Origin of the sequence: Variovorax nivicola (assembly GCF_051216475.1) — a bacterium.
Lineage (GTDB): Bacteria > Pseudomonadota > Gammaproteobacteria > Burkholderiales > Burkholderiaceae_C > Variovorax.
Genome location: NZ_JBPJZK010000008.1, coordinates 168,036 through 223,835, shown reverse-complemented (window position 1 = coordinate 223,835; position 55,800 = coordinate 168,036). Strand labels below are relative to the sequence as shown.

Genomic DNA, 55,800 nt, shown 5'->3' with positions numbered 1-55,800 from the left:
AAAGTACAAGGACGAGTTCAAGGCCCTGAGCGGCGCCTCGTTCAACATCGACAACCTCAACGAGAACGACCGCCGCACCAAGACCCGCGCCGACGCCTCGACCGTCGGCAAGTACAACGTGTACTACGTCGACGAGGCCAACGTGCCGCTGTTCGCCCAGTCGAAGTGGATCGTGCCGCTGGCGAAGTACTACCCCGCCGACTACGACTACGCCGACTTCGACCCCGGCCGCCAGAAAGTCGCGACCTTCGACGGCCAGGCCTGGTTCGCGCCGCTCACCGGCGGCGGCGACCTGCTGGTCTACCGCAAGGACTTGCTCGAGAAGGCCGGCATCAAGCCGCCCACCACGCTCGACGAGTTTGTGGAAGCCGCGAAGAAGCTCAACGACCCGGCCCACGGCATCTACGGCGTGGCCTTGCGCGGCCAACGCGGTTCGGGCGCTAATGTGTGGCGCTGGATGCCTTTCTTCCGCGGCTACGGCGGCCAGTGGTTCGATGGCGACAAGCCCGTGTTCGATTCGCCCGCCGCGGTGAAGGCCACGCAGACCTACCTCGACCTGTTCAAGTATTCCGCCCCCGGCACCAAGACCGGCGGCTGGGACGAAGCCACCGGCGCCTTCCTGGCGGGCAAGGTGGCGATGCTGATCGAGTCGACCCCGCTGGCCGGCAATGCGCTCGACCCCAAGATGTCGACCGTGATCGGCAAGGTCGCCTACCTGCCGCCGCCTTCGCCGCTGACCGGTGGCGGCTACGGCCACGGGCTGGCCATCGGTGCCAAGGCCAACAAGACCGAGGAGGCGAAGAAGTGCGCGGGCCTGTTCATCGCCTGGGCTACCTCCAAGCAACAGGAGCAGCGCCGCCTCGCAGAAGGCCAGTTCGGTGAACTCAACCGCACCAGCGTGCTGGGCAGCCCCGAGTTCGCCAAGCGCTATGGCGCCGACCTCGGCAAGGCACTGGCCGACACCGGCAAGCTCACGGCCGTGAACTTCTGGCAGGACGCCGCCTGGCCCGATCTCGGCGACCGGTGGGGGATCATTCTCGAAGAACTGATCACCGGCTCGCGCACCGACATCAAGGCCGGGCTCGATGAACTCGACGCCTATGCGAAGCAACTGATCGCGCGGCGCAAGAAGTAATGACGCTCAGGGAGAAGAAAAAGAAGACGACGAGGCTGCCTCTCGTCTTCATCGGGCCCGGGTTGCTGGTGCTGGCGGTGCTGGCACTGGTGCCCACCCTTTTCGCGATCGGCATCTCGCTGCAGGACCGTGAACTGGGGCAGGCGGATTCAGGCTGGGTGTGGTTCTCGAACTACATCCAGCTCTTTTCCGACCGGCGTTTCCTCAACTCGGTGCGCGTGTCGCTGGTCTGGGAGGTGCTGACCGTCAGCGCGACCATGGGGCTCGCGGTGCTGTTGGGGGTGCTGCTGTTCCAGTGCACCACCGCGCGTTGGCGCAACGTGTTGTCGATGCTGTTCATCGTGCCGGTGCTGCTGCCGCGCGTGTCGGCCGCCTTCGTGTGGAAGTTCGCTTTTCATCCGCTGTTCGGGCTGCTGACGTATCCGTACAAGGCGATCACCGGCGAGCCGCTGGACTTGCTCGCCAGCCCGCTCACGGCGCTGCTCACCGTGGCTTTCGTGGACGTGTGGCAATGGGGGCTGTTCTTCGCGGTCATCGTGCTGAAGCTGCTCGAGACGCTGCCACCGCAGCCCTTCGAGGCCGCGCGCATGGACCATGCGAAGACGTGGGAGGTGTACGCGTATGTCGCGTTGCCGATGCTGAAGGCGCCGCTCATCAGCCTGACTTTCGTGAAGATGGTCGAGTCGCTGCGCGCATTCGACCTGATCTATGTGATGACGCGCGGCGGCCCCGGCATCTCGACCGAGACGCTGGACATGTACGCCTTCTCGCAGGGCTTCATCGAGTCTGGGCGTATCTCGTATGCGTCGAGCATGGCTGTGCTGATGATGGTCGCCTCGACCGTGGCGTTCACCTACATCTGGAAATGGACGCGACCGAAATGAGTGCTTCCAGAAAAAGAAAACTCTCCATCGGCACGCTGCTCGCGCGGCTGGTGCTGGTTGGCGCAGGGCTCTCCGCGCTGGTGCCGGTGCTCTGGACCTTTCTCAACTCGTTCAAGAACCGGGTGGACATCGTCTCGGCAGTGCCGAAGATTTTCTTCACGCCCACGCTGGAGAACTACATCTACGTGCTGAGCCGCGAGGCAGTGGCGCTGGGGCTGCTCAACTCCATCGTGGTGGTGGGCGCGGCGGTGATCGCTGGCGCGGTGCTCGGGCTGCCGGCCGCCTATGCGCTCGCGCGCTATCCGCTGCGCTGGGCGGACGACATCCAGTTCTTCGTGCTGTCGATGCGCTTCCTGCCGCCCGTGGCTGTGGCCATTCCGCTCATGGTGATCTGGCTGCAGCTGGAGCTGTACGACACGCGCATCGCGCTGATCGTCACCTACACGCTGCTCACGCTCTCGACCGTGATCTGGCTCGCCATACCCGCCTTCAAAGCAGTGCCGAAAGAGGTGGAAGAGGCGGGCCGCGTCGACGGCTACGGCCCCTACGCGATCTTCTTCAAGGTTGCGCTGCCGATTGCCGCGCGCTCGCTGGTCGGCGCCATCGCCTTCGGCTTCGTGCTGGTGTGGAACGAGTTTCTCATTGCGCTGATGCTCACCACGTCGGATGCGAAGACGCTGCCCATCGTCGCGTCGGAGCTGAGCCAGCTGGGGCGCGACGTGCCGTGGGGCATCTTGAACGCCTCGGTCATCTTGCTGTCGCTGCCGCCGCTGCTCATGGTCGGCGTACTTAGCGGTTTTCTCAACGCCGCCTTCAAGCGCAAGCGCGATGCCGCATGAGCCAGATCATTTCTTTTCCCTCGAAGAACAACATGTCCGCAATCAGCTGTCACAACATCATCAAGCGCTACGGCGACACGCAGGTCGTGCACCAGTTCGACCTCGACGTGTCCGACAACGAGTTCGTCGTGTTCCTCGGCCCCTCGGGTTGCGGCAAGTCGACCATCCTGCGCATGCTCGCAGGCTTGGAAGATATTTCCGACGGCGACCTGCTGATCGGCGGCCAGCGCGTGAACGACCTGCCGCCGCAGGAGCGCGGCATTGCCATGGTGTTCCAGAACTACGCGCTCTATCCGCACATGAGCGTGCGCGACAACATCGCGTTCGGCCTCAAGCGCCTGAAGGTGCCCAAGGCCGAGATCGATGCGCGCATCAAGGAGGTGTCGGACACGCTGGGGCTGGAGCGCTACCTGCAGCGCAGGCCCACCGAGCTGTCGGGCGGCCAGCAGCAGCGCGTGGCTATTGCGCGCGCCATGATCAAGACGCCCAAGGTGTTCCTGTTCGACGAGCCGTTGTCGAACCTTGACGCCAAGCTGCGCAACCACATGCGCATCGAGATCGCCCGGCTGCACCAGGCGCTGAAGACCACCACCGTGTACGTCACGCACGACCAGCACGAGGCCATGACGCTGGCCGACCGCATCGTGCTGCTGCGCGACGGGCGCATCGAGCAGGTCGGTTCGCCGCGCGAGATCTTCGAGCGGCCGCGCTCGGCCTTCGTGGCCGGCTTCATCGGCACGCCGCCGATGAACCTGGTCGAGATGATGGTGCGAGATGCCGGCGGCTGCTTCGAGCTGGCGGGCCGCGAGGGCACGGTGCGCGTGGACGCGCGCCGCTTCGCGCTCGAAGGCCGCGAGCGCGTGACGCTGGGCGTGCGCCCCGCGCACCTGCAAGCCGACACGCAAGGCGGCCGCGACGGTGGCTTTGCCGGTGAGGTGCAGCTCATCGAGTACCTCGGCAACGAGGTGCTGGTGAGCTTCGGCCAGGGCGAGAGTGAAATCGCCGCGCTGATGCCCTCGGCCCAGTGTCCGCGGCTACGCGACGCGGTGCGCTTCGTGGCCGACCCGTTGCAGGTGCACCTGTTCGACATCGACACGGGCGCCTCGCTGCTGCGCGCCGACACCTCTTTGCATTGACGCACAGCCCCCCAACACCCTTCAAGGACGAAAAGAAATGAAAGCACTGGTTCTGGAAAAAGCGCACGAGCTCAGGCTGCGCGACGTCGACCTTCCCCTGGACATGGGACCGCGCGACGTGAAGATCCGCATGCACACCGTGGGCGTGTGCGGCAGTGACGTCCACTACTACCAGCACGGCGGCATCGGCCCCTACGTGGTGGACCAGCCGATGATCCTGGGCCACGAGGCCTCGGGCGTGGTGGTCGAGGTAGGGGCGGAAGTCACGCACCTGAAGCCCGGCGACCGCGTGTGCATGGAGCCCGGCATCCCGCAGATGGATTCGCGCGCCACGCTCGAAGGCATCTACAACCTCGACCCGGCCGTGCGCTTCTGGGCCACGCCGCCGATCCACGGTTGCCTCACGCCGTTCGTGGTGCATCCGGCGGCCTTTACCTTCCGCCTGCCCGACAACGTGAGCTTTGGCGAAGGCGCCATCGTCGAGCCGCTGGCCATCGGTCTGCAGGCCGCGAAGAAGGCAGCGCTGAAGCCGGGCGACGTGGCGGTGGTCATCGGTGCGGGCACCATCGGCGCGATGACGGCGCTGGCCGCGCTCGCGGGTGGCGCGGCGCGCGTGATTCTTGCGGACCTCGTGCCGGAAAAGCTAGCGCTGTTCGCAAGCAACCCGGCCGTCACCACTGTCAATGTGCGCGAGGCAAAACTCGCGGACACCGTGAAGGCGCTGACCGACGGCTGGGGCGCCAACGTGGTGTTCGAGGCCAGCGGCAGCGCGCGCGCCTTCGACGACATCTTCGAGCTGCTGTGCCCCGGCGGCTGCCTCGTGATGGTGGGCATACCCGCTGGCAAGGTGGCTTTCGACATCGTCGCGATCCAGGCGAAGGAGGCGCGCATCGAGTCGGTGTTCCGCTACGCCAACATCTTCCCGCGCGCGCTGGCGCTGATCGCATCGGGGCAGGTCGACGTGAAGCCCTTCATCTCGCGCACCTTCGCGTTCGAGGACGGCGTCGAGGCCTTCGAAGAAGCAGCCGCGGGGCGTGCGACCGACGTGAAGATCCAGATCGAGTTTGCGGAGCCCGTCACTTCTTCGTAGCTTCTTCCGGAGGCGCGATCAGGTGCTCGAGCATGCGCCGGGCATTGAGCGGCAGGTCTTCCGACGAGCGCACGCAGGCCATCAGCGTGCGCTCGGCCCATTTGTCGGCGAGCGAGGCGCGCGCGATCTTCATCGAACGGGCGCAACGTTCGGCCGCGGTCTGCGGCACGATGCCGACGCCGATGCCGTACTCCACCATGCGGCACACGGCCTCGAAGTTGCGCACGCGCACCCGGTAGGCCAAGTGCTTGCCGAGCGCACGCACATGCTGGGTGATCAGCAACTGCAGCGCGCTGTCCGCGGGCAGGCCGACGAATTCGCTGTCGACTACGTCGGCCAGCCGTAGGCGCCGACGCCCGGCCAGGGCGTGGCCGCGCGGCATCACGAGCACGAGGTCGTCGCGGCGGAAGGGGTGGCATTCGAGGCCTTCGCTGTCGATGGCATCCGAGACGATGCCGATGTCGCACAGGCCGGCGCGCAGCGCGTCCACCGTGTCGGGGCTGGGGCGTTCCTCCAGGTCGACCGATATGCGCGGATGTTCGGCGAGAAAGCGGCTCAGCACCTCGGGCAGGTGCTCGGTCAGCGCCGAGGTGCCGCACATGAAGCGCACATGGCCCTTGAGGCCCTGGCCGTACTCGCCGAGCTCGCCGCGCAGCCGCTCCATCTGCTGCAGCACGACGCGCGCATGGTGCAGCAGCGTGCGGCCGGCCTCGGTGGGGCGCACCCCCTGCGCATGGCGGGTGAGCAGCGGGGTGCCGAGGGCGTCTTCCATGCCGCGCACGCGCTGGCTGGCGGAGGCCAGCGTCATGTGCGAGCGCCCGGCGCCGCCGGTGAGGCTGCCGGCTTCGACGACATTGATGAAGAGCCGCAGGTCGGTGAGATCGAATCGCATGGTTCGGCGGAGTGTGCACCAGGAGCCTCAGCCACAGCCTGAGGCTACCTCTGCAAATGCCCGATTTCCAGAGGCCGGCTTCGTCGGCAGAGTCGTGTCCCGATGACGCATTCGATCGACACAACGAGTTTCTGGGCCGCTGCTGCGGCGGTGTACCTGCTGGCCGGGGTGATCAAGGGCGTGGTCGGCCTCGGGCTGCCGACGGTGTCGATGGCGCTGCTCGCGCTGTGGATGTCGCCGGTGCAGGCGGCCGCGCTGCTTATCGTGCCGTCGCTCGTCACCAACATCTGGCAGACCGGACCGCGCGCGACCTTCATGCCGGTGCTGCGGCGCATCGGCAGCATGCAGGTGGGCGTCGTGATCGGCACGCTGGGCGGGGCGCTATGGCTGGGCGTGCCGGCGGGGGCCTGGGCTTCGTTCGCGCTCGGGGTGGCGCTGGTTGTCTACGCGGTCTGGGGGCTGACCGGGCGGCAGCTTCACGTGAGCGATGCGCAGGCGCGCTGGGTGGGGCCGCTGGTGGGCATCGTCACGGGGCTTGTGACGGCTGTGACCGGGGTGTTCGCGGTGCCGGCGGTGCCGTACCTGCAGGCGCTGGGGTTCCAGCGCGATTCGCTGATCCAGGCGATGGGAATCTCGTTCACCACCTCGACCGTGGTGCTGGCCATCGGGCTGGCCGGGAACGGGGGTTATCCGATGTCGGCGATGGGTGGATCCGTCGCGATGCTGGTGCCGGCCATCGGCGGCATGGTGCTCGGGACCTGGCTGCGGCGGCGGCTGTCGGTGGCGGTGTTCAAGCGCTGCTTCCTGATCGGGCTGGCGCTGCTGGGCCTGTACATGGCCGCGCGCGCCGGGCTGTGAGCCGAAGTCAGGCTGCCAGCAGCAGGGCAGCGCGCACGCGTTCGATGGTCTGGCGGTAGGGCAGGGCGAAGTCGTCGAGTGCGTCGCCGGCTTCGAGCCAGCGGAACGCGAACACAAGGCCTTCTTCTTCAGGACTGCCCGTGGCCATGTGCGTGAAGGTTTCGGGCAGGGCACCCTCGGCACGCATCAGGAACAGATGCCACAGCTGCGGGTGGCGGTGCGTGTTGCCTTCGACGCCGGCTTCGCATTCGCGGTGCAGCGTCCCCAGCGATTGCAGCGGGCCGGTGTAGTCGAGGCCCGATTCTTCGAGCAGTTCGCGGCGCACCGCCACTTCAGGCGATTCGCCGGGCTCGATGGTGCCCTTGGGCAGCTGCATGTTGCCATCCTCGGGATGGCGGAACACCAGCAGCCGGCCCCGCGCGTCAACCATGCAGGCGCAGGCCTTGGGGATCGTGGCGGAGGGGCTGCCGGTGTTGTTCATCATCAGGCGCCCGTCAGAGCGGCCTTGACCGCTGCACTGACCTGGCCCATGTCGGCCTTGCCGGCAAGGCGGGTCTTGACCACGCCCATCACCTTGCCCATGTCGCCGGGGCCGCTGGCGCCCAGTTCGGCCACGATGGCCTTCACCGCGGCCACCGTTTCATCGGCGCTCATGCGCTGGGGCAGGTAGGCCTCCAGCACCTTGATCTCGGCAGCTTCCTTGTCGGCCAGATCGGGGCGGCCACCGGTGGTGAAGGCGGCGATCGAGTCCTTGCGCTGCTTGACCATCTTGTCGACGATGGCGACGACCATGGCGTCGTCGAGCTCCACGCGCTCGTCGACTTCCTTCTGTTTCAGGGCCGCGAGCAGCAGGCGGATGGTGGCCAGGCGCTCGGAGTCCTTGGCGCGCATCGCCGTCTTCATGTCTTCGGTGATTTGTTCTTTGAGAGTCATTCGGCAACCTTTCGGAAAAAACAAAAGCCGCGGCAGGTTTCCCTGGCGCGGCTGAGGCAACTGGGCGGCGGTGCTGACTTTCGTCTGGAGCCGGCCGCCCTGGGTGTTGCTTAGTACAGCTTCTTGGGCAGCTGCATGCTGCGCACGCGCTTGTAGTGGCGCTTAACCGCGGCGGCCTTCTTGCGCTTGCGCTCGGCGGTCGGCTTTTCGTAGAACTCGCGGGCGCGCAGGTCGGTCAGTAGGCCGAGCTTTTCGATGGTGCGCTTGAAACGGCGCAGTGCGACGTCGAAGGGCTCGTTTTCTTTAACGCGGATGGTGGTCATTGATGAATCGTTGAAATGAATTTGGCTTGGAGAGATCGAGGCCCCAAGCCGGGGTTCCTCAACTGAAAACTTTTTGCGGCCGTTGAGGGGAGGCCAAGAGTTAGCCCGCGATTATAGCGCGGTTGCGCACGCATGGGCGCTCGCCCAGGCCCATTGGAAGTTGTATCCGCCCAACCAGCCGGTCACATCGACCACTTCGCCGATGAAATACAGGCCCGGTTGCTTCGATTCCATGGTCTGGGACGACAGGTCGCGGGTGTCGACGCCGCCGGCCGTCACCTCGGCTTTTTTGTAACCTTCGGTTCCGCTGGGGGTGATCTGCCAGCGGGCGATGCGCTCCGACAGGGCCGCCAGCGCCTTGTCGGCGGCTTCGTTGACCGGCCGTTGCAGCGCCGGATCCTGTCCGACCCAGGCGTCTGCCAGCCGGGAGGGCACCAGAGCAGCCAGTTCGTTGGCGATGCGCTTTTTCGAGCGAAGCTTGGCTTCGCCCAGCGCCTCCGCCACATTCACGCCGGGCGCGAAATCCAGCGTGAGCGGGGTGCCGGGTTTCCAGTAGCTCGAAATCTGCAGCACCGCCGGCCCCGACAGGCCCCGGTGGGTGAAGAGCAGGTCTTCGAGGAAAGCCATCTTTTCCTTCTTCGCCCCGGTCTCGATGCGCACCGGCAGCGCCAGGCCGGCCAGCTCGGCATACGGCGCCCAGCCTTCGCCGCCGAAGGTCAGCGGCACCAGCGCCGGACGGGGCGTGACCAGGCGCAGACCGAATTGCTCGGCAAGGCGGTAGCCGAAGTCGCTGGCGCCTATCTGCGGGATCGACAGGCCACCGGTGGCGACCACGATCTTCGGTGTCTCGATAAGGCCGCGATCGCTCTCGATTTGATAGCTGCCATCGCCCGATCCATCGGCATCAGCGTCAGAAAATGCAATCTTCCCGACCTTGCACGGCTGCCAGCGCTCGACCCCGCCGGCCGCGCATTCCGCCAGCAGCATGTCGACGATCTGCTGCGACGAGCCATCGCAGAACAGCTGCCCCTTGTGCTTCTCGTGGAAGGCAATGCCGTGCTTCTGCACCAGCTCGATGAACTGCTGCGGCGCATAGCGCGACAGCGCCGAGCGGCAGAAATTAGGGTTGTCGCCGATGAAGTGGCGCTGCGGCGCGCGCACGTCGAGGTCGCGATTCGTGAAATTGGCGCGCCCGCCGCCCGAGATACGAATCTTCTCGCCCACCTTTTCGCTGTGATCCACCACCAGTACCTTGAGCCCGCGCTGGCCCGCCAAGCCGGCGCAGAACAGCCCGGCGGCCCCGGCGCCGATCACGACGACGTCGAAGCGCGATGAAGCGGCCGCGCTCAAGGGCCATCTGCCGCGAGCAGCGGCGGCGGGTTGTATTTCAGGTGGCCCACGTAGCGCAGCGGCTGCGTGGCGGCAATGGAGGGCACATCGCCCTCGCGCATGTGCAGCAGGTCGGACGGGCTCACCCAGCGCGGGTCGGCGCTGGTGATCGGCAGGCCAGCCCGTTTGTAGGCCTCGAGCACGAACTGCGAGCAGAAGAACTGGTCGTCGCGGCTTGCGCCCAGCTGCACTATCGCCATGCCGCTCACGCAGTAGTTGCTGACTGCGCCCGGCACCAGCGGCAGTTCGCACAGGCGCCGGTTGAGCACGAAAGGCGCGTTCAGCAGCACGCCCACGGTGTTGTAGCGCGCGCCAACCTGCGACAGCGCCCATTCGCGCATGCGCCCGGCACCGGCTTCGTCGACGCCCGGCACGCGAAAGGCCACCACCATCTGCTCTTCATCGACCAGTTCGGCCAGCGGCCGCGCGCGCACGCCGGTGCCCACGGCTTCGGCGATCTGGCCGTCGCCGAGGTACAGCACCGCATGGCTCACCGGCGAGAAAGTGCCCAGCCGGATGCCGAAGGAGTTCACCGTGGCGATGGAGGTCAGCAGGATGTCGCCCGGCTCCAGCGCGTCGGCCGCGATGAGCTCGCCGCCATTGCCAGGCGCGATGACCGAGCTCTGCACCCGCAGGCGCAGCCCGGCCTCTTTGGTCGGCAGGTCGATGCGGGTGGCGCAGGCCGTGAGCAGCAGGGCAGTGCCCGCGGCAACGACGACCGCGGCGGTCTTGAACGCGGCCCGCATCAGCCCTTCCAGACGAACGGAAACTTCAGCTGCTTGAAAAAGCCGTTGGGCACGTAGTCGCCCAGCACACCGTATTTTTCGGGCCAGAGCTTGGTGCTCTTCACCGCGGTGCCGAAGATGTAGTCGAGAAAGGCGTAGTGCGCCGCGTAGTTCTTGTCGAGTGCTTCCTGGTCCTGGCTGTGGTGCCAGTGGTGGAAGTTGGGCGTCACGATCAGGTAGCGCAGCGGACCGAGCCGCACGCTCACGTTGCAGTGGTTGAACACCGCCTGGAAGCCGACCACCACGATGTAGGCGTCGATCACGTCCTTGCTGAAGCCCAGCACATAGATGGGGGCGAGCACCAGCGTGCGCGTGATCAGCAGCTCCAGGATGTGCTGGCGCGAGCCGGCCATCCAGTCCATGCTCTTCACGCTGTGATGCACCGCGTGCAGGCGCCACAGCACCGGCACCTCGTGGTAGGCGCGATGCGTCCAGTACTGCACGAGGTCAGCCACCAGAACGATCAGCAGCAGCCCGGCCCAGAACGGCAGGTTGCCCACCCAGCCGCGAATGCCGTCGTTGGCGGCCCAGCCGAAGAGCTTGTGCACCATCAGGTTGGTGGCCAGCAGCACGAAGCCCACGATCATGTGGTTGACCACGAAGTGGTGGAAGTCGGTCTGCCACTCTTCGCGGAACACGGGCTGGTCTTTGCGCAGCGCGAAGAGCTTCTCGATGAAGATGAAGATCAGCGACGAGCCCAGCAGGTCGAGGATGAACCAGTCAAGCCCGATGTACGGCGTGTTGTCCGCGAAGTCGTGCACCGGCACCTTGTGCCCGCCCAGCAGCGCCGACGCCACCACCAGCAGGAACGCGGCGGAGGAGAGCCAACGCGAGCGGTTGAAGATGATGTTGACCAGCGACAGCCCACCCGCGATGACCAGCGCCGCCAGCAGGATGAACCTCATCACGTCGACGTTGTAGCTCTTGCGCAGCTCGGGCGTGGTGAGGTACTGCGGGAAGTGAAAGGCCAGCACACCCAGGAAGCACAGGATGGCCAGGCTCAGCGCGATGGTGCCTGTGACCAGTCCTTGGCCTCGGCGCAGTTCGCCGTGGTTATGAGTGAATTCGTTGAGTTTGTCGATGTCCAGCATGTGCCCACCTCTCTCGCTTGTACTTTGTGTTGGAGCGCGATTTTAGAGGTGGCTGTAGGAAAAAGCTCACCTGGGCCGCACCGCCCTGCGGCGCAGCAGCGCGGCCGAGCCCAGCGCCGCTGCCATCACGAGCAGCGACACGACGGTGGTCACCGTACCCAGCGCATAAATCGACGGCGTGGTCACGGTCGACGTCAGCCCTTGCAGTTCGAGCGGCAGCGTGTTGACGTCGCCAATGGCCTGCGAGGTGCGGGCGATCTCGTCCCACGACAGCGTGAAGCCGAACATGCCGATGCCCACGATCGAAGGGCCGATCAGTGGCAGCACCACGAAGCGGAAGGTCTGCCACGGCGTGGCGCCGAGGTCGCGAGCGGCTTCCTCGTAGGCGGGGTTGAAGCGGTTGAACACCGCGAACATGATGAGCAGGCCGAAGGGCAGCGTCCAGGTCAGGTGCGCGCCAAGGGCGGAGCTGAACAGGCCGAGCGCGGTGCCATAGCCTTCGAGCAGCGTGGTCGCGTCCATTGCCGTCAGCATGCTCTTGATGCCGGTATCGATCAGCCGGAACTGCAGGCCGATGCCCAGCGAAATGATGATCGACGGCATGATGAGGCTGGCCACCGTGACGAAGAACAGGGCGTTGCTGCCGGCGAGCTTCTTGCGGAATGCCAGGCCTGCCAGCACCGACAGCACGACGGTGAAGGCCATCACCACCGCGCCCAGCGCGAGCGAACGTCTGAAGGCTGCGCCGATGTCGACGGTGCCCAACCCCTCGGCCAGCTTGTAGAACCAGTGCAGCGAAACGCCGCGCAGGGGGAAGGTGAGGCCGCCCTCGGGGCCCTGGAAGCTCAGCACGAAGATCGTGATCATCGGGCCGTAGAGGAACAGCACGAACAGGGCGAATACCGTGGCGAGAGGCCAGAAACCAGGGCTGCGTTGTTCGCCGATGCGTTGGCTCATTTGTGTTGCTCCAAGTTCACCCTAGAGCTCCTTGCGAATGTCGACCAGCCGGGTCAGCCCCCAGATGATCATCAGTACCACCGCCAACAAGATCATCGCGTTGGCAGCAGCCAGCGGAAACTGCAGGTACGAGGTCTGCACCTGGATGATCTTGCCGATCGAGGCGATCTGCTGGCCGCCCATCACGCCGATGGTGACGAAGTCGCCCATGACGATGGTGATGACGAAGATCGAACCGATCAGGATGCCCGTCCGCGACAGCGGCACCACCACGTTCCAGAGCGTCTGCCAGCCCGAGGCGCCGGCGTCGCTGGCTGCTTCGAGCAGCGAGCGGTCGATGCGCATCATGCTGTTGAAGATCGGCACGATCATGAACATCGTGTAGAGGTGCACGAAGGCCAGCACCACCGAAAAGTCGGAGAACAGCAGCCACTCCACAGGCTGGTTCACGAGGCCCATGCCCATGAGCGCCTGGTTGACCAGCCCGTTGCGTCCCAGCAGCGGCACCCACGAGATCATGCGGATCACGTTCGAGGTCCAGAAGGGCACGGTGCACAGCACGAACAGCACCGTCTGCATGGTCGAGGAGCGCACGTGGAACGCCAGGAAGTACGCAACCGAAAAGCCGATCAACAGCGTGATGCCCCACACCAGCACGCAGAACTTGAACGTGCTCAGGTAGGTGTTGAGCGTGACGCACAGGTCACCGTTGTCGGTGAGGCGCGAGCAGCCCTCGAACAGGCTCAGGTAGTTGCGCAGCGTGACCGCAGGGATCAGCTCGTATTCGTTGAAGTTCCACAGGCTGACCATCGCGACCAGCGCCAGCGGAATCAAAAAGAACAGCAGAAACACCAGCGCGAATGGCGCCGCCTGCCACCACGCCTTGACGGCGTGGATGGGCGTGGTGGCGACGGACGCGCTGGTCGAGGGAGCGCTCACAGGCTCAGGTCGAAGGTCAGGCCGCGACGAACTCGTTCCACTTGCGCACCATGTACTCGTTCTCGTCCATCACCGCGTTCCAGCAGGCGATGCCGCCCATGCGCTGTTCGTAGCTGCCGCCGTCGCGCACCGAGCCGGCCTTGGCGATCACATCGCCCTGCGGGCTCTTGATGTCCTGCGCGGCGGGCTTGCCTTCCATCCAGTAGGCCCACTCGTAGGCTTCCATCTTGGTCTTGGCGGTGTCGAGCACGGCGCTGTAGTAGCCCTGGCGGTTGAGGTACGCGCCGGCCCAGCCGTCGAGGAACCAGTTGATGAACTCATAAGCACCGTCGAGCTTCTTGCCCGAGAGCGTGGCCGGCAGGCCGAAGCCCGAGGCCCAGGCGCGATAGCCTTCCTTGAGCGGCTGGAAGGTGCAGTCGATGCCCTTGCTGCGTACGGCCGTGACCGCGGGCGACCACATCGACTGGATCACGACCTCGCCAGAGGCCATGAGGTTCACCGACTCGTTGAAGTCTTTCCACAGCGCGCGGAACTGGCCGGCCTTCTTGGCCTCGATCAGGGTCTTGATCGTCAGGTCGATCTCGGCCTTGGTCATGTTGCCCTTGTCGGCGTACTTGTGGATGCCCTTGGCTTCCACCACCATCGCAGCGTCCATGATGCCGATCGACGGAATGTTCAGGATCGCGGTCTTGCCCTTGAACTCGGGGTTCAGCAACTCGGCCCACGAAGAGATCGGGCGCTTGATCAAGTCGGGGCGGATGCCCAGCGTGTCGGCGTTGTAGGTGGTCGGAATGAGCGACATGAACTGCGTGGCCGACTTCGCGAAGACTTTGCTCTTCTCGCCTTCGAGGTAGATCACCTTGACCGGCGCCGTGCCCTGGTTGCCGACCTTCTTGCCGGCCACTTCGCCCTTGGTGAAGAGCGAGGTGATCTTGTCGGCGTTCTTCACGCGCTTGGTGTCGATGCCCTTCAGGTTGCCGGTCGGCACGATCTTCTTGAGCGAGAAGAACTCGGTGTCGATCAGGTCGAAGCTGTTGGGGGCGGTCACGGCGCGCTTGGTCACGTCGTCGGTGGTCACGGCCACGTACTGAATCTCGATACCGGTGTCGGCCTTGAACTTCTCGGCAATCGCCTTGTCCTGGTTCACCGCGGTGCCGAGGTAGCGCAGCACGATCTTTTCCTGCGCATGCACGAAGGGCGCGATGCCCGTGGCCAGGATGCCGGCCGTGCCTTGCAGGAGGGTGCGGCGCTTGACGCCGTTGGACGAGTCGATGGGATCGGTCATGGCTGAGTCTCCAGAGAAAAAAGTGGAAAGAAACGAACGCGAGAAAAAGAGAGGCGGGTTGCGGATGCGCTCACAGGGTCATGGCGAGCGCGGCTGTGTCGTCGCGCTGGTGAGCCCCGGCACTGGTGGGCGCCGAAGTCCGCTCGCCCGGCGGCTTGACGCCGGGGCCGAGTACGCGTGCGTCGGCCTCGGCCCACGAGAGGCGCACCGCCTCGCCGTGCGCATAGGGGCGCGCGAGGAAAGCGGCTTCACCGAGCAGCACGGAGACGTTCTGGCGCCCGGCGGCGGCGCCGTCGAGCGCCAGGCCGAGCAGCACGTAGGTGCCCTGGTATTCGACGTCGGTGACGGTCGCGGCGAGGGCAGTGCCGTCCGAACCAGCCTCCGAAGCCGCGGCAATCCGCATGCGATCGTTGCGCACCGCAATCGGGCCGGCCGGCGTGTCGAACACGTTGTGGCCGCCCATGAAGCGCGCCACGAACTCGCTCGCCGGGTGGTTGTAGACCGCGTGCGGCGAGCCGACCTGCTCGATCACCCCGTGGTTCATGACGACCATGGTGTCGGCCAGCGCCATCGCCTCCTCCTGCGAGTGCGTGACGTGCACGAAGGTCAGGCCCAGTTCCTTCTGCCAGCGCCGCAGTTCGGCGCGCATCTGGATGCGCAGGAAAGGGTCGAGCGCCGACAGCGGCTCGTCGAGCAGCAGCACGCGCGGCTCGGTGATGAGTGCGCGCGCCAGCGCCACGCGCTGCTGCTGGCCTCCGGAAAGCTCACCCGGCTTGCGGTTGGCCAGGTGACCCATCGCGACGCGTTCGAGCAGGTCGTTGGCACGCTTGTGGCGCTCGGCTTTGCCGACGCCTTTCATCTTGAGGCTGAAGGCCACGTTGTCGGTGGCCGAGAGGTGCGGAAACAGGGCGAAGCTCTGGAACATCATCGCCGTGCCGCGCGCGGCCGCGGGCAGGTCGGTGATGTTGCGGTTGTCCAGCAGGATGTCGCCGCTGGTGACCGATTCGTGGCCCGCGATCATGCGCAGCGTGGTGCTCTTGCCGCAGCCCGACGGACCGAGCAGGCAGCAGTAGCTGCCGCTGGCGATGCGCAGGTCTATCTGGTCAACGGCGGCCGGTGTGCCGGGGGCATAGCGCTTGGTGAGCGCGACGATCTCGACGGCGGCGGGTTCGGGCGTGGCGACGGCATTCATTGCCTGTGGCTCAGCACGATCCATGCCACGTTGTGGTGCGCGGCGCCCGCGCCGCTCGTGCCGTCCTCGCCCTGGTCAGGTGCCGATCAGGTACCGAATTTATCCGCGTCCACCGGTACCTCGGCGGCCGCCAGTCCGCGCAGCACGTCGCCCACCACGATCACCGCCGGGCTGGCCAGGCCGGCCTCGGCGATGCCGTTCTGCAGGTTGCCCAGCGTGGTCGCGATGTGCCGCTGGTGCGGCAGGCTCGCATGCTGGATGACGGCCACCGGCGTGTCGCCCGGCAGGCCTTGCAGTAGTTCGCGTTCGATGTGCCCGGCGCCCGATACGCCCATGTAGATAACGAGCGTGAGCCGCGCGTTGTACGCCGTCGCGGCCAGCGCGCGCCAGTCGGTCGGGTCTTCGGCTGCGCCGGCGCCGGTCTTGGCATGGCCGGTGACGAACACCACGCCCTGTGCATGGTCGCGGTGCGTGAGCGGCACGCCGAGCGCGGTCACGGCCGCGAGGCCGGCGGTGATGCCGTTGACCACGGTGCATTCGATGCCGGCTTCGCGCAGGTGCTCCACCTCTTCGCCGCCGCGGCCGAAGATGAACGGGTCACCACCCTTGAGGCGGACCACGGTCTCGCCTTCGCGTACCGCGGTGATCATCAGCCGCTCGATGAAGGCCTGCGGCGTGCTCTTGCAGCCGCCGCGCTTGCCCACGTGCACGATGCGTGCGCCGGGGCGGGCGTAGGCCAGGATCTCGTCGTTCACGAGGTCGTCGACCAGCAGCACCGTCGCGGCCTGGATCGCCTTCACGGCCTTGATGGTCAGCAGCTCCGGGTCGCCCGGGCCGGCGCCCACCAGCGTGCAGTGGCCGGTGATGAGGGGAGTGGGGTGGGCTGTGGTTTTCATGCGTGGGATGCCAGTTGCGTGATGTGCCTGACTTGCGCCGCAATGGCCTCGGGCACGGGAAGCTCGCCGGCCAGCACGCGGCGCGTGTAGTCGGCGGTGGTGGCGACGTCGATTTCCTTCGGCAGGCCCGGCACCTCGGCGGTGGTGCCGGCCTGCTGCGCCTGCAGTTCGGTGCGCACGCCGCGCACGAAGCCGTCGATCTGCGCGGTGCGGCGCGGGTCGGACACCACTTCGCCTTCGAGGCCGCGCGAGAGCAGGGCGGTCATGCTCGTGAGCTCGAAGGTCTCGCCCATGGTGCGCGCGTATTCGGGGTGCGTGTAGCTGGCCACCACTACGCAGGGGCCGGCGGTAGGCTGCATCAGCTTCACCACGCTGTGGCCTGGGTTGCGCAGGCCGACCACGCGGCGCACGTCGAGCAGGCGCTTGAGCGCGGGGTTCAGCAGCTCGGTAGGCGCAAAGGCCGCTTCGCCGTTGGCGATGGGGCGGATGGCGGTCATGGGCGGCACGTCGAGCGCCGAGAGCACGTTCGACGCCAGCACGCGCGAGGTTTCGCTCGCGCTGCCGTGCACCAGCACCGGCAGGCCTTCGCGCGCCAGCAGCAGCGCCAGCAGCGGCGTGAGCACTGGCAGCTTGCGCGCGCCGTTGTAGCTCGGCAGCACGACCAGCGCCCGGTCGCCGGCTGGAATGCGGTTGAGCCGCGCATGGGTGGCGTCGAGGAAACCGGCCATCTCTTCAGGCGTTTCGCCCTTGATGCGCATGGCCAGGCAGAAGCCGCCGATTTCGAGGTCGGTGACGGTGCCGTCCAGCACCTGGCCGAACAGGTCAGTGGCCTGTTCGCGCGTGAGCGGCTTGGCGCCTCGCGCGCCGCGGCCGATTTCCTTGATGTATTGGCTGATTCCCATGGGTGGGTGGATTGTCCTGCAACGCTTATGCCGGAATGTCATTCGGCTTATGCACAGAGCCGTCATGGGGCTTCCGCCATCGCCTCGGCCGGCGTCGCCCGCACCATGCGCTTGAGCTCCGGAATGCACGAGCCGCAGTTGGTGCCGCACTTCAGCGCACCCTGCAGCTTCGCCAGCCGCTCGTCGGGGGTGCCGGTGCAGCGGCCCAGTTCGGTCTGGATCGCCACGTCCGCCACGTTGAAGCAGGTGCAAACCGTCTTGCCGCGCGATTGCACCGCCACCGGCGCTTTCGAGCCCGGCGACAGCAGCAGGCGGCCGTAGCTCTGTGCCGGCAGTTCCTCGCGCAGCAGCGTGGAGATCCAGGTTTCGGCGCTGGTGTCGCCGCCCAGCAGGAAGGCTTCGAGGCCGGCGCTGCCGTCGGCACGGCGCACCAGCCGGGCCGTTCGGCGCTGGCCGCGGCGGCGGTCGGCGTAGCGCAGGGCGTCGGTGGTCTGCAGGCCGAGCAGGGCTTCGATCTTCTCGACCAGCGCGTCGTCGGGCGCGTCGTGCGCGGCGGCGCGAAAGAGAAGGCCGCTGCGCTCGGCGCCCAGCGTGTTGCCGGCAAACGGCACGCAGGTCGCAAAAGGAAACAGCGCCATCATCGGCTGCAGCGCGCGGTGCGCGGCCAGCGCGGCGCCGTCGGGCAGCCAGGCCATGGCCAGCAGCGACCACGGCAGCTCGGCCTTGAGGATCTTCACCGGCGTGTGCTTCAGCTCGGGCTGTTTCGAGGTCGGGCAGTAGGCAGGCGTGGTGAGCGCGTTGATGCCCGCGAGCCGCGTGCCGCTCGAAGAGCAGCCGCTCAGGTACTCCTCGCCCCAGTGCATGGCGACAAAGGCCTGGCTCAGCCCCACCTCGGCGCTGGCACGCGCGGGCAGCATGATCGAGCCGCGCTTGGAGGTCAGGTGCACCAGGTCGCCTTCGCGGATCTGGCGGCGCGCCATGTCCTGGGCGTTCATCTGCACCACCGGCTCAGACACATGGCCGAACAGCCGGCCGACGGTGCCGGTGCGGCTCATGCCGTGCCACTGGTCGCGCAGGCGGCCGGTGTTCAGCGAGAAGGGGTAGCGGGCCTCGCGGGCCTCGGCCACCGGCTTGTAGACCGTGTCGACAAAACGGGCGCGGCCATCGGGCGTGGGGAACACGCCGTCTTCGTAGAGGCGCACGCGGCCGGTGCTTTCGCCTTCCTTCAGCGGCCATTGCTGCGGGCCGGCCGTCTCCAGCATCGCGTAGCTCAGGCCGGTGATGTCGAGGTCGCGCCCGCGCGTGGATTCGCGGTGCTCGTTCCAGACCGATTCGGCCGTCTCGTACGGGAACAGCGTGAACGCGCGGCCCAGCTGCCTTTCGAGCCGATGCGCGAAGGCCACCGCAATCGACCAGTCGTTGCGCGCCTCGCCGGGCGCCGGCACGGCCGGGCGCACGCGCGAGATGCGGCGCTCGCTGTTGGTCACGGTGCCTTCCTTCTCGCCCCAGGTGGTGGCGGGCAGCAGCAGGTCGGCAAAGGCGCAGGTGGCGGTGGTTGCAAAGGCTTCCTGCACCACGACGAACTCGGCGCGTTCGAGCGCACGGCGCACCGTGGCCTGGTCGGGCATCGACTGCGCCGGGTTGGTGCAGGCGATCCACAGCGCGCGAATCTCGCCGTCGGCTGCGGCCTGGAACATTTCGACCGCCGTCTTGCCCGGCTTCTCGGGCACCGAGGGCACGCCCCACAACGCAGCCACTTCGGCGCGGTGATCGGGGTTCGCCAGGTCGCGGTGCGCGCTCAGCAGGTTGGCGAGGCCGCCGACTTCGCGCCCGCCCATTGCATTGGGCTGGCCGGTCAGCGAGAACGGGCCCGCGCCGGCGCGGCCGATCTGCGCGGTCGCCAGGTGCAGGTTGATGAGCGCAGCGTTCTTCGCCGTGCCGCTCGACGACTGGTTCAGGCCCTGGCAGTACAGGCTCAGCGTGGCGGGCGATGTGGCAAACAGCCGCGCCGCTTCGAGCAGGTCTTCCTTCGAGATGCCGCAGATTTGCGCCACCTTGTCCGGCGTGCATTCGCGTACCGTGGCCTTCAATGCGTCGAAGCCGTTGGTGTGGGCCGCGATGTACTTCGCGTCGATCCAGCCCTCCCACAGCATCAGGTGCAGCATGCCGTTGAACAGCATCACGTCGGTGCCGGGCTGGATGGGCAGGAACAGGTCGGCGATCTCGACCGTGTCGGTGCGGCGCGGGTCGGCCACGACGATCTTCAGCGCCGGGTTCGCGGCCTTCGCGTCCTCGATGCGGCGAAACAGAATGGGGTGCGCCCAAGCCGTGTTGCTGCCCACGATGAACAGGCAGCCGGCATGCTTCAGGTCGTCGTAGCAGGCGGGCGGCGCGTCGGCGCCCAGCGTCTGCTTGTAGCCGGCCACGGCGCTGCTCATACAAAGGCGCGAATTGGTGTCGACGTTGTTGGTGCCAATCAGGCCCTTGGCGAGCTTGTTGAAGACGTAGTAGTCCTCGGTGAGCAACTGGCCCGACACATAGAAGCCGACCGAGTCCGGGCCATGGTCGCGGATCACCTGCGCGAACTTGCCGGCGGCGTTGTCGAGCGCGGTGTCCCACGTCACCGCGGTGGGCGCTTCTGCGCGCACGAGGCGCTGCATGGGCTGCAGCAGCCGCGTCTGCCGCGTGACCGTGGCGCTGGCCGTGAGGTGCAGCGTCGAGCCCTTGGTGCACAAGCGCCCGAAGTTCGCCGGGTGGTCAGGGTCGCCGCGCACGCCGGTGATCTCGCTGCCCTGCGATTCGATGATGACGCCGCACCCTACGCCGCAGTAGGGGCAGGTGGAGCGGGTCTCGAGCGTCATGGGTTATTCCAGCGGAAGAACCGTCAGTACCGCGAACGGCTTCGGGCCGGCGACCGGGCGTTCCAGGTCGATGGCGTGCGTGGCCAGCTCGCCCGCGTCCAGGTGCACCACGCCGTCTTCCACCTTCACGGCGAACTTCGGCGTGCAGCCTTCGTCGGGCGACCTGGCGCAGCCGTCGTCCAGCCCGATGGCCCAGTTGTGCAGCGGGCAGGCCACGCTGGTGCCGAACACGATGCCCTGGCTCAGCGGGCCGCCCTTGTGCGGGCAGCGGTCGAGCAGCGCGAACACCTCGTTCTCGGCGTTGCGGAACACGGCAACGTCCACGCCGGCAGGCCGCGTCACGCGGCGGGCGCCGAGCACGGGGATATCGTCGATGCGGCAGATGACTTTCCAATCGCTCATGGTGGGGCTCTCTCGTCTATGTCTTGATTTCTGAATACAGGCCGGTCACGCGGTCCATGATCGCCAGCAGGTTCTCGCTGCTGATGAACACGTCGGACATCAACGCAGGCGAGGCGCCGGCGCCTTCGAGGCGCTGCAGGCCCCGGTTGAAGAAGATCCATTGCGCATCGGCCAGCACCAACTCTTGCCTGATCTGCGCGGTGGCCTCGGGCGCGCTGCGCAGCACTTCGAGCGCGGCCAGGAATTCGGCGCGCGACTTGCCGATTTCGGCCGTGCTGCCCGCCGGGTCGATCTGCATGGCCGTGGCCAGGTAGAACTTGGCCATGCGCTGCGACAGCATGCGCTGGCGGCCCGCGATGTTGACCAGCTTGCCCACCGACTTGCCCGACGCGGCCTCGTACTGCGCGGTGCCCTGGTTGGCCAGCGCGAGCACGGTGGCGTCGAGCTTCACGACCTGAGCGGCTTCTTCCTTGCTCGGCGCGGCGTCGGTGAGTTCGTTCTTGAACGCGTTCCAGGCGCCTTCGAGCGACTCGTAGGTGGCACGGATGGCCGGGCTGGGCGCAAGGGCCTTGAGCTCACTCAACTGGCGCTCGAACAGCGCGATCGACTTGTCGAGCACCTGCTGCGCATTGCGCGATTCCACCTTCTGCACCAGCGCCAGATAGGCCTTGCTCGCGCGCTGCGACAGCATGCGCAGGCGGCCCGCCTTGTTGATCGCGTCGTTGAGGTCAGCAACCTGCGCGTTGGCGCGCAGGCCGACGCCCAGGCCGGCCACTGCCGCGGAAGCGATGAAGATTCTGCGTTTCAACCCGTTTTCTCCGCTCACGCCGTCAGCGGCGTGAACTGCCGCACGTCGACCGAGGCCTGCGCCGATTCGAACCACGGATCGGGCTCGCCGTCGAGCGCGAACTGCAGGCGCTCCCACAGCGACTTGCGGCCTTCGGCATCCTCAAGGATCTTCTTTTTCACATAGTCAAGGCCCACGCGGCCGATGTAGTGCACCGTGCGCTCCAGGTACCAGCCTTCTTCGCGGTAAAGCTGCAGGAATGCGCCCGAGTACTCCATCACTTCCTCGGCCGTCTTCACTTTCACGAGAAACTGCGCCACCTCGGTCTTGATGCCGCCGTTGCCGCCCACGTACAGCTCCCAGCCCGAATCGACGCCGATCACGCCCACGTCCTTGATGCCGGCCTCCGCGCAGTTGCGCGGGCAGCCCGACACGGCCAGCTTGACCTTGTGCGGCGAGTACATGGCCCACAGCGCGCGCTCCAGGTCCTTGCCCATCTGCGTGGAGTCTTGCGTGCCGAAGCGGCACCACTCGCTGCCCACGCAGGTCTTCACGGTGCGCAGCGACTTGGCGTAGGCAAAGCCGCTGGGCATGCCGATGTCCTTCCACACGCCTTCCAGGTCTTCCTTCTTCACGCCCAGCAAGTCGATGCGCTGGCCGCCCGTGACCTTGACGGTCGGAATCTTGTACTTGTCGGCCGCGTCGGCAATGCGGCGCAGCTCGTCGGGCGTGGTGTGGCCGCCCCACATGCGCGGAATGACGGAGTAGGTGCCGTCCTTCTGGATGTTGGCGTGGCTGCGCTCGTTGATGAAGCGGCTCTGCGGATCGTCCTTGGCCTCCTTCGGCCAGGTGCTGATCAGGTAGTAGTTGATGGCCGGGCGGCAGGTGGAGCAGCCGTTGGGCGTGCGCCAGCCGAGGTTGCGATACACCTCGTCGTGCGTCAGGTAGTGCTCCTTGCGGATCGCGTCGCGCACGTCCTGATGGCTCGCGTCGGTGCAGCCGCATACAGCCTTCTTCTTGGGCGTGGCCGAGTAGTCGCCGCCGGCGGTGAACATCAATATCTGCTCGACCAGCCCGGTGCACGAGCCGCAACTGGCGCTGGCCTTGGTGTGCTTCTTCACCTCGTCGAGCGTGAACAGGCCCTTTTCCTTGATGGCCTTGCAGATGGTGCCCTTGTTCACGCCGTTGCAGCCGCAGACCTCGGCGTCGTCGGGCATGCTCGCGGCCTTGTTGTGGCCCTCGTGGCCGGTGTCGCCGATGTTCGATTCGCCGAACATCAGCTTGTCGCGAATGTCGTGCACGCTGCGGCCGTCGCGCAGCAGCTTGAAGTACCAGCTGCCGTCCACGGTGTCGCCGTAGAGGCAGGCGCCCACGAGCTTGTCGTCCTTGATGACCAGCTTCTTGTAGACGCCGCCGAAGGGGTCGCTCATGACGATTTCTTCCGTGCCTTCGCCGCCCATGAACTCGCCAGCACTGAACAGGTCGATGCCCGTCACCTTCAGCTTGGTGGAAGTGAGCGAGCCCAGGTAGCGGCCGATGCCGAATTGCGCCAGGTGGTTGGCTGCCACCTTGGCCTGCTCGAACAGCGGCGCGACAAGGCCGTAGGCAATGCCGCGGTGCGCCGCGCACTCGCCGACCGAGTAGATGCGTGCATCGGTCACGGTCTGCATGGTGTCGGTGACGACGATGCCGCGGTTGCAATGCAGGCGCATCTTCTCGGCCAGCTCCACGTTGGGGCGGATGCCCACGGCCATCACCACCAGGTCGGCGGCGACTTCGGTGCCGTCCTTGAAACGGATGGTCTTGACCCGGCCGTCTTCGCCTCCCACCAGATCCTGCGTCTGCGCGCCCATCAGGAACTTCAGGCCCCGGTCTTCCAGCGACTTCTGCAGCAGCTTGCCCGCCACGTCGTCGAGCTGTCGCTCCATCAGCCAGGGCATCACGTGCACCACCGTCACGTTCATGCCGCGCAACATCAGGCCGTTGGCGGCTTCGAGGCCCAGCAGGCCGCCGCCGATGACCACCGCGTTCTTGTGCGTGCGCGCGGTCTCGATCATGTAGTCGGTGTCGGCGATGTCGCGGTAGGCGATCACGCCCTTCAGGTCCTTGCCGGGCACCGGTAGCATGAAGGGGTTGGAGCCGGTGCACATCAGCAGGCGGTCGTAGGCGGCTTCGGTGACGTCGCCTTGCGAATCCACGGCGCGCACGATGCGCTTGACGCGGTCGACCTCCACCACCTTCTTGCCGGCGTGCAGCGTGATGTGGTTGTCCGTGTACCACTCCCAGCTGTTGAGCACGATCTCGTCGACCGTCTGCTCGCCGGCGAGCACCGGCGACAGCAGGATGCGGTTGTAGTTGGGATGCGGCTCCGCGCCGAAGACGGTGATGTCGTACAGCTCGGGCGCGATCTTCAGCAGCTCTTCGAGCGTGCGCACGCCGGCCATGCCGTTGCCGACCATCACGAGTTTCATTTTCTTCATGGGGCTGGACCTTTCAGGGAAATCAAGCAAACGGGCGCCCGTGGCGCGCGTTCAGAATCGCGCCATGAGCTTTGAAGTGGACATCGGCTACAGCAGCCAGCGCGGACCGCGCGAGCTGAACGAAGACTTCGCCGGTGCAGTGCATGCGCCGCCGGGCGACGAGGCACGCGGCCTCATCGCGGCCATTGCCGACGGCGTGTCCAGCGGCGGGCACGGCCGCGAGGCGGCGCAGACCACGGTGATGGGCCTGCTGGCCGACTACTTCGCCACGCCCGCAACCTGGGAGCCGACCGCCGCACTCGACCGCCTGATCGGCGCGCAGAACGGCTGGCTGGCCGACCACAACCGCCGGCGCCAGAGCAAGCAGGACGGCGGCACCGCGCTCACCACGCTCACCGCACTGGTGCTGCACGGCCAGAGCTACACGCTGGCGCACGTGGGCGACACGCGCGCCTGGCGCGTGCGTGCCGGCGGCGGGCCGGCCGTGCTGCTCACTCAGGACCATGCCTTTGACCATCCCGACATGCGCAGCCGGCTCACGCGCGCCATCGGCCTCGACGACCAGGTGCGCGTCGACTACGCCCAGGGCGACGTGCGCGTGGGCGACTGCTTCGTGCTGAGTTCCGACGGCGTGCACGGCGTGCTCAAGCCGCAGCAGGTGGCCGCGCTGGCCCTGCAGGGCGACGCTGAGGCCGCAAGCGAAGCGTTGGTGCATGCTGCGCTCGAAGCCGGCACGCGCGACAACGCGACTGCACTGGTCATTCGCGTGGTGGGGCTCGATGCGCGGCAGCTCGACGACGAACTCGGCGACGGCCGCCGGCTCGCACCGCCGCCCGCCCTGAAGGTGGGCGACGTGCTCGACGGCTACGCCGTCACCGCACTGGTGGCCGACACCGGCGTGCACCTGCTGTACCAGGCGCGGCATCCGGAGACGCGCGAGCTGGTCGCGCTGAAGACGCTGCATCCCTCGCGCGCCGGCGATCCGCAGGAACGCGCGATGCTGGCGCACGAGGCGTGGCTGGGGCTGCGCGTCGGAGGTGTTGGCGGCGGTGGTTTCGTTCGCGTGCACGAGCGCGCCGAGAACGCCAGCGCGCTGTACATCGTGTTCGACTGGCATGGCGGGCGCACGCTGGAGCAGCTGCGCAAGGCGAACGCGCGTGGCGCGGTGGCCGACGTGGTGGCCGCCGGCATCGAGCTGAGCCGCGCGCTCGGACGGCTGCATCGCCAGGGCGTGATCCACCGTGACATCAAGCCCGGCAACCTGCACCTGGGCGACGACGGGCGCTGGCGCATCCTCGATCTGGGCGTGGCGCTGTCCGGAAGAGAAGGCGCGGCCCAGCGCGAGCTGCATGCCGGCACGCCCAGCTACATCAACCCCGAGCAGTGGGAGGAGTGCGAGAAGGGCAGCGTGGCCGATGCGGGCAGCGACCTGTTCGCACTCGGCGTCACGCTGTACCAGTGGCTCACCGGCCACCTGCCCTACGGCGAGATCGAGCCTTACCAGGTGGCGCGCTACCGGCGCGACCCGGTCGCGCTCTCGCGCATCCGTCCCGACGTGCCGATCTGGCTCGACCATCTGGTGCGCAAGGCTGTTGCCCGCGATCCGCGCGAGCGCTTCGAAACCGCCGAGGAGCTGCTGCTCGCGCTGGAGCGCGGCGCCTCCCGCCCGGTGAATGCGCCCGCCGCCACGCCGCTGATCCGCCGCGACCCGCTCGCGCTCTACCAGTTGGCGCTCGGCGTGTCGGTGCTGTTCAACGTGCTGCTCATCGTGTGGCTGCTGTTCCTGCCACGTTGAGCGGAAGACGGCGGGGCGTGTCATGAGCGTGCCGCCTTGCGAATGTGAGTGGCGGCCGTGTGCGGCGTCGTGACACGCGCACGGCCACCCTTTTCGGCCCAGGTGCGGGTCCAGCGGATCTGCATGACGCGCATCACGCCCAGCATCACCAGCGACAGGACCGCGAAGAAAACAAAACCCCAGAGGTAGCTGCCCAGGTATTGCTTCGACAGGCCCATGGCGTTGGGCACGAGGCCGCCGCCCAGCGCGCCGATCTCGCCGATCATCGAGCCTGCCACCGCCGTGCTGGTGGGCCAGCGCAGCGGCACCAGCTGGAACAGCGCGCCGTTGCCCGCGCCCAGTGCGGCGAAGCAGACGATCAGCACCAGTGTGGTGACGGTTAGCGAGCCTGAAGAGAAGCCCACCAGCACGAGGCTCACGGCCACCACCAGCAGCACCACCGTCAGCGTGTTGACGCCGCCCCAGCGGTCGGAGATCCAGCCGCCCACGACGCGCACCGCCGCGCCCATGAAGGCCGCGAGCATGGTCAGCTGGCCGGCCTGCACCTTGCTCACGCCGAATTGGTCGTAGTAGTACGAGGGCAAGAAGGTCGTAAGGCCGATGAAGCCGCCGAAGGTCACGCCGTAGATCAGGCTGAACACCCAGCCGTCTTTCTCGAACAGGCAGGCAATGTGCTCGCGGAAGCTTGAATGCGCGTTCACGTCCGGCGGCTCCTTGGCGAAGATCACCATCACGACCATCGGAATGAGGATGGCGACGGCGGCCACGCCGTACACCGCCTGCCAGCCCAGCCAGTTCGCCAGCGGCGGCGCCACCAGCACCGACACCGCCGTGCCCACGTTGCCCGCGCCCACAAGGCCCATGGCCAGGCCCTTGTGCTGCGGCGGGAACCAGCCCGAGCCCAGCGACAGCGCCACGCCGAAGCTCGCGCCCGCAATGCCCAGCAGCACGCCCATGGCGAGCAGGTCGTTGAAGCTCTTGACGAAGAAGAAGCCGAACAGCATCGCCACCGCGATCAGCGCCATCTCGACCAGCGTGGCCTTCTTGCGACCGATGTACTGCGAGAGGATGCCGAGCGGAAAGCGCATCAGCGCGCCCGCGATGATGGGCACCGACAGCATCAGGCCCTTCTGCGCCGGCGAGAGGTTGAAGGTTTCGCCGATGAAGGGCGCCATGGCGCCGTTGAGCACCCAGATGCAGCAGGAAAACGAGAAGTACAGGAAGGCCGCGAACAGTGTCGGGCTGTGGCCTGATTGCAAGAAATTCCTGAAGCTGGACATGGCGTTCAAAGATGCGAAAAGCCGCGGCGCGACCCTGGAGAGGTCGTGTCGACGGACGGGGTTGGGGGCGGAGTGCCGGCAGCGGACGCTGTCGGCGTGGGGGTGTGCCCGGCGTGTGAATTGCCGGGCCGGCTGCAGGAGCCTGCAGCCTCATCACCAAAGCGGTGCTTCGTTACACCGCGCTCCGTTTCATGCAAGAGGCGTGCCCGCGAGTTCGCGCGGGCGTGGCCTATGCTCGCGGTGCGTTCCCACACTGCTTCCCCAAGATGTCCCTTCTCGTTGTCCTGCCCGATGAACCTGCCGGCCTCGTGCTGCCCGAGGCGCTTGCGCGGGCGCTGTCCGGCGCTGGTATCGACGTGCTCGGCGTTGCGGATTGCGGCAGCTTCGCGCGGCAGGTCGAGGCGCTGGCCCCCCGGCAGGCCTTGATTTGCCTGCCTTTGCCCACGCCCACGCTGCTCGACGCATTGCGCACCTGGGCCGGCCTGCCGCCATGCGCGCTGAGCCTTGTCAGCGCGCCGTTGGGCGGCACGCAGCATGAAGAATTGGTCGTACTCGGCGTGCACGCGTGGATGCAGGCCGATGTCATCGATGCCGCATCGCTCGCCGCATTGACTGCCCGCGCCCAGTCCCGCTGGCAGCGCGAGGCTGCTTTGCGCACCGAACTGGAGAGCCTGCGCACCCGCATGGACGAGCGCAAGTGGGTCGACCGCGCCAAGGGCCTGCTGATGTCCGCGCGCGGCATCGGCGAGGACGAAGCCTTCGGCCTGCTGCGCGGCGCCGCGATGCACGCCAACCTGCGTCTGGGCGAGGTGTCGCGCTCGGTCATTGAGGCGGCGCAGTGGGCCGACGCGATCAACCGCGCTGGGCAGTTGCGCATGCTCTCGCAGCGGCTGGTGCGCGTGGCGGCGCAGCTGCTGGGCGGCATCGATGCGCAGCGGGCGCGGGTGCTGCGCACGCAGTCGGCCGAGCGGGTACAGCAGAACCTCGATCATCTGGCGACCCTCGGGCTCGGTGCGGCTGGTGCGCAGGCACTGGGGGATGCGCAAGCCGCGTGGAGCGGGCTGGCTACGGCCCTGACCGCACGGCCGACGGCAGCAGGGCTGGCCGACATCGACCAGCGTGCGGAAGTGCTGCTCTGCGCCGCCGAGGCCTTGACCGAGGCGCTCGAAACCTCGGGCGCACGGCGCGCGCTGCGCATCGTCAACATCTGCGGGCGGCAGCGCATGCGTGCGCAGCGGCTGGCCAAAGATGCCCTGCTGGCCGCCGCGCTGAAAGAGAAGGCCGCGAACGCGCGGCTGGTGCCGACCATGGCCGAGTTCGAGGCCGCATTGCTCGAGCTGGAGCACGCGCCGCTCAGCACCACCGAGATCCGCGCCGCGCTGGCCAGCGCGCGTGACGAATGGCTGCGGCTGGTCGGCGGCGTGCGTACGCTCGACAGCGCCGACGGCCGTGCCACGCTGGTGCGCTCCAGCGACGCGCTGGTCGACACCTTCGAGCGCCTCACCGCGTCGTACGAGCACAGCCTGCAAGTGATCATGTCTTGACGCCGGTTGTGCTGGCGCGGGCGCAGCGTCAGGCCGCGACCTTCTCCACGTGCGCCTGGCGCGTGTAGAGGAAGTCGATCACCGCCTTGCGGGCGTGCACGTAGGCCGGGTCTTCGGCCAGCTCGACGCGGTTGCGCGGGCGCGGAATGTTCACCGCGAGCACGTCGCCGATGGTGGCCGCCGGGCCATTGGTCAGCATCACGATGCGGTCGCTCAGCAGCACGGCCTCGTCGACGTCGTGCGTCACCATGACGACGGTGCTGTGCGTTTTCTGCACGATGGCCAGAAGCTCGTCCTGCAGCTTGGCGCGGGTGAGGGCGTCGAGCGCGCCGAAGGGCTCGTCCATCAGCAGCACCTTGGGCTCCATCGACAGCGCGCGCGCAATGCCCACGCGCTGCTTCATGCCGCCGGAGATTTCGCCGGGCCGCTTCTGCGCGGCGGGCGTGAGGCCCACCAGCGCAAGTGCAGCGTCAGTACGGGCGCGCAGCTGCGCCTTGCTTTCGGTGGCCGCAAACACGCGTTCGACCGCGAGGTACACGTTCTCGAAGCAGGTGAGCCAGGGCAGCAGCGAGTGGTTCTGGAACACCACCGCGCGCTCGGGGCCGGGACCTTTGATTTCCTTGTTGGCGCACAGCAGCGAACCCTCGGTGGGCGTGGTGAGCCCGGCAATCAGGTTCAGCAGCGTCGACTTGCCGCAGCCCGAATGGCCGATGAGCGTGATGAACTCGCCCTTGGCCACGTTCAGGTTCACGTCGCGCAGCGCGACGAAGCGGCCCTTGGGCGTCTTGAACGCCTGCTCGACGCCGTGGATCTCGATGTACTTGCTGTCGTCGATCATGACTTCACCTCTTCGAATGTGAATGCCGTTGCGAGCTTGATGAGCGCGAACTCCAGCACCAGGCCGACGATGCCGATCACGAAGATCGCGATGATGATGTTGGCGACGTTGAGGTTGTTCCACTCGTCCCACACCCAGAAGCCGATGCCGACGCCGCCGGTGAGCATCTCGGCTGCCACGATCACCAGCCACGCGGTGCCTACGGCCAGGCGCACGCCGGTCAGCATGTAGGGCAGCACGGCGGGAAACAGGATCTTGGTGAGGATCTTCCATTCGCTGAGGTTCAGCACCTTGGCCACGTTCATGTAGTCGCTCGGCACGCGCTGCACGCCCACGGCGGTGTTGATGACCATCGGCCAGATCGAGCAGATGAAGATGGTCCAGATGGCCGCCGGGTTGGCACCCTTGAATACCAGGAGGCCGATGGGCAGCCAGGCCAGCGGCGACACCGGGCGCAGCAGGCTGATCAGCGGGTTGAACATGCGAGCGAGGAACTCGAAGCGCCCGATCGCAAAGCCCGCCGGAATACCGACCAGCGCCGCAAGCCCGAAGCCCAGCGCCACGCGCTGCAGCGACGAGAGCACGTTCCAGCCCACGCCCTGGTCATTCGGGCCCTTGCTGTAGAACGGATCGCTGAACACCGTCACGGCCTGCTGCCAGGTGGCCGCGGGCGTGGGGAAGCCGGTGGTGCTCTTCATGGCCACCACCTCCCAGATCAGCAGCAGCAGCCCGAAGCCCGCGAGCGGCGGCAGCACGCGCATCCAGAAGGCGCGCAGGTCGATGGGCGTGCGCGCCCGCGGCTCGGGCGCCGGGGCGGGTACGGGCTTGGTGGCTGCCGGCCTGGCCGCTACGGAAGGGGCCACCTGCGTCACCTGTGCGGTGGTCGCTTCGAGCGGTGAGTGAAAGACTGCGCTGACCATGTTGTTCTCCCTATGCATGAAGCTTGAAGGACTCGGCGTATTTCTTCGGGTCCTTGCCGTCCCAGACCGAGCCGTCGAACAGCTTGCTGGTGCGCATCGTTTCCTTGGGCACCGGCGTCTGCGTGGCGGCGGCGGCCTGCTTGTAGATGTCGATGCGGTTGATCTCGGTGGCCACCTTCAGGTAGTCGGGGTGCTCCTTCAGCAGGCCCCAGCGCTTGTGCTGCGTGAGGAACCACATGCCGTCCGACAGGTACGGGAAGTTCACGGCGCCGCCGTTGTAGAACTTCATGTGATTGGGGTCGTCCCAGCTCTTGCCCAGGCCGTTGGTGTAGCGGCCCAGGATGCGCTGGTTGATGGCGTCCACGCTGGTGTTGACGTAGCTCTTGTCGGCGATGGTCTCGGCCATCTTGTTCTTGTTCTGCAGGCCGGCGTCGATCCACTTGCCGGCCTCGAGGATGGCGGCGGTCACGGCGCGCGCGGTGTTAGGGTACTTCTTGGTGAACTCGGCCGTGGTGCCGAGCACCTTCTCGGGGTGGTCCTTCCAGATGTCCTGCGTGGTGATGGCCGTGATGCCGATGCCGTCCATGATGGCGCGCTGGCCCCAGGGCTCGCCCACGCAGTAGCCGTCCATGTTGCCCACGCGCATGTTGGCCACCATCTGCGGCGGCGGCACGGTGATGTTCTTCACGTCCTTGAACGGGTCGATGCCGGCGGAGGCGAGCCAGTAGTAGAGCCACATGGCGTGCGTGCCGGTGGGGAAGGTCTGCGCGAAGGTGTATTCGCGCTTTTCGCTGGCGATGAGCTTGGCGAGCGAGGCCGCATCGACCGCGCCCTTGTCGGCGAGCTTCTTCGACAGCGTGATGGCCTGGCCGTTGTTGTTGAGGGTCATGAGCACGGCCATGTCCTTCTTGGGGCCGCTCACGCCGAGGTGCACGCCGTAGACGAGGCCGTAGAGCACGTGGGCCATGTCGAGCTCGCCGTTGACCAGCTTGTCGCGCACACCGGCCCAGCTGGCTTCCTTGCTGGGCACGATCTTCACGCCGTACTTCTTGTCGATGCCGAGCACCGAGGCCATCACCACGCTGGCGCAGTCGGTCAGCGGGATGAAACCAATCTTTACTTCTTCTTTCTCGGGCTTGTCCGAGCCCTGGGCCCAGACGGCGGCGCGCAGCGCCGGGTCGATGCCGACGGCGCCGATGGCGGCGGCTTGCAATACGCGGCGTCGGCTGAGGCGGGTTTTGAGCAGGTCGGTCATGGGGCGGGGCTCCGGTTGAAGACAAACAACAAACAAGAAAGACAAAAACGAAAAGGCGTCCGCACCGCGCAGGGGCTGCTCGAAAACGAGCCCTTGCGGGATGGGGACGCCTTTGTCCGGTTCGGTGGGAGACACCCGCCGTTGGGTGCCGCCTGCCTGAAGACCCATTGAGGGGCCTACGAACTTATTGCTTGCAAGCGGTGTGCCAGCCTTCGGGAGCTGCGGGCTGCTATCAAGAAAGTAGCGGGATGCGGCCCCACAGCATGGGAGAAGGCCCGATCAGGCTGGGAAGCGGCGGTGGCACGGTTGTTGTGCACTGCACCAAGTTGAACGGTCCGGACCGCTTCAGCGCGGCGGCGCGCGGTCGAGCATGGGCAGGTAGTCGGCCATTGCCAGCATCGACTCGGCCACGTCGACCAGCCGCCGCTTCTGGTTCATGGCGGTCTGGCGCAGCATCTTGTGCGCGTCTTCTTCGCTGAGCCGGCGGTGCGCCATCAGCAGGCCCTTGGCGCGCTCGACGATCTTGCGTTCGTTGAGCGAGGCGCGCACGGTTTCGAGTTCGTCGCTCATGGCCTGCAGGCGGTGCGACTGCTCCTGGACCATGTCGAGCACCGAGCGTTCGAGATGGCGGCCGAACTGGGCTGGCGCGGCCGACTGCGCGTCGGTGTCGTCGAAGAACAGGGCGCCGGCCTGCGGGGCCAGCGTGTCGAGCAGCTGCCGGTATTCCTGCAGCTCGCTGCGCGCCTGCACGGTCTTGCGCTCGCACAGGGCGCGCAGGTCGGCGGCCAGGCGGTCTTCAACGATCTTCATGGCGTCGATGCGGCGGGTGCAGCAGTCGAACCAGGCCTGGCTGAGCGGCACGTCGGCTGGGGCGGAGGTGTTGCCGCGCCGGCGGATGCGTTCGAGCTCGGCCACTTCGGCATCGGGCTGGCTGTTGCGCCAGAGCGCGAGCACTGCCTCGCCGGAGAAATCGGTGAACACCTGAAAGCAGCGCTCCTGCGATTCGATCAGGTGCAGCCACTGCAGGCGCTGCGCCTCGTCGCTGCGGCCCAGCGCCAGCGCGGCAGAGCCGAAGGCGCGCTCCTGGCCGGCGAATTCCTTGCCCTGCATGAAGTTGAACATCGCGACCAGCAGGCGCGAGATCTCGGGGTCGGTGGCGCCGTCGGCCGCTTCGAACACCACCGACAGCAGGCCGGCGACGAGCTTGGCGAAGGCGGCGGTGGACTGCGCCGCCTTCAGCTCGAGCGCATCGACGCGGTGGCGCAGGCCGGGCAGGGCGTCCAGGCCCGGGAGCACCCAGGCGATGCGGCTGAACAGGCGCGCGCTGTTGCCGGCGCCCGCGCCGCGGTGGTTGTCGGCCTCGAGCTGGTCGAAGCCGGCGCGCACCTCTTGCTCGAGCGCAATGCATTCGGCGATCTGCGGGCCGCGCTGGTCGGCGAAGCGGGCGCCGCGCGAGGTGAGGAACATGTTCGACATGCCCCGCTCGCGCTGCAGCGCGTGGACGAGGCGGCCGATCAGGCTCACCAGTTCGCTGGTGCGGGCGAGCTGATCCAGCTCGTCGATTTCGCAGCGGCGGGCAGCGATCAGAAAACTCAGTCCGGATTTCATGGTGGGAGGGCGCGGGGCTCTGGCACGGTCAACGCAACATCCGTGCCTCGGGGCGTGGAGAGCGCCGCCGTTTGCCCCTTCGCGGGTGCCGGCGGAGGGCGCCGCCTACACTCGGCGGCATGCTCTTGTTGGGAATCGAATCATCCTGCGATGAAACCGGCGTGGCGCTGGTCGAATCGCACGGCAACGCGCTGCCGCTGCTGCTTTCGCACGCGCTGCACAGCCAGATCGCCATGCACCAGGCCTACGGCGGCGTGGTGCCTGAACTGGCCAGCCGCGATCACATCCGCCGTGTGCTGCCGTTGACCGAAGCCGTCATGGCCGAAGCCGGCCGCTCGCTGGGCGAGATCGACGTGGTGGCCTACACGCGCGGACCGGGCCTGGCGGGCGCGCTGCTGGTGGGCGCCGGCGTGGCCTGTGCGCTGGGCGTGGCGCTGGGCAAGCCGGTACTGGGGGTGCATCACCTCGAAGGGCATCTGCTGTCGCCGTTCCTGAGCGCCGATCCGCCGGAGTTTCCGTTCGTCGCGCTACTCGTGTCGGGCGGCCACACCCAGCTGATGCGGGTGGACGGCGTGGGCCGCTACGAACTGCTCGGCGAGACCATCGACGACGCTGCAGGCGAGGCCTTCGACAAGAGCGCCAAGCTCATGGGCCTGCCGTACCCCGGCGGGCCGTGGCTCGCGAAGCTGGCCGAAGGCGGCAACGCTACGGCCTTCAAGCTACCACGCCCGCTGCTGCACAGCGGCGATCTCGATTTTTCCTTTGCCGGCCTGAAGACGGCCGTGCTCACGCAGGCCAAGAAGCTTGGCGACCAACTCGAAGCCAACAAGGCCGACCTGGCAGCGTCCACGCAGGCGGCCATCGTCGAGGTGCTGCTGAAGAAGTCGCTTGCCGCGCTCGACCAGACCGGGCTCAAGCGACTGGTGGTGGCAGGCGGAGTGGGGGCCAACAGGAATCTGCGCGAACAGCTGAACGCTGCGTGCGCGAAGCGCAAGGTGCGCGTGCACTACCCGGAGCTGCACCTGTGCACCGACAACGGCGCGATGATTGCCATGGCTGCGGCGATGCGGCTGCAGTCGGGGCTGTCGCAAGCGAGCGAGCGCTATGCCTTCGACGTCAGGCCGCGATGGCCCATGGCTTCGCTGTCGCCGTCAGCTGAGGCTTCGCTACCGGAGACTGCGTAAGCAGTTGCTTTGATCGGCCGATTGCCGGCAGCGGCAGCACGTCCAGCACATTGCGCCACAGCTGGCGCCACTGCGGCCAGTCGTGGCCACCCTCGGTCGTGAAGACGCGCCCTGGCGGCAGGGCGTCGGCCAGCAGCTTGTGGTTGCTGGCAAAGCGGTCGTCGAGCCCGAAGCCCAGGTACAGCGGTGGCAGGTTCTGCGACGGCTGGGCTTCCAGGTACTGCTGGAAGAAGGGCCAGAGCTTGCGATCGGGCTCTTCGTCGGGCTGCGGCCCGGTGGGTGCCTGCCAGGCGCGCAGGCCGCCGGCTTTCTTGATCTCCGCGCCGAGCACCCGGCGCCCCAGGTAGGGCGCGAGCGCCACGATGCCGTCCACCGAGCCCGGTCGCGCCAGTTCGTGAATGAGCGCGCCGAAGCCGCCGATGGAAATGCCCACGAGCCAGATCGACTTGTAGCCCTTGGCGCGCTGCGGCTCGATGACCTCGGTGTGGAGGCGATCGCTCAGCGTCTGCTCGTAGTAGTAGGAAACATCCGCGTCCACCAGCAGGGAATCGGCCGCCAGATGGCGTTCGCGCACTGCTGCGATGAACCCTTCGCGCTCGAACTCGTCGGGCTTCAGGTACGCCCCGGGCAGGAACACCAGGAGCGTGTCGGATTGTTCGTTGGGGTTGGCGGATTGAAGGTGCGTTTTCATGGTGCCTTTGGGGGCACCCGAACCGCACCGTAGCGAGTTCGGTGCGTTTACGAGACGCCCACGAAGAAGAAAGTTCTAAGAAAACGTCACATCATGTGACGTTATCCAGCGCTATTGTGAATAAGGTGCTCGTTTAAAGTCAAAACGAGGCCTTAACTAACATTTTCCTCTTGTGGGCATAGGCCAAATTAGTTGATTTGTAACTGGGTAGCCTGGCTCACGGGCACCAGCTTGCCGAGCTTCAGCGTGAGCACGCCGTTCTCGAGCTTCGCTTCGCTGGTGGCCACGTCGATGTCCTGCGGCAGCTCGTAGGCGGCCTTGAACTGGCGCTTGGCTTCGGCCTTGCTGTCGATGCGCAGCACGGCGCCTTCGATGCTGATCGCGAGGTCTTCGCGCGTGAAACCCGGCACGTCGAGCGAGAGGGTCCAGCTCTTGTCGTCCTGCTCCACGAGCGGCGAGCGGCGGGTACCGGCGAAGGCTTCGTTCACGAAGCGTTCGAACGAGCGGTCGTAGGCACGGGGAGCGAAGCGGGCGGTGCGAAGGGTGGGGGCGAAAAACATGATGAAGAACTCCTGAATCAACACAATGGGGACAAGGAATGTGTGTCCCTTACACTGCGCGGCCGTTCAATCGTGAGTGCCGCTTGAGACCTCATCTAGGCCCCGCGGCACGCGTTTCAAGACAATGAATCCCCCCTTTATTTGGCGTCGCGAGGCCTTGAAATTCGCGGCGCTGGCGCTATGCGCGAGGCCCTTCGCCGCGCTGGCACAAGCAGCGTCTTCGTCGCCACCTGCGCCCATTCGACTGGCACTCATCGAAAGTATGAGCGGCCCCTTCGCCAACACCGGCGAGGCCGTGTTCCGCAATCTGCTGTGGGCGGTAGAGCGCGTGAATGCGCGCGGCGGCGTCAAGCTGCCCGGCGGTGCGCGGCCCCTGCAACTCGACCGCTACGACAGCAAGGGGCAGAACGAAGAAGCGCTCTCCGCACTGCGCGCCGCGATGGACGATGGCGCGCGCATCGTGCTGCAGGGCAACTCGTCGGCCACGGCCGCGGCGCTGGTCGATGCCATCGACAAGAACAACGAACGCGATCCGTCGCGGCGCGTGATCTTCCTCAACTACGCGGCAGTCGACCCGGCGCTCACCAACGAGCGCTGCAGCTTCTGGCACTTTCGCTTCGACGCACATGCCGACATGCGCATGGCCGCACTGATGGACGTTGTGAAGGACGACGCCGCGCTCAAGCGCGTCTACCTGATCGGGCAGGACTACAGCTTTGGCCAGGCCGTGCTGCGCGAGGCGCGCCGGCAGCTCGGCGTGCAGCGGCCCGACGTGGAGATCGTCGGCGACGAGCTGCACCCGATGGGCAAGGTGAAAGACTTCGCGCCCTATGCCACCAAGATCATCGCGAGCGGTGCGCAGGCCGTGGTCACGGGCAACTGGGGCAACGATCTCACGCTGCTGGTGAAGGCGGCGCGCGAAGCCGGTTTCAACGGCACCTTCTATACCTTCTACGGCAATGCACTCGGTGCGCCCGCAGCCATTGGCGATGCGGGCATCGGGCGTGTGATCGCGGTGGCCGACTGGCTGCCCAACGTGCAGACGACGCAGTCCGAAGCTTTCTACCGCGCCTTCCGTGCCCGCTTTCCGAAACCGGCCGAAGACTATGTGCACATGCGGCTGGCCCTGATGATTGAAGCGCTTGTACAGGCCATCGAACGCGCGGGCAGTGTCGACGCGGTGCCTGTGGCGCGCGCGCTGGAGCAGGCCGACGTGAGCCTGTACGGCCAGCGCGGGCGCATGCGCGCGGCGGACCACCAGTTCCAGCAGCAGCTCGTGGTCGGCGTGATGGACCGGCAGGGCAGGCCGGGCGTGCAGTTCGACGTCGAAGGCTCCGGCTATGGCTTTCGGGTGGTCAAGACCATCGCCCCCGAACGCGCCGAGCTGCCGACCTCGTGCAAGATGAAGAGACCTTGATGACCATGATGAACAGGACAGCCAGACATGCGTGAAGCCATCCACAACCTCGAAGCATCGAAGATCCGCGAAGTCGCCAATGCCGGCATGGGCCGCGACGACGTGCTGGCCTTCTGGTTCGGCGAAAGCGACGAAGTCACACCCGAGGTGATCCGCCAGTCGGCCATTGAGTCGCTGCAGCGGGGCGAAACCTTCTACGCCCACAACCTCGGCCTGCCCGAGCTGCGCGAAGCCATCGCGCGCTACACCAGCTCGCTGCATCCGGCGGTCGATGCATCGCGCATCGCCGTTACGTCGGGCGGCGTGAGCGCGCTGATGCTCGCGGTGCAGGCGCTGGTCGACGCAGGCGACGAAGTGGTCGCCGTGACGCCGGTGTGGCCCAACTTGACGGCGCAGCCCGCGATCATGGGCGCGCACGTGCGCACGCTGTCGCTGGTGCCGGTGAATGGGCAATGGACGCTCGACCTGCCCGCGCTGCGCGCCGCAGTCACTGCGAAGACGAAGCTGCTGATCGTCAATGCGCCGAACAACCCCACGGGCTGGACCATGACGCGCGACGAGCAGCAGGCCGTGCTCGACCATTGCCGCCAGACCGGCACGTGGATCCTGGCCGACGAGGTGTACGAGCGGCTGTACTACGAGCCGACGCCCAATGGCTGTGCGCCGAGCTTCCTCGACATCTCGAAGCCCGACGACCGCTTGGTCGTCACGCACAGTTTTTCGAAGAGCTTCCTGATGACGGGCTGGCGCCTTGGCTGGCTGGTGCTGCCGCCGTCGATGGTGGACGGTATCGGTAAGCTGATCGAGTTCAACACCTCGTGCGCCAGCGTGTTCACGCAGCGCGCCGCCATCACCGCCATCGAGCACACGAGCGAGATCACGCCGCGCGTGGTGGCGCATCTGAAGCAATGCCGCGACACGCTGGTGCCGCTGCTGGCGGCGCTGCCGGGCGTGCAGGTGGCATCGGCCAAGGGCGGCATGTACGCCTTCTTCCGGCTCGAAGGCTTCGGCGATTCGCTCGAAGTGGCCAAGCGGCTGGTGGCCGAGGCGGGCTTGGGGCTTGCGCCGGGCAACGCCTTCGCGCCCGAGGCGCAGGGCTGGCTGCGCTGGTGCTTTGCGTCGAAAGACCCGCAGCGGCTGGTGAAGGGCGTGGAGCGGCTGCGCAACTGGCTGGCGGAGCAGCAACCCGGCAAGGGCTGAGCCGGCCGCAATTTCGTTCAATACGCGGCGTGCCGGGGCCGCGAAGCTCGGGCTTTTCTCGAAAGCGAAAGGTCTGGCATGTCGCAACGGTTGAAGGGGATGGCGCTGTGCGCGCTGGCGATGGTCACGGTCGGCAGCACGGTGGTGGCCAGCAAGGTCATCGCGGGTGGGCTGCCGCCGTTCACCGCGACCGCGCTGCGGTTCGCGATGGCGCTGCCAGTGTTCCTGGTGCTGCTGCGGCTGACCCGCACGCCGTGGCCGCGGCCCGGCCGGCGCGATCTGGCGCTGCTGGTGTGCCAGGCGGGGCTGGGGAGCGTGGGCTACACCGTGCTGCTGATCCTCGGGGTGCGCTGGGCGCCGGCCGCCAGTGCAGGCGTGGTGGCGGGCACCTTGCCGGCGGTGGCGGCGCTGGTGGCTGTGATTGCGCTGCGCGAGCGGCCGGGGCGGTATCTGGTGGGCAGCATCGCGCTGGCGACGGCGGGGGTGTTGGCGATCAGCTGGCCTGGGGCGGACCAGGTTTCGACGGGGGACTCAAAATCCCCTGCGGCGCTGATCGGCAACCTGCTGGTTTTGGGCGCGGTGGTTTGCGAGGCGATGTTCATCCTGCTCAACAAGCGCCTGCGGGTGCCGGTGCGTCCGCTGGCGCTGTCGACGCTGATGACGGCCTTCGGGCTGCTGCTGTCGCTGGTGCCAGCGCTGTTCGAGCGGGCCTGGGAGCGCCCCTTGCCGGCGGATGCGCTGGCCGGCGTTGCGTACTACGCGCTCGTGCCGACGGTGTTGGGCTTCGTGCTGTGGTTCGCCGGATCTTCCCGGCTGCGCGGGGCCGAAGCGGCGCTTTTCACCGCCGTTCTGCCGGTCTCGGCGCTGGCGCTGGCCGCGCTCTGGCTGGGCGAAAGCATCAGCCTGGCGCAGATTGGCGGGGCGGCCTGCGTGCTAGGCGCTGTGGGGCTGGCTTCGCTCGATGGAAGGCCCTCAAAGGGGCCTGAAAGCCCGATCAGGACGGTCGGGCTATAATTCCAAGGCTTTGCATGCCGCAAGGCGCACGGTGGGTGCAGTTCCAGCGCACACCGCAAGTCAAACATCCCGGAACAAGGAAATCAACATGATCGCAGCCTCCATCAAGGCAGAAGTTGTCAAGGACAACGCCCGCGCCGCCAACGACACCGGCAGCCCCGAAGTGCAAGTCGCACTGCTGACCGCCCGCATCAACGAGCTCACCCCCCACTTCAAGACGCACGCCAAGGACCACCACGGCCGTCGCGGCCTGCTGCGCATGGTGAGCCGTCGCCGCAAGCTCCTCGACTACCTCAAGTCCAAGGACGCTGACCGTTACACCGCGCTGATCGCCAAGCTGGGTCTGCGCAAGTAAATCGAATCGCATGAAAAAACGCCTGGGTTAGTCCGCTAGCTCAGGCGTTTTTTACTTCGCGATCCACTTTCGGAGTGCCCAAACAGAGCGAAGCTGTGTCATTCCAATGAAGTTCGCCCCGAGCTTCGCTGGAATGGCATCGTGTTCTGAGAAGCCTCCGTCTCTTGCAGACTCTGTGTAGTCTGCTATCAAAACAGGAGCAAAACATGAGCCTCTTCAACAAAGTCACCAAGTCGTTCCAATGGGGCGACAAGACCGTCGTCATGGAAACGGGTGAAGTCGCCCGTCAGGCCAATGGCGCCGTGCTGGTCGACATCGACGGCACCGTGATCCTGGCGACCGTGGTCGCCTCCAAGTCGGCCAAGCCGGGTCAAGATTTCTTCCCGCTGACCGTCGACTACATCGAGAAGACCTACGCCGCGGGCAAGATCCCCGGCAGCTTCTTCAAGCGCGAAGCCAAGCCCAGCGAGCACGAAACGCTGACCAGCCGCCTGATCGACCGCCCGATCCGCCCGCTGTTCCCCGAAGGCTTCCTGAACGAAGTGCACGTGGTCATCCACACCGTGTCGCTCAACCCCGAAGTCGATGCTGACATCGCCGCCATGATCGGCGTGAGCGCTGCGCTCGCCATCTCCGGCATCCCGTTCAGCGGCCCGATCGGCGCCGCCCGCGTGGGCTACATCAACGGCCAGTACGTGCTGAATCCGGGCCAGACGGCTCGCAAGGATTCGCAGATGGACCTCGTGGTAGCCGGCACGCAAGCCGCCGTGCTGATGGTCGAATCTGAAGCCCAACAGCTCAGCGAAGAAATCATGCTGGGTGGCGTGGTGTTCGGCCACGAACAAGCCAACATCGCGATCAACGCGATCCATGACCTTGTGCGCGACGCCGGCAAGCCGGTGTGGGATTGGCAAGCACCCGCCGAAGACGAAGCCTTCGTTGCCAAGGTCAAGGGCTTGGCCGAAGAAAAGCTGCGCGCTGTCTATCAAATTCGCAGCAAGCAAGCCCGCACGCAAGCCTTGCGCGAAGCCAATGCCAGCGTGATGGCATCGCTGAAGGAAAGCGGCGAGCCTTTCGACGCCGGCAAGGTCAACGACCTGCTGTTCTCGATCGAATCGAAGATCGTTCGCAGCCAGATCCTGTCGGGCGAACCCCGCATCGACGGCCGCGACACGCGCACCGTGCGTCCCATCGAGATTCGCAACTCGGTGCTGCCCCGCACCCACGGTTCGGCCCTGTTCACGCGCGGTGAAACCCAGGCTCTGGTCATCACCACGCTCGGCACCGAACGCGACGCACAGCGCATCGACGCGCTGGCCGGCGAGTATGAAGACCGCTTCCTGTTCCACTACAACATGCCTCCCTTCGCCACCGGCGAAGTGGGCCGCATGGGCTCGACCAAGCGCCGCGAAATCGGCCACGGCCGCCTGGCCAAGCGTGCGCTCGTCGCCGTGCTGCCGACCAAGGAAGAATTCCCGTACACGGTTCGCGTCGTGTCTGAAATCACCGAGTCGAACGGCTCGTCGTCGATGGCTTCGGTCTGCGGCGGCTGCCTCTCGATGATGGACGCCGGCGTGCCGATGAAGGCGCACGTGGCCGGCATCGCCATGGGCCTGATCAAGGAAGACAACCGCTTCGCCGTGCTGACCGACATCCTGGGCGACGAAGATCACCTGGGCGACATGGACTTCAAGGTTGCGGGTACCACCAACGGCATTACCGCGCTGCAGATGGACATCAAGATCCAGGGCATCACCAAGGAAATCATGCAGGTCGCGCTGGCACAGGCCAAGGAAGCGCGCATGCACATCCTGGGCAAGATGCAGGAAGCCATGGGCGAGGCCAAGGCCGAAGTCTCCAGCTTCGCACCGCGCCTGACCACGCTGAAGATCAACCCCGAGAAGATCCGCGACGTGATCGGCAAGGGCGGCTCGGTCATCCGTGGCCTGCAGGAAGAAACCGGCACGACGATCAACATCGACGAAGACGGCACCATCACCATCGCTTCGACCGATCCGGAAAAGGCCGAGCTGGCCAAGAAGCGCATCGAGCAGATCACGGCCGAAGTCGAAATCGGCAAGGTCTACGAAGGCCCGGTCACCAAGATCCTGGACTTCGGCGCGCTCATCAACTTGCTGCCCGGCAAGGACGGCCTGCTGCACATCAGCCAGATCGCGCACGAACGCGTCGAGAAGGTGACCGACTATCTGAGCGAAGGCCAGATCGTGAAGGTCAAGGTTCTCGAGACCGACGAAAAGGGCCGCGTCAAGCTGTCCATGAAGGCCCTGACCGAGCGTCCGGCCGGCATGGAATACAGCGAGCGCCCGCCGCGCGAAGACCGCGGCGACCGTGGTGAGCGCCGTGACCGTGGCGATCGCGGCGACCGCGGTGGTGACCGTGGCGAGCGCGCACCGCGCTTCAACAACGAGCAACAGCAGCCGCGCAACGAGCAGCCGCAGGCTCCGGCCGGCGAGCAGCAGCAACAAGCCCCGCGCGAGCCTCAGGAGTAAGAAGGGCGCAACGGCGGTCTTCCGGCCGCCGTTGCTATCTTTTGAACATCAAGCTTCGCTCCATCTGTGGGCGTTGGAGGCCGAAAGACCATGAAAGCCATTGAAATCACTTCGTACGGCGCCCCTGAGGTGCTGCGCGTTGCGCAGCGTCCCGACCCGGTAGCGGGTGCGGGCGAGCTGCTGATCCGTGTGGCGGCAAGTGGCGTCAATCGCCCGGACGTGCTGCAGCGCAAGGGGCACTATCCGGTGCCGCCGGGCGCTTCTGATCTGCCGGGCCTCGAAGTGGCTGGCGAGATCGTCTCGGGCGATGCCGAGGCGCTGGCCGAGGCGGGCTTCAAGATTGGTGACCGTGTCTGTGCGCTGATCGCCGGTGGCGGCTATGCCGAACTGTGCGTGGCGCCCGTGGCGCAATGCCTGCCGGTGCCCAAGGGCTGGAGCGATATCGATGCAGCCTCGCTGCCCGAGACCTTCTTCACTGTCTGGAGCAATGTGTTTGACCGCGGCCGCCTGCAAAAGGGCGAGACGCTGCTGATCCAGGGCGGTTCGAGCGGCATCGGCGTCACGGCGATCCAGATCGCCAAGGCGCTCGGCGCCACCGTGATCGTCACGGCCGGCAGCGACGACAAGTGCGAAGCCTGCGTGAAGCTCGGCGCCGACCATGCCATCAACTACCGCACGAGCGACTTCGTCGAAGAGGCGAAGAAGCTCACCGGTGGCAAGGGCGTGGACGTGGTGCTCGACATGGTCGCCGGCGATTACGTGGCGCGCGAGATCGAGTGCCTGGCCGAAGATGGCCGGCTGGTGATCATCGCGGTGCAGGGTGGTGTGAAGAGCGAGATCAATGCGGGCCTCGTGCTGCGCAGGCGGCTCACGATCACCGGCTCGACGCTGCGTCCGCGGCCGGTGGCGTTCAAGGGCGCCATTGCCAAGGCCTTGCGCGAGAAGGTGTGGCCGCTGCTGGAAAGCGGCGCGATCAAGCCCGTGATCCACAGCATCTTTGCGGCAGCGGGTGATCCAAGTGGCGCAGCCCAGGCTCATGCGCTGATGGAATCGAACCAGCACATCGGCAAGATCGTGCTGACATGGTGAGTGACGAGAAGACGAACGCGATGACAACCAAGAAGAAACTGATCGCCGGCAACTGGAAGATGAATGGCAGCCTGGCTGCCAACGAGGCGCTGGTGAAGGCCTTGCAGCAAGGCCTGGCCGCAAGCCCGGCGGCTTGCGACGTGGCGCTGTGTGCGCCTGCGCCGTACTTCGCGCAACTGCAGTCGTTGCTGGCGAGTTCGTCGGCACTGGCGTTGGGCGCGCAGGACATTTCGGCGCATCCGCAAGGCGCATTCACCGGCGAGCAATCGGCGGCGATGCTGAAGGACTTCGGTGTGCGCTATGCCATCGTCGGTCACTCCGAGCGTCGGCAATACCACGGCGAGACCGACGAAGTGGTTGCGGCCAAGACGGCGGCGGCGCTGGCCAATGGCATCACGCCGATCGTCTGCGTCGGCGAAACGCTGGCACAGCGCGAAGCAGGGCAGACCGAAGAAGTCGTCAAGCGTCAGCTGGCTGCGGTCATCCATGTGAATGGCCATTGCATCAGCGAGATCGTCGTGGCGTACGAGCCCGTCTGGGCCATCGGCACGGGCAAGACGGCCACGCCGGAGCAGGCGCAAGCGGTGCATGCGGTGCTGCGCGCGCAGTTGCATCACGCAGCGAGCGAGCATGCAGCCGGCATCCAGATTCTTTATGGCGGCAGCATGAATGCGGCCAACGCCGCAGAACTGCTGGCGCAGGCCGACATCGATGGCGGCCTCATCGGTGGCGCTTCGCTCAAGGCGCCCGATTTTCTGCAGATCATTTCCGCCGCTGCGCGCTGAACGCGCAACGGCTGTATCACTTAGGAGTAAGAACGAATGAACCTGGTCCTCAATCTACTGGTCGGCGTGCAGATGCTGACGGCCCTCGCAATGATCGGCCTGATCCTGATCCAGCACGGCAAGGGCGCCGACATGGGCGCGGCCTTCGGCAGCGGCAGTGCCGGCAGCCTGTTCGGTGCCAGCGGCAGCGCCAATTTCCTCTCGCGCACCACGGCTGTGCTTGCTGCGGTGTTCTTCGCATGTACGCTGCTGCTGGCCTATTTCAGCCATGCGCGTCCTGCAGGTGGCGGCAGTCTTCTGGAGCGCGCTGCAGTGGGTGCACCGGCCACGCCGGCTTCTGGTGCAGCGAGCGAAATTCCTGGTGCAGCGGCTCCCACTGCGCCTGCTTCGGCTCCTGCTGCCCCGGTTTCGGGCGCGGGTCAGATTCCGAGCAAGTAATCAACTCGTTTTCATGAGTTGCCTGTGAGAAATGGCTTCATTTCAGGGTAAACTCTAAATCTGTTCGGAAAGCCAAATGCCTCTTGCAGGTACCTCATGCCATCCGAACAGCAAAAACCGCGGTCGTGGTGAAATTGGTAGACACGCTATCTTGAGGGGGTAGTGGCGAAAGCTGTGCGAGTTCGAGTCTCGCCGACCGCACCAAATCTCATCGGCAGAAAGCCTCATCCAGGGGCTCCTCTTGCCGGTGGCAAGCGGTGAAAAACTCTCGATGAATCTCGACTCCTACCTCCCCGTCCTTTTGTTCATTCTGGTCGGAGTCGGCGTAGGCGTCGCCCCTCAGGTCATCGGATACATTCTCGGCCCCAACAGGCCCGACGCCGCAAAGAACGCTCCCTACGAGTGTGGCTTTGAAGCCTTCGAGGACGCGCGCATGAAGTTCGACGTGCGCTACTACCTCGTTGCGATTCTCTTCATCCTGTTCGATCTCGAAATTGCCTTTCTCTTTCCGTGGGCCATTGCGCTCAAGGAGATCGGTGCTGTCGGCTTCTGGGCCATGATGATCTTTCTCGCCATCCTCGTCGTGGGCTTCGCCTACGAGTGGAAAAAAGGCGCGCTCGACTGGGAATGACAAGGAATCACGATGGCCATTGAAGGCGTTCTCAAAGAAGGTTTCGTCACCACCACCTACGACTCGGTGGTGAATTGGGCGAAGACCGGATCTCTCTGGCCGATGACCTTCGGCCTCGCATGCTGTGCGGTGGAAATGATGCACGCGGGCGCCGCCCGCTACGACATCGATCGCTTCGGCATGCTGTTTCGTCCCAGCCCGCGTCAGTCCGATCTGATGATCGTGGCCGGTACGCTGTGCAACAAGATGGCCCCGGCCTTGCGCAAGGTCTACGACCAGATGCCCGAGCCGCGCTGGGTGTTGTCGATGGGTTCGTGTGCGAATGGCGGTGGCTACTACCACTACAGCTATTCGGTCGTGCGCGGCTGCGACCGCATCGTGCCGGTCGATGTCTACGTTCCGGGTTGCCCGCCCACCGCCGAGGCTTTGCTCTACGGCGTGATCCAGTTGCAGCAGAAGATTCGCCGCACCAACACCATTGCCCGCGCCTGAGGGATTGCCGACGATGACTGATTTTGCAATTTCGCCGGAGGTGCTGCGCGCCACCATCGCCGAGACGCTCGGCGCCAAGGCCAAGAGCGTGACGCTCGCCCTGGAAGAGGTGACCGTGGTGGTCGGCGCTGCCGACTACATCGAAACCGCCTTGCTGCTGCGCGATGCGCCCGGCTGCCGCTTCGAACAACTGATCGACCTCTGCGGCATGGACTACTCCGACTACCGCGAAGGCGAGTGGCAGGGCGAACGCTACTGCGTCGTTACCCACCTGCTGTCGGTGAGCCTCAACCAGCGCGTGCGCCTGAAGGTGTTCGCGCCGAATGAAGACCTGCCTGTGGTCGATTCGCTGCAGCCCGTCTGGAATGCTGCTACCTGGTTCGAGCGCGAAGCCTTCGACCTCTACGGCATTGTGTTCGACGGTCACGACGACCTGCGCCGCATCCTGACCGACTACGGCTTCATCGGCCATCCGTTTCGCAAGGACTTCCCGGTGTCGGGTTACGTCGAAATGCGTTACGACGAAGAACAGAAGCGCGTGGTCTACCAGCCGGTTTCCATCGAGCCGCGCGAAATTACCCCGCGCGTGATCCGCGAAGACAACTACGGCGGCGGTTTGCACTGATATGGCCGAAATCAAGAACTACACACTCAACTTCGGTCCCCAGCACCCTGCGGCGCACGGCGTGCTGCGCCTGGTGCTCGAGCTGGACGGCGAAGTGATCCAGCGCGCGGACCCTCACATCGGCCTGCTGCACCGCGCGACCGAGAAGCTCGCCGAATCACGTACCTTCATCCAGTCGCTGCCGTACATGGACCGTCTCGACTACGTGTCGATGATGAGCAACGAGCACGCGTACTGCCTCGCCATCGAGCGGATGATGGGCCTCGAAGTGCCGATCCGCGCGCAGTACATCCGCGTGATGTTCGCCGAGATCACTCGCCTGCTGAACCACCTGCTGTGGCTCGGCGCGCACGGTCTGGACTGCGGTGCGATGAACATGCTCATCTACTGCTTCCGCGAGCGCGAAGACCTGTTCGATCTGTACGAAGCCGTGTCCGGCGCGCGCATGCACGCGGCGTACTTTCGTCCGGGTGGCGTGTACCGCGACCTGCCGGATGCAATGCCGCAGTACAAGGTCAGCAAGATCAAGAACGCGAAGGCCATCGAGAAGCTCAACGAGAACCGCCAAGGCTCGATGCTCGACTTCGTCGACGACTTCTGCAAGCGCTTCCCGAAGATGGTCGACGAGTACGAGACGCTGCTCACCGACAACCGCATCTGGAAGCAGCGCACCGTGGGCATCGGCGTGGTCACGCCGGAGCGCGCGCTGAACCTGGGCTTCACCGGCCCCATGCTGCGTGGCTCGGGCATCGAATGGGACCTGCGCAAGAAGCAGCCCTACGACGTCTACGACCAGATGCAGTTCGACGTGCCCGTCGGCAAGACCGGCGACTGCTACGACCGCTACCTGGTTCGCGTCGAAGAAATGCGCCAGGCCAACAAGATCATCCAGCAGTGCTCGGCATGGCTGCGCGTGAATCCCGGCCCGGTCATCACCGACAACCACAAGGTCGCTGCGCCTGCGCGCGAATCGATGAAGGCGAACATGGAGGAGCTGATCCACCATTTCAAGCTCTTCACCGAAGGCTTCCACGTGCCCGAAGGCGAGGCGTATGCCGCCGTCGAGCATCCGAAGGGCGAGTTCGGCATCTATCTCGTGAGCGACGGCGCCAACAAGCCGTACCGCCTGAAGATCCGCGCCCCTGGTTTCCCGCACCTCGCCGCCCTCGACGAAATGTCGCGCGGTCACATGATCGCCGACGCTGTCGCGGTGATCGGCACGATGGACATCGTGTTCGGCGAGATCGACAGGTGAGAAAGAGCGAATGACGACTTCCTCGACCCACCATGACGCGGCGCCCTCGGCGCCTTCCGCCCCTCTGGAGACTGCGATCCTCGAGCGCTTTGCGCGCGAGGTCGCCAAGTACCCCGAAGCAGGCAAGCAATCCGCCGTGATGGCCTGCCTCGCCATCGTCCAGCAGGACGAAGGCCACGTCAGCCTGCAGCGCGAGCGCGAGATTGCCGAGTACCTCGGCATGGCGCCCATCGCCGTGCATGAAGTGACGACCTTCTACAACATGTACAACCAGCACCCGGTGGGCAAGTTCAAGCTCAACGTGTGCACCAACCTGCCTTGCCAGCTGCGCGACGGCGTCACAGCCCTCGTGCACCTCGAGAAGAAGCTCGGCATCAAGATGGGCGAGACCACGGCCGACGGCCTGTTCACGCTGCAGCAGAGCGAATGCCTGGGCGCCTGCGCCGATTCGCCCGTGATGCTGGTCAACGACCGCACCATGTGCAGCTTCATGAGCAACGAGAAGCTCGACCAGCTCATCGAAGGCCTGCGCGGTTCCACCAAAGGGGAGGCTGCCTGATGTCACCCGAACAAGTGCTCCAGCAGTTCCAGGCGACGGGCGTCCAGACCTGTTTCCATGACCGCCACATCGAGCCGCAGATCTATGCGGGCCTCGACGGCACCAACTGGCGTCTGGCCGACTACGAGGCGCGCGGCGGCTACCAGGCGCTGCGCAAGATCCTCACCGAGGGCCTCACGCCCGACCAGGTGATCGCCGAAGTCAAGGCTTCGGGCCTGCGCGGCCGTGGCGGCGCAGGTTTCCCGACCGGCCTGAAGTGGAGCTTCATGCCCCGCCAGTTCCCGGGCCAGAAATACCTCGTCTGCAATTCGGACGAAGGCGAGCCGGGCACGTGCAAGGACCGCGACATCCTGCAGTTCAACCCGCACATCGTGATCGAAGGCATGGCCATCGCCGCGTATGCGATGGGCATCAGCGTGGGCTACAACTACATCCACGGCGAGATCTTCCAGAGCTACGACCGCTTCGAGGAAGCCCTCGAAGAAGCGCGCGCAGCCGGCTACCTCGGCGACAAGATCATGGGCAGCACGTACAACTTCCAGTTGCACGCTGCCCACGGTTTCGGTGCCTACATCTGCGGTGAAGAAACCGCGCTGCTCGAATCGCTCGAAGGTAAGAAGGGCCAGCCGCGCTTCAAGCCGCCGTTCCCGGCCAGCTTCGGCCTGTACGGCAAGCCGACCACCATCAACAACACCGAGACCTTCGCGGCGGTGCCCTGGATCATCCGCAACGGCGGTCCGGCCTACCTCGAATGCGGCAAGCCGAACAACGGCGGCACCAAGATCTACTCGGTGAGCGGCGACGTCGAGCTGCCCGGCAACTACGAAGTGCCCATGGGCACGCCGTTCTCCAAGCTCCTCGAGCTGGCCGGTGGCGTGCGCAAGGGTCGCACGCTGAAGGCCGTGATCCCCGGCGGATCGTCGGCACCAGTGCTGCCGGCCGACATCATGATGGCCTGCACCATGGACTACGACTCCATCGCCAAGGCTGGCTCCATGCTCGGTTCGGGCGCGGTGATCGTCATGGACGACAGCCGCTCGATGGTCGAGTCGCTCAAGCGCCTCTCGTACTTCTACATGCACGAGTCCTGCGGCCAGTGCACGCCGTGCCGCGAAGGCACGGGCTGGCTCTACCGCGTGGTGGACCGCATCCACAACGGCCAGGGCAAGCCCAGCGACCTGCAACTGCTGGACTCCGTCGCCGGCGACATCATGGGCCGCACCATCTGTGCGCTCGGCGATGCGGCAGCAATGCCGGTGCGCGCCATGATCAAGCACTTCCGTCACGAGTTCGAAGCCCTGATCCCGGGCTACGTTCCGACGGCGCCCGTCAAGGCCTGAGCGCGAGAAGAAAACTACTCATGATCGAAATCGAACTCGACGGCAAGAAGGTCGAAGTGACCGAAGGCAGCATGGTGATGCATGCGGCCGACAAGGCGGGCACGTACATCCCGCACTTCTGCTATCACAAGAAACTCAGCATCGCGGCCAACTGCCGCATGTGCCTCGTCGACGTGGAAAAAGCGCCCAAGCCGATGCCGGCCTGCGCCACGCCCGTGACGCAGGGCATGATCGTTCGCACCAAGAGCGAAAAGGCCATCAAGGCGCAGCAGTCGGTCATGGAGTTCCTCCTGATCAACCACCCGCTGGATTGCCCGATCTGCGACCAGGGCGGCGAATGCCAGTTGCAAGACCTGGCCGTGGGCTACGGCGGTTCTTCTTCGCGCTACGAAGAAGAAAAGCGCGTCGTGTTCCACAAGGACGTGGGCCCGCTGATCAGCATGGAAGAAATGAGCCGCTGCATCCATTGCACGCGCTGCGTCCGCTTTGGCCAGGAAGTGGCCGGCGTGATGGAGCTCGGCATGTCGCACCGCGGCGAGCACTCGGAAATTGAAACCTTCCTCGGCGACTCGGTCGATTCCGAACTGTCGGGCAACATGATCGACATCTGCCCGGTCGGCGCGCTCACGAGCAAGCCCTTCCGCTACAGCGCCCGCACCTGGGAGCTGTCGCGCCGCAAGTCGGTGAGCCCGCACGATTCCACCGGCGCCAACCTGATCGTCCAGGTCAAGAACAACCGCGTGATGCGCGTGGTGCCGCTCGAGAACGAAGACGTCAACGAATGCTGGATTGCCGACCGCGACCGCTTCTCGTACGAAGCGCTCAACGGCCCGGAACGCCTGACGCAGCCCATGCTGAAGCAGGGCGGCCAATGGCAGCAGGTCGACTGGCAGACGGCGCTCGAGTACGTCGCCAACGGCCTCAAGCAGATCAAGACCGACCACGGTGCGCAAAGCATCGGCACGCTGGTCAGCCCGCACAGCACGCTCGAAGAGCTGCAACTTGCCGCCTTGCTCACGCGTGAACTCGGCAGCGACAACATCGACTACCGCCTGCGCAATGCCGAATTCACGGCGTTCGAAGGCGTGCGCTGGCTCGGCACCTCGATCGCTTCGCTCACGCAAGTGCAGCGCGCGCTGGTCGTCGGCTCGAACCTGCGCAAGGAACATCCGCTGTTCGCGCAGCGCATCCGCCAAGCTGTGCGCAAGGGCGCCGCGCTGTCGGTGATCACCTCGGCCAGCCTGATGGCTGCCCGCGATGCGTGGGCCATCGACGTGGCGCAATCGTCCATCGTCGAAGCCGACCAATGGGTCGAGGCGCTCGCCGCCGTGGCTGCCGCCATCGGCCAGACCAATGGCGCAGCCGCGCCGCTGGCGCCGAAGAACGCGCCGGACGCCACCGCGCAAGCCATCGCAGCCTCGCTGCTGAGCGGTGAGCGCAAGGCCATCCTGCTCGGCAATGCTGCCGCCCACCACGCACAAGCCAGCAGCCTGCTGGCCCTCGCGAACTGGATCGGCGCACAAACGGGCGCAACCGTCGGCTACCTGACCGAAGCCGCCAACACCGTTGGCGCGCAGATCGTTGGCGCTTTCCCGAAGAACGGCGGCCTCGATGCCGGCCGCATGCTCGCCGCCGGTTCCGGTCTGAAGGCCGTGCTGCTGCTGAACACCGAGCCGGTGTTCGACTCGGCCGCTGGCGCCGCTGCTGCCGATGTCATCGGCAATGCGCAAATGGTCGTCACGCTGAGCCCCTTCAAGGCCAACCTCGAGTTCAGCGACGTGCTGCTCCCGATTGCTCCGTTCACCGAAACCCCCGGTACCTTCGTCAATGCCGAGGGTCGCCTGCAAGGTTTCCATGCCGTCGTGAAGCCGCAAGGCGAAACGCGTCCGGCGTGGAAGGTGCTGCGCGTGCTGGCCAACCTGCTGGGCCTGCCTGGCTTCGCGTTCGAATCGACCGCCGACGTGCTGGCCACCATCGGTGACAAGGGCGCGGTGCCGGCGAATGCGTTGAGCAACGCCACCTCCGCCAACGCCGTCGCTTCCAGCGGTGCGACTGCCGCACCCGTGGTCGCGAGCATCTACCAGCTCGACTCGATCGTGCGCCGCGCACCGTCGCTGCAACTGACCGCCGATGCGCGCAACGCATCGACCGCACCGGCCCGTGCCGAGGAGGCATTGGCATGATCGACGCATTGCATGCTTTCGGCCAGGGTCTGGTTGCCGCAGGCTGGTGGACGGCAGTGGTGTGGCCCGTGATCTGGACGCTGATCAAGATCATCGTGGTCGTGATCCCGCTGATGGGGGCCGTGGCCTACCTCACGCTGTGGGAACGCAAGGCCATCGGCTTCACGCAGATCCGCATCGGCCCCAACCGCATCGGACCGCTGGGCCTGCTCCAGCCGATCGCCGACGCGCTCAAGCTGATGACCAAGGAAATCATTCTTCCGACGGTCGCCAACAAGGGCTTGTTCCTGCTCGGCCCGATCATGACCATCATGCCGGCGCTCGCCGCATGGGCCGTGATTCCGTTCGGCCCCGACGTGGCGCTGGCCAACATCAACGCCGGCCTGCTGTTCGTGATGGCCATCACCTCGCTCGAGGTGTACGGCGTGATCATCGCCGGCTGGGCTTCTAACTCGAAGTACGCCTTTCTGGGCGCGCTGCGCGCCTCGGCGCAGATGGTGAGCTACGAAATTGCGATGGGCTTCTGCTTCGTCGTGGTGCTGATGGTCACGGGCAGCCTGAACATGAGCGAGATCGTGAACGTTCAGGGCAAGGGCATGTTCGCCAACATGGGCGTCGGCTTCCTGTCGTGGAACTGGCTGCCGCTGCTGCCGATCTTCGTCGTCTACTTCATCTCGGGCCTGGCCGAAACCAACCGCCACCCGTTCGACGTGGTGGAAGGCGAGTCCGAAATCGTCGCCGGCCACATGATCGAGTACTCGGGCATGAGCTTCGCGATGTTCTTCCTGGCCGAGTACGCCAACATGTGGCTCGTCTCGATCCTGACCGTGGTGCTGTTCCTCGGTGGATGGCTGCCGCCGTTCGAGTTCCTGAGCTTCATTCCGGGCTGGATCTGGCTGGGCCTCAAGACCTTCTGCGTGGTCACCATGTTCCTGTGGGTGCGCTCGACGTTCCCGCGCTTCCGCTATGACCAGATCATGCGTCTGGGCTGGAAGATCTTCATTCCCGTCACCCTCGTGTGGCTGGTCGTGGTCGGTGGCTGGATGCAGACGCCGTTCAACATCTGGAAATAACAGGAAGCGCCAACATCATGTCTGCTGCGCACACCGCAACACCGTCCGCGCCGTTCTCGCTCAAGGACTTCCTGGGCAGCTTCATGCTGTTCGAGCTGTTCAAGGGCCTGGCCATTACCGGCAAGTACGCCTTTGCCCGCAAGATCACGGTGCAGTTCCCCGAAGAGAAGACGCCGCTGTCGCCGCGTTTCCGCGGCCTGCACGCGCTGCGCCGCTATGAAAACGGCGAAGAGCGCTGCATTGCCTGCAAGCTCTGCGAGGCCGTTTGCCCGGCGCTGGCGATCACCATCGAATCGGATGTGCGCGACGACGGCTCGCGCCGCACCACGCGCTACGACATCGACCTGACCAAGTGCATCTTCTGCGGCTTCTGCGAAGAGAGCTGCCCGGTCGACTCGATCGTCGAGACGCACATCTTCGAATACCACGGCGAAAAGCGCGGCGACCTGTACTTCACCAAGGACATGCTGCTGGCCGTGGGCGACCGCTACGAAAAAGAAATCGCAGCGAACAAGGCGGCTGACGCCAAGTACCGCTGATTCCGACCAGCCCGAACCCCGTACCAATTCGAATTCCAATGGACGTCAAGACCGGTCTGTTCTATCTGTTTGCCGTGGTGCTGCTGTTTGCAGCGTTCCGCGTCATCACCGCCCGCAACCCCGTGTACGCCGCGCTGTACCTGGTTCTGGCCTTCTTCCAGGCATCGGCCATCTGGCTGCTGCTGCGCGCCGAGTTCCTCGCGATCTCGCTCGTACTGGTGTATGTCGGCGCCGTGATGGTGCTCTTCCTGTTCGTGGTGATGATGCTGGACATCAACGTCGACGGCTTGCGGGAGGGCTTCTGGAAGCACTTTCCGCTGGCGGCAGGCGTGGGTGCGCTGATTGCGCTCGAAATGGCGGCCGTGCTCATGGGCGGTTTCCGCCTCGGCGAGCCGCGCGCTGCTGCTGGCGCGATGGGGGCCAACACTTCCAATACGCTCGAACTCGGCAAGCTGCTTTACTCCGAATACCTCTATCCGCTGGAAATCGCCGCGGTCATCCTGCTCGTGGCCATCGTGGCCGCCATCGCGTTGACGCTGCGCACCCGCAAGGACAGCAAGTACGTCAACCCGGCCGACCAGGTACGCGTGAAGGCGCGCGATCGCGTGCGCATCGTGCAGATGCCGGTAACGCGTGCTGCCGAGCCTGTGGTTGAAGCTGCGGACGCTGCAAAGGAAAACAAGGCATGACGCTCACGCTCGGACACTTTCTTTCGCTCGGCGCGATGCTCTTCGCGCTGTCCGTGATCGGCATCTTCCTGAACCGCAAGAACCTGATCGTTCTGCTGATGGCCATCGAGCTGATGCTGCTCGCGGTCAACATGAACTTCGTGGCGTTCTCGCACTTCCTGGGCGACATGCACGGCCAGATCTTCGTGTTCTTCATCCTGACGGTGGCTGCGGCCGAGTCGGCCATCGGGCTGGCGCTGCTGGTTCTGCTGTTCCGCAACAAGTCGAACATCAACGTCGACGAACTCAACTCGCTCAAGGGTTGAAAGCAACATGAGCGCAACCCTTTCCGCATCCACCTTGCTGGCCGTGCCGCTGGCACCCCTGGTCGGCGCCGCTGTCGCCGGCCTGTTCGGCACCAAGTTCGGCGGCAATCACATCGGCCGCAAGGTCACGCATTCGCTGACCATCCTCGGCGTGCTGGTCGCCTTCATCATCTCGGCAATGACGCTCAAGAGCGTGGTGGCCGACGGCGCCCGCTTCAACGAAACCATCTATGAATGGATGGTCGTGGGCGGCCTGAAGATGGAAGTCGGCTTCATGGTCGACGGCCTCACCGCCATGATGATGTGCGTCGTGACCTTCGTGTCGCTGATGGTCCACATCTACACCATCGGCTACATGGAAGAAGACGACGGCTACAACCGCTTCTTCGCCTACATCTCGCTGTTCACCTTCTCGATGCTGATGCTCGTCATGAGCAACAACATGCTCCAGCTGTTCTTCGGCTGGGAAGCGGTGGGCCTGGTGTCGTACCTGCTGATCGGCTTCTGGTTCAACAAGCCGACCGCGATCTTCGCGAACATGAAGGCCTTTCTTGTCAACCGCGTGGGCGACTTTGGCTTCATCCTCGGCATTGGCCTGATCGCCGCTTACGCCGGCACGCTGAACTACACCGAGGCGTTCGCCAAGGCGGGCACGCTGGCCAGCATCACCTTCCCGGGTACCGAGTGGATGCTGATCACCGTGATCTGCATCTGCCTGTTCATCGGCGCGATGGGCAAGAGCGCCCAGTTCCCGCTGCACGTGTGGCTGCCCGACTCGATGGAAGGCCCGACGCCCATCTCCGCGCTGATCCACGCGGCAACGATGGTGACCGCTGGCATCTTCATGGTGGCGCGCATGTCGCCGCTGTTCGAGCTGAGCGACACGGCACTGAGCTTCATCCTCGTGATCGGCGCCATCACCGCGTTGTTCATGGGCTTCCTGGGCATCATCCAGAACGACATCAAGCGCGTGGTCGCGTACTCGACGCTCTCGCAGCTCGGCTACATGACGGTGGCGCTGGGTGCCTCGGCCTACTCGGTCGCGGTGTTCCACCTGATGACGCACGCGTTCTTCAAGGCGCTGCTGTTCCTCGGCGCCGGCTCGGTGATCATCGGCATGCACCACAACCAGGACATCCGCTGGATGGGCGGCGTGCGCAAGTACATGCCGATCACCTGGATCACCTCGCTGCTGGGTTCGCTCGCGCTGATCGGCACGCCGTTCTTCGCCGGCTTCTACTCGAAGGACAGCATCATCGAAGCGGTGCACGAAAGCCACCTGTGGGGCGCGAACTTCGCGTACTACGCAGTGCTGGCCGGCGTGTTCATCACGGCGTTCTATTCGTTCCGCATGTACTTCCTGGTTTTCCACGGCAAGGAGCGCTACGACCAGAATCCCGATGCGCACCATGACGACCATGGCCACGGTCATGACGATCATGGTCACGGCCATGACCAGAAGCCGCACGAGTCGCCCTGGGTCGTCTGGCTGCCGCTGGTGCTGCTGGCCATCCCCTCGGTGGTAATCGGCTTCATGACGATCGAGCCGATGCTGTTCGGCGAGTTCTTC

53 protein-coding genes and 1 tRNA gene (2 of these 54 running past the window's edge) are annotated in these 55,800 nt (G+C 65.9%); 30 read left to right on the top strand and 24 right to left on the bottom strand.

Features of this window, described 5'->3' with window-relative positions; genetic code table 11:
- The 5 genes in view from ACSFBF_RS27910 to ACSFBF_RS27890 are tightly spaced (at most 37 nt apart) and all read left to right on the top strand, a layout consistent with a single transcriptional unit that may run on beyond the window.
- Window positions 1-1,135, top strand: partial view of an ABC transporter substrate-binding protein gene (locus tag ACSFBF_RS27910; protein ID WP_435472641.1) — the 3' portion only. Its footprint begins 146 nt before the window's first position; only the last 1,135 of its 1,281 coding nucleotides appear in the window; its start codon lies beyond the left edge, outside the window; its stop codon occupies window positions 1,133-1,135.
- Entirely contained in the window at window positions 1,135-2,019 is an 885-nt protein-coding gene (locus ACSFBF_RS27905; protein WP_435472639.1) for a carbohydrate ABC transporter permease, read from the top strand. Before ACSFBF_RS27910 ends, ACSFBF_RS27905 begins: the two co-directional genes overlap by 1 nt.
- Window positions 2,020-2,045: 26 nt before the next feature.
- A complete protein-coding gene (locus ACSFBF_RS27900) occupies window positions 2,046-2,858 on the top strand; it encodes a carbohydrate ABC transporter permease (protein ID WP_435472814.1) in 813 nt (270 codons plus the stop codon).
- A gap of 32 nt (window positions 2,859-2,890) precedes the next feature.
- The gene (locus tag ACSFBF_RS27895) at window positions 2,891-3,994 is read left to right on the top strand and encodes an ABC transporter ATP-binding protein (RefSeq protein WP_435472637.1); all 1,104 of its coding nucleotides are present in this window, start codon (window positions 2,891-2,893) and stop codon (window positions 3,992-3,994) included.
- 37 nt (window positions 3,995-4,031) lie between these two features.
- Window positions 4,032-5,084, top strand: a complete 1,053-nt coding sequence (locus tag ACSFBF_RS27890) for an NAD(P)-dependent alcohol dehydrogenase (protein ID WP_435472635.1) — start codon at window positions 4,032-4,034, stop codon at window positions 5,082-5,084.
- On the opposite strand, the gene ACSFBF_RS27885 is transcribed toward ACSFBF_RS27890, so the two are convergent.
- Window positions 5,071-5,976, bottom strand: coding sequence for a LysR family transcriptional regulator (locus ACSFBF_RS27885; protein WP_435472633.1), 906 nt, complete (start codon window positions 5,974-5,976; stop codon window positions 5,071-5,073). The genes ACSFBF_RS27890 and ACSFBF_RS27885 overlap by 14 nt on opposite strands.
- 102 nt (window positions 5,977-6,078) lie before the next feature.
- On the opposite strand from ACSFBF_RS27885, the gene ACSFBF_RS27880 reads away from it, so the two are divergent.
- A complete protein-coding gene (locus ACSFBF_RS27880) occupies window positions 6,079-6,834 on the top strand; it encodes a sulfite exporter TauE/SafE family protein (RefSeq protein ID WP_435472631.1) in 756 nt (251 codons plus the stop codon).
- A gap of 7 nt (window positions 6,835-6,841) precedes the next feature.
- Here ACSFBF_RS27880 and ACSFBF_RS27875 read toward each other — a convergent pair whose 3' ends face one another.
- From ACSFBF_RS27875 to nirB, 16 genes are all read right to left on the bottom strand, one after another.
- Entirely contained in the window at window positions 6,842-7,318 is a 477-nt protein-coding gene (locus ACSFBF_RS27875) for an NUDIX domain-containing protein (RefSeq protein WP_435472629.1), read from the bottom strand.
- Window positions 7,318-7,767 carry a GatB/YqeY domain-containing protein gene (locus tag ACSFBF_RS27870; protein ID WP_435460704.1) on the bottom strand — a complete coding sequence of 150 codons (450 nt, stop codon included), beginning with the start codon at window positions 7,765-7,767 and terminating at the stop codon, window positions 7,318-7,320. Before ACSFBF_RS27870 ends, ACSFBF_RS27875 begins: the two co-directional genes overlap by 1 nt.
- Before the next feature lie 110 nt (window positions 7,768-7,877).
- Window positions 7,878-8,090, bottom strand: a complete 213-nt coding sequence (rpsU, locus tag ACSFBF_RS27865; RefSeq protein ID WP_007833691.1) for a 30S ribosomal protein S21 — start codon at window positions 8,088-8,090, stop codon at window positions 7,878-7,880.
- Between the two features lie 111 nt (window positions 8,091-8,201).
- Window positions 8,202-9,440, bottom strand: coding sequence for a BaiN/RdsA family NAD(P)/FAD-dependent oxidoreductase (locus ACSFBF_RS27860; protein ID WP_435472626.1), 1,239 nt, complete (start codon window positions 9,438-9,440; stop codon window positions 8,202-8,204).
- On the bottom strand, window positions 9,437-10,225 hold the full coding sequence (locus tag ACSFBF_RS27855; RefSeq protein WP_435472624.1) for a YaeF family permuted papain-like enzyme: 789 nt from the start codon (window positions 10,223-10,225) through the stop codon (window positions 9,437-9,439). Before ACSFBF_RS27855 ends, ACSFBF_RS27860 begins: the two co-directional genes overlap by 4 nt.
- The gene (locus ACSFBF_RS27850; protein WP_435472622.1) at window positions 10,225-11,355 is read right to left on the bottom strand and encodes a sterol desaturase family protein; all 1,131 of its coding nucleotides are present in this window, start codon (window positions 11,353-11,355) and stop codon (window positions 10,225-10,227) included. The genes ACSFBF_RS27855 and ACSFBF_RS27850 overlap by 1 nt, the downstream gene beginning before the upstream one ends.
- A 66-nt stretch (window positions 11,356-11,421) precedes the next feature.
- Window positions 11,422-12,312 carry an ABC transporter permease gene (locus tag ACSFBF_RS27845; RefSeq protein WP_435472620.1) on the bottom strand — a complete coding sequence of 297 codons (891 nt, stop codon included), beginning with the start codon at window positions 12,310-12,312 and terminating at the stop codon, window positions 11,422-11,424.
- Window positions 12,313-12,333: 21 nt separating this feature from the next.
- Entirely contained in the window at window positions 12,334-13,251 is a 918-nt protein-coding gene (locus ACSFBF_RS27840; protein WP_435472618.1) for an ABC transporter permease, read from the bottom strand.
- 16 nt (window positions 13,252-13,267) lie between these two features.
- Window positions 13,268-14,536: an ABC transporter substrate-binding protein gene (locus ACSFBF_RS27835; protein ID WP_435472616.1), complete on the bottom strand. Its 1,269-nt coding sequence runs from the start codon at window positions 14,534-14,536 to the stop codon at window positions 13,268-13,270.
- A 70-nt stretch (window positions 14,537-14,606) separates the two neighbouring features.
- Window positions 14,607-15,728, bottom strand: coding sequence for an ABC transporter ATP-binding protein (locus ACSFBF_RS27830; RefSeq protein WP_435472614.1), 1,122 nt, complete (start codon window positions 15,726-15,728; stop codon window positions 14,607-14,609).
- An 86-nt stretch (window positions 15,729-15,814) separates the two neighbouring features.
- Window positions 15,815-16,624: a uroporphyrinogen-III C-methyltransferase gene (gene cobA, locus ACSFBF_RS27825; protein ID WP_435472612.1), complete on the bottom strand. Its 810-nt coding sequence runs from the start codon at window positions 16,622-16,624 to the stop codon at window positions 15,815-15,817.
- Window positions 16,621-17,526 (bottom strand): DNA-binding protein YbiB, encoded by a 906-nt coding sequence (ybiB, locus tag ACSFBF_RS27820; protein WP_435472610.1) that lies wholly within the window; start codon window positions 17,524-17,526, stop codon window positions 16,621-16,623. Before ybiB ends, cobA begins: the two co-directional genes overlap by 4 nt.
- Before the next feature lie 62 nt (window positions 17,527-17,588).
- Window positions 17,589-20,387: a nitrate reductase gene (locus ACSFBF_RS27815; protein ID WP_435472608.1), complete on the bottom strand. Its 2,799-nt coding sequence runs from the start codon at window positions 20,385-20,387 to the stop codon at window positions 17,589-17,591.
- A gap of 3 nt (window positions 20,388-20,390) precedes the next feature.
- Complete coding sequence (gene nirD / locus ACSFBF_RS27810; protein ID WP_258350190.1) at window positions 20,391-20,789, bottom strand: nitrite reductase small subunit NirD; 399 nt, start codon at window positions 20,787-20,789, stop codon at window positions 20,391-20,393.
- Between the two features lie 16 nt (window positions 20,790-20,805).
- Entirely contained in the window at window positions 20,806-21,597 is a 792-nt protein-coding gene (locus ACSFBF_RS27805; protein WP_435472606.1) for a type IV pili methyl-accepting chemotaxis transducer N-terminal domain-containing protein, read from the bottom strand.
- A 14-nt stretch (window positions 21,598-21,611) separates the two neighbouring features.
- Window positions 21,612-24,056, bottom strand: a complete 2,445-nt coding sequence (gene nirB / locus ACSFBF_RS27800; protein ID WP_435472604.1) for a nitrite reductase large subunit NirB — start codon at window positions 24,054-24,056, stop codon at window positions 21,612-21,614.
- A 64-nt stretch (window positions 24,057-24,120) separates the two neighbouring features.
- Here nirB and ACSFBF_RS27795 point away from each other — a divergent pair, with 64 nt between their 5' ends.
- Window positions 24,121-25,851 carry a bifunctional protein-serine/threonine kinase/phosphatase gene (locus tag ACSFBF_RS27795; RefSeq protein WP_435472602.1) on the top strand — a complete coding sequence of 577 codons (1,731 nt, stop codon included), beginning with the start codon at window positions 24,121-24,123 and terminating at the stop codon, window positions 25,849-25,851.
- A 20-nt stretch (window positions 25,852-25,871) separates the two neighbouring features.
- Here ACSFBF_RS27795 and ACSFBF_RS27790 read toward each other — a convergent pair whose 3' ends face one another.
- Window positions 25,872-27,131: an MFS transporter gene (locus tag ACSFBF_RS27790; RefSeq protein WP_435472600.1), complete on the bottom strand. Its 1,260-nt coding sequence runs from the start codon at window positions 27,129-27,131 to the stop codon at window positions 25,872-25,874.
- Window positions 27,132-27,397: 266 nt separating this feature from the next.
- On the opposite strand from ACSFBF_RS27790, the gene ACSFBF_RS27785 reads away from it, so the two are divergent.
- Window positions 27,398-28,675, top strand: coding sequence for an ANTAR domain-containing response regulator (locus tag ACSFBF_RS27785; protein WP_435472598.1), 1,278 nt, complete (start codon window positions 27,398-27,400; stop codon window positions 28,673-28,675).
- 28 nt (window positions 28,676-28,703) lie between these two features.
- On the opposite strand, the gene ACSFBF_RS27780 is transcribed toward ACSFBF_RS27785, so the two are convergent.
- From ACSFBF_RS27780 to ACSFBF_RS27765, 4 genes are all read right to left on the bottom strand, one after another.
- Complete coding sequence (locus ACSFBF_RS27780) at window positions 28,704-29,513, bottom strand: ABC transporter ATP-binding protein (protein WP_435472596.1); 810 nt, start codon at window positions 29,511-29,513, stop codon at window positions 28,704-28,706.
- Complete coding sequence (gene ntrB, locus ACSFBF_RS27775) at window positions 29,510-30,433, bottom strand: nitrate ABC transporter permease (RefSeq protein ID WP_435472595.1); 924 nt, start codon at window positions 30,431-30,433, stop codon at window positions 29,510-29,512. The genes ACSFBF_RS27780 and ntrB overlap by 4 nt, the downstream gene beginning before the upstream one ends.
- Before the next feature lie 10 nt (window positions 30,434-30,443).
- Window positions 30,444-31,688 (bottom strand): CmpA/NrtA family ABC transporter substrate-binding protein, encoded by a 1,245-nt coding sequence (locus ACSFBF_RS27770; protein ID WP_435472593.1) that lies wholly within the window; start codon window positions 31,686-31,688, stop codon window positions 30,444-30,446.
- A gap of 345 nt (window positions 31,689-32,033) precedes the next feature.
- Entirely contained in the window at window positions 32,034-33,296 is a 1,263-nt protein-coding gene (locus ACSFBF_RS27765; protein ID WP_435472591.1) for a nitrate- and nitrite sensing domain-containing protein, read from the bottom strand.
- Between the two features lie 119 nt (window positions 33,297-33,415).
- Between ACSFBF_RS27765 and tsaD the strand changes: the two genes are divergently transcribed.
- A complete protein-coding gene (tsaD, locus tag ACSFBF_RS27760; RefSeq protein ID WP_435472589.1) occupies window positions 33,416-34,480 on the top strand; it encodes a tRNA (adenosine(37)-N6)-threonylcarbamoyltransferase complex transferase subunit TsaD in 1,065 nt (354 codons plus the stop codon).
- On the opposite strand, the gene ACSFBF_RS27755 is transcribed toward tsaD, so the two are convergent.
- Together ACSFBF_RS27755 and ACSFBF_RS27750 are read right to left on the bottom strand one after the other, a co-directional pair.
- On the bottom strand, window positions 34,413-35,171 hold the full coding sequence (locus ACSFBF_RS27755) for an alpha/beta hydrolase-fold protein (protein ID WP_435472587.1): 759 nt from the start codon (window positions 35,169-35,171) through the stop codon (window positions 34,413-34,415). The two genes, tsaD and ACSFBF_RS27755, sit on opposite strands and share 68 nt — an antisense overlap.
- A gap of 188 nt (window positions 35,172-35,359) precedes the next feature.
- Window positions 35,360-35,731 (bottom strand): Hsp20/alpha crystallin family protein, encoded by a 372-nt coding sequence (locus tag ACSFBF_RS27750; protein WP_435472585.1) that lies wholly within the window; start codon window positions 35,729-35,731, stop codon window positions 35,360-35,362.
- A 124-nt stretch (window positions 35,732-35,855) separates the two neighbouring features.
- Between ACSFBF_RS27750 and ACSFBF_RS27745 the strand changes: the two genes are divergently transcribed.
- The 21 genes from ACSFBF_RS27745 to nuoL all read left to right on the top strand — a co-directional run.
- Window positions 35,856-37,148 (top strand): branched-chain amino acid ABC transporter substrate-binding protein, encoded by a 1,293-nt coding sequence (locus tag ACSFBF_RS27745; protein ID WP_435472583.1) that lies wholly within the window; start codon window positions 35,856-35,858, stop codon window positions 37,146-37,148.
- Window positions 37,149-37,175: 27 nt separating this feature from the next.
- On the top strand, window positions 37,176-38,348 hold the full coding sequence (locus ACSFBF_RS27740) for a pyridoxal phosphate-dependent aminotransferase (protein WP_435472581.1): 1,173 nt from the start codon (window positions 37,176-37,178) through the stop codon (window positions 38,346-38,348).
- Window positions 38,349-38,426: 78 nt separating this feature from the next.
- Window positions 38,427-39,362, top strand: coding sequence for a DMT family transporter (locus ACSFBF_RS27735; protein WP_435472579.1), 936 nt, complete (start codon window positions 38,427-38,429; stop codon window positions 39,360-39,362).
- A gap of 88 nt (window positions 39,363-39,450) precedes the next feature.
- A complete protein-coding gene (gene rpsO / locus ACSFBF_RS27730) occupies window positions 39,451-39,717 on the top strand; it encodes a 30S ribosomal protein S15 (RefSeq protein ID WP_007837783.1) in 267 nt (88 codons plus the stop codon).
- A gap of 206 nt (window positions 39,718-39,923) precedes the next feature.
- Window positions 39,924-42,227 (top strand): polyribonucleotide nucleotidyltransferase, encoded by a 2,304-nt coding sequence (gene pnp / locus ACSFBF_RS27725; protein ID WP_435472577.1) that lies wholly within the window; start codon window positions 39,924-39,926, stop codon window positions 42,225-42,227.
- Window positions 42,228-42,317: 90 nt separating this feature from the next.
- On the top strand, window positions 42,318-43,316 hold the full coding sequence (locus tag ACSFBF_RS27720) for an NAD(P)H-quinone oxidoreductase (protein WP_435472575.1): 999 nt from the start codon (window positions 42,318-42,320) through the stop codon (window positions 43,314-43,316).
- A 20-nt stretch (window positions 43,317-43,336) separates the two neighbouring features.
- Entirely contained in the window at window positions 43,337-44,101 is a 765-nt protein-coding gene (gene tpiA, locus ACSFBF_RS27715; RefSeq protein ID WP_435472573.1) for a triose-phosphate isomerase, read from the top strand.
- Between the two features lie 36 nt (window positions 44,102-44,137).
- Complete coding sequence (secG, locus tag ACSFBF_RS27710) at window positions 44,138-44,539, top strand: preprotein translocase subunit SecG (RefSeq protein WP_258350171.1); 402 nt, start codon at window positions 44,138-44,140, stop codon at window positions 44,537-44,539.
- Between the two features lie 119 nt (window positions 44,540-44,658).
- Window positions 44,659-44,743 (top strand) — tRNA-Leu (locus ACSFBF_RS27705).
- A 67-nt stretch (window positions 44,744-44,810) separates the two neighbouring features.
- Window positions 44,811-45,170: an NADH-quinone oxidoreductase subunit A gene (locus ACSFBF_RS27700; protein ID WP_012748607.1), complete on the top strand. Its 360-nt coding sequence runs from the start codon at window positions 44,811-44,813 to the stop codon at window positions 45,168-45,170.
- Window positions 45,171-45,182: 12 nt separating this feature from the next.
- Window positions 45,183-45,662, top strand: coding sequence for a NuoB/complex I 20 kDa subunit family protein (locus ACSFBF_RS27695; protein WP_007837763.1), 480 nt, complete (start codon window positions 45,183-45,185; stop codon window positions 45,660-45,662).
- A gap of 13 nt (window positions 45,663-45,675) precedes the next feature.
- Entirely contained in the window at window positions 45,676-46,287 is a 612-nt protein-coding gene (locus ACSFBF_RS27690) for an NADH-quinone oxidoreductase subunit C (protein WP_435472569.1), read from the top strand.
- Between the two features lies 1 nt (window position 46,288).
- Window positions 46,289-47,542, top strand: coding sequence for an NADH-quinone oxidoreductase subunit D (locus tag ACSFBF_RS27685; protein WP_435472567.1), 1,254 nt, complete (start codon window positions 46,289-46,291; stop codon window positions 47,540-47,542).
- Between the two features lie 10 nt (window positions 47,543-47,552).
- Complete coding sequence (locus ACSFBF_RS27680) at window positions 47,553-48,101, top strand: NADH-quinone oxidoreductase subunit NuoE family protein (RefSeq protein ID WP_435472565.1); 549 nt, start codon at window positions 47,553-47,555, stop codon at window positions 48,099-48,101.
- Window positions 48,101-49,441: an NADH-quinone oxidoreductase subunit NuoF gene (gene nuoF / locus ACSFBF_RS27675; RefSeq protein WP_093057847.1), complete on the top strand. Its 1,341-nt coding sequence runs from the start codon at window positions 48,101-48,103 to the stop codon at window positions 49,439-49,441. Before ACSFBF_RS27680 ends, nuoF begins: the two co-directional genes overlap by 1 nt.
- Window positions 49,442-49,461: 20 nt before the next feature.
- A complete protein-coding gene (nuoG, locus tag ACSFBF_RS27670; protein WP_435472563.1) occupies window positions 49,462-51,624 on the top strand; it encodes an NADH-quinone oxidoreductase subunit NuoG in 2,163 nt (720 codons plus the stop codon).
- Window positions 51,621-52,697, top strand: a complete 1,077-nt coding sequence (nuoH, locus tag ACSFBF_RS27665) for an NADH-quinone oxidoreductase subunit NuoH (RefSeq protein WP_435472561.1) — start codon at window positions 51,621-51,623, stop codon at window positions 52,695-52,697. Before nuoG ends, nuoH begins: the two co-directional genes overlap by 4 nt.
- Window positions 52,698-52,714: 17 nt before the next feature.
- Window positions 52,715-53,236, top strand: a complete 522-nt coding sequence (gene nuoI, locus ACSFBF_RS27660; protein WP_042579825.1) for an NADH-quinone oxidoreductase subunit NuoI — start codon at window positions 52,715-52,717, stop codon at window positions 53,234-53,236.
- 38 nt (window positions 53,237-53,274) lie between these two features.
- Window positions 53,275-53,925, top strand: coding sequence for an NADH-quinone oxidoreductase subunit J (locus ACSFBF_RS27655; protein WP_435472559.1), 651 nt, complete (start codon window positions 53,275-53,277; stop codon window positions 53,923-53,925).
- Window positions 53,922-54,230: an NADH-quinone oxidoreductase subunit NuoK gene (nuoK, locus tag ACSFBF_RS27650; RefSeq protein ID WP_019653383.1), complete on the top strand. Its 309-nt coding sequence runs from the start codon at window positions 53,922-53,924 to the stop codon at window positions 54,228-54,230. The genes ACSFBF_RS27655 and nuoK overlap by 4 nt, the downstream gene beginning before the upstream one ends.
- Window positions 54,231-54,237: 7 nt before the next feature.
- Window positions 54,238-55,800: the 5' portion of an NADH-quinone oxidoreductase subunit L gene (gene nuoL / locus ACSFBF_RS27645; RefSeq protein ID WP_435472557.1), read on the top strand. It continues 471 nt past the right edge of the window; the window shows 1,563 of its 2,034 coding nt (coding positions 1-1,563); the start codon lies at window positions 54,238-54,240; its stop codon lies off the right edge, out of view.

Bases quoted from the DNA above. Each gene is read 5' to 3' on its own strand.
- ACSFBF_RS27780 (WP_435472596.1), bottom strand. From the start codon at position 29,513: ATGATCGACGACAGCAAGTACATCGAGATCCACGGCGTCGAGCAGGCG.
- ACSFBF_RS27700 (WP_012748607.1), top strand. From the start codon at position 44,811: ATGAATCTCGACTCCTACCTCCCCGTCCTTTTGTTCATTCTGGTCGGA.
- ACSFBF_RS27845 (WP_435472620.1), bottom strand. From the start codon at position 12,312: ATGAGCCAACGCATCGGCGAACAACGCAGCCCTGGTTTCTGGCCTCTC.
- ACSFBF_RS27890 (WP_435472635.1), top strand. From the start codon at position 4,032: ATGAAAGCACTGGTTCTGGAAAAAGCGCACGAGCTCAGGCTGCGCGAC.
- ACSFBF_RS27690 (WP_435472569.1), top strand. From the start codon at position 45,676: ATGACTGATTTTGCAATTTCGCCGGAGGTGCTGCGCGCCACCATCGCC.
- nuoI (WP_042579825.1), top strand. From the start codon at position 52,715: ATGTCTGCTGCGCACACCGCAACACCGTCCGCGCCGTTCTCGCTCAAG.
- secG (WP_258350171.1), top strand. From the start codon at position 44,138: ATGAACCTGGTCCTCAATCTACTGGTCGGCGTGCAGATGCTGACGGCC.
- ACSFBF_RS27695 (WP_007837763.1), top strand. From the start codon at position 45,183: ATGGCCATTGAAGGCGTTCTCAAAGAAGGTTTCGTCACCACCACCTAC.
- ACSFBF_RS27735 (WP_435472579.1), top strand. From the start codon at position 38,427: ATGTCGCAACGGTTGAAGGGGATGGCGCTGTGCGCGCTGGCGATGGTC.
- ACSFBF_RS27790 (WP_435472600.1), bottom strand. From the start codon at position 27,131: ATGTCCAGCTTCAGGAATTTCTTGCAATCAGGCCACAGCCCGACACTG.
- ACSFBF_RS27835 (WP_435472616.1), bottom strand. From the start codon at position 14,536: ATGACCGATCCCATCGACTCGTCCAACGGCGTCAAGCGCCGCACCCTC.
- nuoF (WP_093057847.1), top strand. From the start codon at position 48,101: ATGTCACCCGAACAAGTGCTCCAGCAGTTCCAGGCGACGGGCGTCCAG.
- ACSFBF_RS27720 (WP_435472575.1), top strand. From the start codon at position 42,318: ATGAAAGCCATTGAAATCACTTCGTACGGCGCCCCTGAGGTGCTGCGC.
- ACSFBF_RS27875 (WP_435472629.1), bottom strand. From the start codon at position 7,318: ATGATGAACAACACCGGCAGCCCCTCCGCCACGATCCCCAAGGCCTGC.
- ACSFBF_RS27755 (WP_435472587.1), bottom strand. From the start codon at position 35,171: ATGAAAACGCACCTTCAATCCGCCAACCCCAACGAACAATCCGACACG.
- ACSFBF_RS27905 (WP_435472639.1), top strand. From the start codon at position 1,135: ATGACGCTCAGGGAGAAGAAAAAGAAGACGACGAGGCTGCCTCTCGTC.
- ACSFBF_RS27870 (WP_435460704.1), bottom strand. From the start codon at position 7,767: ATGACTCTCAAAGAACAAATCACCGAAGACATGAAGACGGCGATGCGC.
- nuoG (WP_435472563.1), top strand. From the start codon at position 49,462: ATGATCGAAATCGAACTCGACGGCAAGAAGGTCGAAGTGACCGAAGGC.
- ACSFBF_RS27855 (WP_435472624.1), bottom strand. From the start codon at position 10,225: ATGCGGGCCGCGTTCAAGACCGCCGCGGTCGTCGTTGCCGCGGGCACT.
- ybiB (WP_435472610.1), bottom strand. From the start codon at position 17,526: ATGGGAATCAGCCAATACATCAAGGAAATCGGCCGCGGCGCGCGAGGC.
- ACSFBF_RS27815 (WP_435472608.1), bottom strand. From the start codon at position 20,387: ATGACGCTCGAGACCCGCTCCACCTGCCCCTACTGCGGCGTAGGGTGC.
- rpsU (WP_007833691.1), bottom strand. From the start codon at position 8,090: ATGACCACCATCCGCGTTAAAGAAAACGAGCCCTTCGACGTCGCACTG.
- nuoH (WP_435472561.1), top strand. From the start codon at position 51,621: ATGATCGACGCATTGCATGCTTTCGGCCAGGGTCTGGTTGCCGCAGGC.
- nirD (WP_258350190.1), bottom strand. From the start codon at position 20,789: ATGAGCGATTGGAAAGTCATCTGCCGCATCGACGATATCCCCGTGCTC.
- ACSFBF_RS27750 (WP_435472585.1), bottom strand. From the start codon at position 35,731: ATGTTTTTCGCCCCCACCCTTCGCACCGCCCGCTTCGCTCCCCGTGCC.
- ACSFBF_RS27880 (WP_435472631.1), top strand. From the start codon at position 6,079: ATGACGCATTCGATCGACACAACGAGTTTCTGGGCCGCTGCTGCGGCG.
- pnp (WP_435472577.1), top strand. From the start codon at position 39,924: ATGAGCCTCTTCAACAAAGTCACCAAGTCGTTCCAATGGGGCGACAAG.
- tpiA (WP_435472573.1), top strand. From the start codon at position 43,337: ATGACAACCAAGAAGAAACTGATCGCCGGCAACTGGAAGATGAATGGC.
- nirB (WP_435472604.1), bottom strand. From the start codon at position 24,056: ATGAAGAAAATGAAACTCGTGATGGTCGGCAACGGCATGGCCGGCGTG.
- ACSFBF_RS27795 (WP_435472602.1), top strand. From the start codon at position 24,121: ATGAGCTTTGAAGTGGACATCGGCTACAGCAGCCAGCGCGGACCGCGC.
- ACSFBF_RS27895 (WP_435472637.1), top strand. From the start codon at position 2,891: ATGTCCGCAATCAGCTGTCACAACATCATCAAGCGCTACGGCGACACG.
- ACSFBF_RS27770 (WP_435472593.1), bottom strand. From the start codon at position 31,688: ATGACCGACCTGCTCAAAACCCGCCTCAGCCGACGCCGCGTATTGCAA.
- tsaD (WP_435472589.1), top strand. From the start codon at position 33,416: ATGCTCTTGTTGGGAATCGAATCATCCTGCGATGAAACCGGCGTGGCG.
- cobA (WP_435472612.1), bottom strand. From the start codon at position 16,624: ATGAAAACCACAGCCCACCCCACTCCCCTCATCACCGGCCACTGCACG.
- ACSFBF_RS27745 (WP_435472583.1), top strand. From the start codon at position 35,856: ATGAATCCCCCCTTTATTTGGCGTCGCGAGGCCTTGAAATTCGCGGCG.
- nuoK (WP_019653383.1), top strand. From the start codon at position 53,922: ATGACGCTCACGCTCGGACACTTTCTTTCGCTCGGCGCGATGCTCTTC.
- ACSFBF_RS27685 (WP_435472567.1), top strand. From the start codon at position 46,289: ATGGCCGAAATCAAGAACTACACACTCAACTTCGGTCCCCAGCACCCT.
- ntrB (WP_435472595.1), bottom strand. From the start codon at position 30,433: ATGGTCAGCGCAGTCTTTCACTCACCGCTCGAAGCGACCACCGCACAG.
- ACSFBF_RS27680 (WP_435472565.1), top strand. From the start codon at position 47,553: ATGACGACTTCCTCGACCCACCATGACGCGGCGCCCTCGGCGCCTTCC.
- ACSFBF_RS27830 (WP_435472614.1), bottom strand. From the start codon at position 15,728: ATGAATGCCGTCGCCACGCCCGAACCCGCCGCCGTCGAGATCGTCGCG.
- ACSFBF_RS27785 (WP_435472598.1), top strand. From the start codon at position 27,398: ATGTCCCTTCTCGTTGTCCTGCCCGATGAACCTGCCGGCCTCGTGCTG.
- ACSFBF_RS27850 (WP_435472622.1), bottom strand. From the start codon at position 11,355: ATGCTGGACATCGACAAACTCAACGAATTCACTCATAACCACGGCGAA.
- ACSFBF_RS27765 (WP_435472591.1), bottom strand. From the start codon at position 33,296: ATGAAATCCGGACTGAGTTTTCTGATCGCTGCCCGCCGCTGCGAAATC.
- rpsO (WP_007837783.1), top strand. From the start codon at position 39,451: ATGATCGCAGCCTCCATCAAGGCAGAAGTTGTCAAGGACAACGCCCGC.
- ACSFBF_RS27885 (WP_435472633.1), bottom strand. From the start codon at position 5,976: ATGCGATTCGATCTCACCGACCTGCGGCTCTTCATCAATGTCGTCGAA.
- ACSFBF_RS27740 (WP_435472581.1), top strand. From the start codon at position 37,176: ATGCGTGAAGCCATCCACAACCTCGAAGCATCGAAGATCCGCGAAGTC.
- ACSFBF_RS27655 (WP_435472559.1), top strand. From the start codon at position 53,275: ATGGACGTCAAGACCGGTCTGTTCTATCTGTTTGCCGTGGTGCTGCTG.